Raw genomic sequence first — 55,988 nt, forward strand, 5'->3', positions numbered from 1 at the left:
TCCAGCGACATCTCTCGGCCCTCCCGCCCACGACCACAACAACCATGGGGGACCAACGACCCAGCCCTGCTCGAATCACGTATTCCTCAGCAGAGTCCTGAAGGCCGGGGCATCCTCCGGGAATCCCGGTGCATTCTCCTCGGAGTGGTGAGGGATCGGACGCGCCTGTCCGGCGAATCGGGAAATCCGCCTTCGGCGTTCGCCGTTCGCCGTTCACCATGGTGCGTCTCAATCGCGGTCACTCGTCACGGTGTCAGGCCGGAAGAAGGGGGCCATGCGCCTCCGTCCGCAATCGCTTGACGTGAGTCCACAGCGCCGGTCCGCCGGCGCGGCCCCGGCCGCGCCGGCGGACACCTCGCGGACAGGCGGATCAGTCCGTGGCGGGCCTGGTACCGATGACGACGGTCGCGCTCAGCTCCTCGCACCCGGCGACCCGCGCGTTCAGCCCGTGCCGGGCGAAGGTCTCGGCGGTGTGCGGTGCCTGACGCTCGCTGGTCTCGACCAGCAGATGGCCGCCGGGCGCCAGCCACTGGGCCGCCCCGGCGAGCACCCGCCGCTGGACGTCGAGCCCGTCCGCGCCGCCGTCCAGCGCGACGCGCGGCTCGTGGTCGCGGGCCTCCGGGGGCAGCAGGCGGATGGCGTCGGTGGGTACGTAGGGGGCGTTGGCGACCAGGACGTCGACGCGGCCGCGCAGCGCGGCGGGCAGCGGCTCGTAGAGGTCACCCTCGTACACCCGGCCCGCCCCGGCGGGGATGTTGCGCCGCGCGCACCGCACCGCGGCGGGCTCGATGTCGACCGCGTACAGCTCGATCGGGGCCAGGGCCGCGCCCAGCGCGGCGCCCACCGCGCCCGAGCCGCAGCACAGGTCGACGACGACGGACCCGGGCCGGGCCAGGCCGACGGCCTGGTCGACGAGGAACTCGGTGCGCCGGCGGGGTACGAAGACGCCGGGGTCCACGGCTATCCGCAGACCGTGGAACTCCGCCCAGCCGAGGACGTGTTCCAGCGGCAGCCCCGCCACGCGCCGGTCGACCATGGCGGCGAGTTCATCGGGGGTGCGGGCCGTGGTGGCGAGCAGTCGCGCCTCGTCCTCGGCGAAGACACAGCCGACGGCCCGGAGCCTGGTGACGATGGCGGAGAGGGGGAGAAGTGACGGTGAGACCGACATGGGAGCCTTTCGGAACGCCTCTGGGCGCTCCCGCGGTCACCTATCCCTGAGGGACCGCACGGCCGTGAGATGAGAGCACCCGACCTGACACAGCGGTAATGGGTCTCACCTCCTCGGTCGTTCACTACTGAAGCCGCGATCACTTTACCCGAGGCGGCCGGTGGCGCAAGCGTGTGCGAGGGCCGCCCCGAGCAGCGCACCCTGTCCCGTGGCAAATGCCTTGACGGGCAGAATGTTAGCGGTAACACTCCCGTCGTGGACAAGCCTCCGAGCACGCCCCCGCTCCCCCGACCCGACGACCGGACCCCGCTGTTCAGCCGCGCCGCCGTGGTCGCGTCCTGCGTGGGCTTCATCCTGATCGGCGCGCTGCAGGCCCTCTACGGACCGTCGATCCCCGCCTTCCGCGACGAGTACGGTCTGACGCCCTCCACCGCGGGTCTCGGCCTGAGCGCCCACTTCGTGGGGGGCGTCGCGGGCGTCCTCGTCTTCGACCGGCTCTTCGGCCGCGCCGATGCCGCCGCCCGGATCGGCAACCGCAAGCTGCTGGGCGGCTCGTACCTGCTGATGGCCGTCGGCGCGGCCGGTTTCGCCCTCGCCCCCGCATGGCCCGCCGCGCTCGCCATGGCGCTGGTGGCGGGCCTCGGCTTCGGCGGCATCGACTACGGGCTGAACCAGCTGTTCGCCGTCGGGTTCGGGCGCCGCAGCACCGCCATGCTCAACGTCCTCAACGCCCACTTCGGCATCGGCGCGATCCTCGGCCCGGCGCTGATCGGCCTGGTCGGGGCGGAGCACTACACCGCCGTCTTCCTCGGCTTCGCCGTGCTGACCCTGCCGCTGTTGCTGTGCCTGGCCGGGGTGCGGGACGAGGCTCCCCCGCACGCGGCGGACGGCGAGGGCGACCACGACGAGGCCACGGGAGTGGACGACGCACACGCGCTGCGGGCGCGGGCGCGGTCCCGCAGCCTGGCCACCGTGCTGGGCGCCTTCGTCCTCCTCTACGTCCTGCACGTCGGCATCGAGGCGGGCGTCGGCGGCTGGGAGCCCACCCACCTGGAGACCGTCGGCTACGGCGCGACCGCCGCCGCCTCCGCGACCTCCGTCTACTGGCTGATGATGACCGTCGGCCGCTTCCTGGTCGCGCCCCTCGCGCTGCGCTGGCCAGCCCGGTCGATCATCGTGGTCAGCTGTGCGGGCATGACCGCCTGTCTGCTGCTCGCCACGGTGCCCGCACTGGCCCCGTACGCGTACGCGGGCGTCGGCCTGTTCATCGCGCCGATCTTCCCGACCGGCCTGCCCTGGCTGAACGACGCGGCCCCGCGCGCCCGCCGGGCCGGGGCGCTGGTCATCGCGGCGTCCATGGTCGGCGGCGTGGCCGCGGGCCCGGCGCTCGGCAAGGCCATCGAACTGTCCGGCATCCGGGCCGTGCCGCTCATCCTGGCCGCGGTCTCGGCGATCTGCCTGGCCACGACGGTCTGGCTGATCCGTGCCACCGCCACGCGCCCGGCAGCCGCCGACGCGCGTTCCATCGCTGCCGACGCGGGCGCGGCCACCACCGCCGGACCGTCCCCCGAGCCGGTCCGCCCGGCACCCGGCGACCGGGTACGCGAGAAGTCGTAGCGCGGCCGGGCCGGTGAACCCGGCGGGCAGGCCTGCCCGCCCGCCGGGAACGCCATGTCACCCAGACCCCGCGGTCTCGCACACTCGCGGTTTCTCGGTCGGCGGCCGGGGCGTCGTCAACGGCCCAGCCATCCCCCGTCGACCGGCAGCACCACGCCCGACACATAGTCCGACGCGGCACTGGCGAGGAACACCGTGGCCCCGGCGATGTCCTCGGGCCGTCCCCACCGGCCGGCGGGGATGCGCTCCACGATCGCGCGGTGCCGTTCGGGGTCCTCGCGGAGCGCCTGGGTGTTGTCGGTGGCGATGTAACCCGGGGCGATGGCGTTGACGCCGATCCCGTGCGCCGCCCATTCGTTGGCCAGCGCCTTGGTGAGCCCGGCGATGCCGGACTTCGCCGCCGCGTAGCCGGGCACGGTGATACCACCCTGGAAGCTCAGCAGCGACGCGGTGAAGATGACCTTTCCCTTGCGACCCCCGGCGATCATGGCCTTGGCCACCTCGCGGGTGAGCACGAACGGGGCGTTGAGATCGACCTCGACCACGCGGTCCCACAGCTCGTCCGGGTGCTCGGCGGCCGGGGCCCGCTCGATCGTCCCGGCGTTGTTCACCAGGATGTCCACGGGCCGTTCGAGGGCGGCGAGCTCGGCTCCGAGCGCGCGGACCGCCGCCCGGTCGGCGAAGTCGACCCGGCGGGCGGTGAACGTCCGCCCATGGGCCTCGACGGCCGCCGCCACCGCGCTGCCCTGGGATTCGAGGGTGGCGCTCACCCCCAGGATGTCCGCTCCGGCCGCGGCGAGGGCCTCGGCCATCGCCTTGCCGATGCCACGCCTGGCGCCGGTGACGACCGCGAGCTTGCCGGTCAGATCGAAGGGGTTCGCCATCGTCGTCCCCGTCATCGCCCCACCGCCTGGCAGTCGACCAGGACCTTCATGTCCTTGCCCGCGGACAGCCGGTCGAACGCGTCCGCCACCTGCGTCAGGGGCACGGTGCCGGTGATCAGCCGATCGGCCGGGACGACGCCGTCGGCCAGCATGGTCACGGCCGTCTCGAAGTCCTGCCGCTGGTAGACCCGGGCACCGAGGATGGTCAGCTCACGCCAGAAGACCCGCTGCAGATCCACCGGGCGGGGCTGGGGGTGGATGGCCACGATGACCAGCCGCCCCCGGACCCGGGCCAGTGAGGTGGCGCCGAGCACTGCCGCCGCGGAGCCGGAGACCTCGAACACCACGTCCGCCCCAGCACCCGCCGTCCACTCCTCGACCAGGGCGTCCTGGTCGCCGGCGCCCGGGTCGAGGACCTCGAATCCGAGGTCGGCCACCATCGCCCGGCGCTCCTGGTCCACCTCCGCGACGAGGACCTGGGCCCCGGCGTGCCGGGCCGCCACCGCGATGAGAACGCCGATCGGGCCGCCCCCGACGACCACCGCCTTCTCCCTGGGCCTGACGTCCGCGCGCCGCACGTCGTGGACCGCCACGGCCACCGGCTCGACGAGCGCCGCGTGGTCGAGGGGGAGCGTGTCGGGCAGGCGGACCAGCACCTCCTGGGGGACGTTCCACCGGGTCTGCAGCGATCCGGGCGAGTCGATCCCGATGAAGTCGAGGTGGTGGCAGATGTGCTGGTGCCCCGCGGCGCAGGCGGGGCACGCGCCGCACCAGGCGAGCGGCATCACGCTGACCGGGTCACCGGCCGCCCAGCCCTCGACCCCCTGCCCGACGGCGGCGATCCGGCCGGACATCTCGTGCCCGATCACGGCCGGGAGCGTGACCCGCGCGTCCATGTGGCCGTGCAGGATGTGCAGATCCGTGCCGCAGATCCCGGTGAAGGCCACCTCCACTTGGACGTGGCCCGCCGGCGGCGGGTCCACCGTGGCCGGTCCGACGCTGATGGTGTTGTTGCCGACATACCGTGCTGCGTGCATCCGTGGGAGCCCTTCGGTGTTCTCTGCGTGGCTGGTGAGCTGGACTGGTGGGCCGGGTCCTCAGCGGACCGCCTGTGCCGCGGCCGCCTCCGCGGCGCGTCCCGCCCAGTACGCGCCGTCGGGAAACGCGTACTCGGCGAGCGAGGCGTCGTACATCCGGGCGCTGTAGCCGGGCTGCCGGGGCAGCGCATACGCGCCGTCGCGGACGACGCAGGGGTCCACGAAGTGCTCGTGCAGATGGTCGACGAACTCCGTGACGCGCCCTTCGAGGCTTCCCGAGACGGCCACGAAGTCGAACACCGACAGGTGCTGGACAAGTTCGCACAGTCCCACCCCACCGGCGTGCGGGCACACCGGCACCCCGAACTTGGCCGCCATGAACAGGACGGCCAGCACCTCGTTGACGCTGGCCAGGCGGCAGGCGTCCAGCTGGCAGTAGTCGATGGCCTCGGCCTGGAAGAGCTGCTTGAACAGCACTCGGTTCATTCCGTGTTCCCCGGTGGCCACTCCGATGGGCGCCACCGCCTTGCGCACCCGGGCGTGCCCGAGGATGTCGTCGGGGCTGGTGGGCTCCTCGATCCACAGCGGCTCGAACTCGGCGAGAGCGCGGACCCATTCGATGGCCTCGGGGACGTCCCAGACCTGGTTGGCGTCGATCATCAGCTGCGCGTCCGCGCCGATGACCTCCCGGGCGATCGCGCACCGCCGGACGTCGTCGGACAGCTTCCCGCCGACCTTCAGCTTGACGTGGCGGTAGCCCGCGTCGACGGCCTCCTGGCACAAGGCCCTCAGCTTGTCGTCGGAGTAGCCGAGCCATCCGGCGGAGGTGGTGTAGCAGGGGTAGCCCGTCTTCTCGAGCTGCTCGACGCGCTCCTCGCGGGTGTCCGCCAGCCGCGTCAGGAGTGCGATCGCCTCGTCACGGGTGATGGCATCCGTCAGGTAGCGCAGGTCGGCGGCGTCGACCAGTTCCTCCGGGGTCATCCGTGCCAGCAGCTGCCACAGGGGAAGTCCGGCCCGGCGGGCGGCGAGGTCCCAGACCGCGTTCATGACCGCCGCGAGAGCCAGGTGGACCACTCCCTTCTCGGGGCCGAGCCACCGCAGCTGCGAGTCGGACTGCAACTCGCGGTAGATGGCGCCGAGATCGGAGGTGAGCTCTTCGACGCCGCGCCCCACCAGCGGGCGGGCCCGCTGCTCGGCCGCGGCGACACACAGGTCGTTCCCCCGCCCGATGGTGAAGGTGAACCCGTAACCGGAGAGCTCCGGGTCATCGGTGCGCAGCACGACGTACGTCGCCGAGTAGTCACCGTCCTTGTTCATCGCGTCGGAGCCGTCGGCCGTCAGCGAGGTGGGGAAGCGGACGTCGAGGACGTCCACGGCGGTGATCGTGGTCATGGTGCTCCCTGGATGGATGGGTGGGGGTGTGGGTTGCGGTCGGGTGCGGAACTGAGGTTGTCCGTACGGTCAGCGGGGCTTGACCTCCAAGGGCCGGACCCGGCCCAGCAGGAGGAGGTAGTTGAGCGCCCCCAGCAGCGCCAGGCAGCCGATCACCACCAGCGGCGCGACGAAGGAACCCGTCCGGTCGACCATCACCCCGACGAGGATGGGCGTGAGGATCCCGGCGAAGTTGGAGGCGAAATTCTGGATCCCGCCGATCATCCCGACGTGGCGGGAGCTGGGCGCGACATCGGCCGGGAGCGACCAGATGCCGGTGCCCGCGACCGTCAGGCTGGAGTAGGCGACGGACAGCAGTGCCAGCGCCATCCACGCCTGGGGGACGAGGGCGGCGACCATGATGACCGATCCGCCGGTGAGTCCTCCGACGATGGTGACCTTGCGCACCCGGTTGACGCTGTGCCCGCGGCGGACGGCGCGGTCCGCGGCGAGGCCGCCGAGCCATCCGGAGACGACGGCGCAGATGCCCGGGATGGCTCCGTAGAAGCCGAGTTGCAGCAGGTCGAAGCCGCGCTCGCTGACCAGGTAGCTGGGGAAGAAGGTGATGAAGAAGTAGATGACGCTGTTCAGGCAGAAGAAGCCGAGCATCATGCTGAGCACGGTGCGGTACCGGAAGAGGGAGCGCCAGCTGAGGGCGACGGCCTCCTCGTCGTCGTTCGCCTCCCCGCGGGCACCGCCGGACTCGATGTACTCGACCTCCGCCTCGCTGCAGCCGGGGTGTTCCCGCGGGCTGCGGTAGACCCGCCACCACACCAGCGCCCAGAGAAGCCCGACGCAGCCGATCACGAGGAACACGGTGTGCCATGAGGTGAGCGCCACGATGAGGGTCACGATCGGAAGGGCGATCACAGCCCCGACGCGCGAGCCGGAGTCCCAGACGCTGGTGGCGAACGCCCTCTCCCGTACCGGGAACCAGGTGGCCACCACCTTCGCGGAGGTGCTCGGCGCCGGGCTCTCCCCGACGCCGAGAAGGAACCGGACCGTGATCAGACTCCAGAAGCCCCGGGCCAGTGCGGTGGCCATGGTGAAGACCGACCAGCAGATGGCCGCGATGGTGAAGGACCGGCGGGGGCCGACCTTGTCGACGTACCAGCCGGCCACCAGCTGGAAGAAGTCGTAGGCCCAGAAGAAGGCGGCGAAGACCAGACCCTGCTGAGTGCCGGAAAGATGGAAGTCCTCGCCCATGAAAGGCAGGGCGACGCTGAGGCTGGAGCGGTCGAGGTAGTTGATGGCCAACCCGGCGAACGCCAGCCAGATGATGAGCCACCTCGTCCGGGTGGCGGCCCGCGGCGGGCGCACCGCGGGTTGAACACGTGCAGAAGTCACAGGACCGTCCTTCGGACATCGACGCTGATGTATAGGGTCCGACTGGCCTCTATAGACTTAAGTCAGATTCTATATGGGCGTCAATGCCTTCAGCCGGTCCGATCTCTCCATGGGCCCGGGGGACGGACGGTTACGATCGCGACCCAGACGTTCCGAAGCCCCGACCGACGAGGTGTGCGTGCCACCCAAGACAACGGCCAAGCCCGCTGCGACCGAGGTCTACTCCAAACTGCGCGCCTCGATCATGGAGGGCGAGATCCCGCCCGACACGCGGATCAACACCGTCGCCCTCGCCCGGGATCTCGGCGTCTCGCAGACACCGGTACGGGAGGCCCTGCAGCGGCTCGAGGGCGACAACCTGATCACCTATCAGCCGGGCCGGGGCTACAGCACCACACCGCTGCTCGACCTCACCGGCCTGCGCGCGCTGTTCGAGTTCCGCCTGCTGGTCGAGCCGTGGGCGGCGCGGGCGGCGGCGGTCGACCGGCTGAGCAACCCCGGCACCGCCCTGGACCGCGAGCTGGCCGCCTTCGAGCGTGTCCTGGAACAGCGCCGGGACGGCGACCGGGCCGCCGGCCTCAAGGACGTCCGTCAGCATCTGGTGGCCCACGACGCCGCGTTCCACGCGGCGATCCTCCGCGCGTCCGACAACGTGGTGGTGGAGCAGGCGTACCAGCAGACGCACTGCCATCTGCACACCTTCCGCCTGTACCCGGAGGACATCGACACCGCCAACACGGTCGTCGAACACCGGCGGATCAGCGAGGCGATCAGCGGGTGCGAGCCGGACCTGGCGGAGGAGGCCATGGCCCACCACATCCGGACCGCGTACGAGAGGTTCGCGAAGGCGTTCGCCGACGAGCGGACGGTGGGCCCGCCGTCCCCCCTCGATGTACCGTCGAGGCGCCTCCTGCCCTGACAGGCCGCCGCCGCCCGCCCCGCCCCGCCCTGGCCGCCGTCCGGCGGCCGCCACAGGAGCCCGGGGCCTAGGCTGTAGAGGCAAACGCAGCAGGCAGGAAGGAAGGCCCGGTATGGCGGAGCCCGCCCGGACCAGGCGCCGCCGAAGCACGGCCGGTTCCCGGGTTCTGATGGCGGACGTCGCCCGGCTCGCGGGGGTGTCCGGCCAGACCGTCTCGCGGGTGCTCAACGATCACCCGAAGGTCCGGGAGGAGACCCGCGAGCGGGTGCGGGCCGCCATGCGGGAGCTGGGCTACCGCCCGACCGCCAGCGCCCGGACGCTGGCCAGCGGCCGCAGCCGGATGCTCGGCGTGATCTCCTTCGACGCGACCCGCTTCGGCCCGGCCGCCACCTTGGCGGGCATCAACGAGGCGGCTCAGTCGGCCGGTTACCTGGTCAGTACGATCGCGCTGACCGCCACCGACCAGGCGTCCGTGGCGGGCGCGCTGGACCGGCTGCTCGGCGAGGGCGCGGACGGCGTGATCGCCATCGCGCCGCAGCGCTCGGTGAGCCAGGCCCTGGTCGAGTCGGGCCACGACATTCCGCTGGTCACCCTCGACAAGAGCTTCGGGGAGCGGGTCCCGGTCGTCGCCGGGGACTCGGCGTCCGGCGCCCGCCAGGCCACCGAGCATCTGCTGCGTCTGGGCCACCGCACCGTCTGGCATATCGCGGGCCCCGTCGGCTGGATCGCGGCGGAGGCGCGCGTCGACGGCTGGCGGGCGGCCCTGAAGGACGCCGGGGCCGTCGCGCCCGAGCCGCTGACCGGCGACTGGAGCGCGGACTGTGGCTATGAGCTGGGCCGCCGGATGGCCGAGCGCCCGGAGGTCACCGCGGTCTTCGTGTCCAACGACCAGATGGCGGTGGGCGTGCTGCGCGCGCTGCACGAGGCCGGGCGCCGGGTGCCCGAGGACGTGAGCGTGGTCGGCTACGACGACATCCCCGAGGCCGCGCATCTGCTGCCGCCGCTGACCACCGTCCGTACGGACTTCGCCGAGGTCGGCCGCCGCTGCCTGGCCCTGATGCTGGACCAGCTCCACCGGGCACCCGAGCCCGGGGTCCGCGTGGACATCCCCACCGAGCTGGTCGTCCGCCGCAGCACCGGCCCGGCCCCCGCTGGAGCCGGGGAGCGTCGTGCCAGGGTGTGACACGGCCCTCGTCCGGGCCCGCGGGCTGTGGACGGGAGCGCACCCGGAACGGGTGCCGAAGGACATGATCACCCGTGTCGACGATCCCCTCGATCGAAACACCGGCGCTGACGCCGTGCGGACCCCCGGGCCCCGTATGCTCCTGGGCATGATCACGGTCAGGTTGGAGCGGCTCCGGGCGGACCACGCGTCGGCGCTGTTGGCTTTCGAGCGAGAGAACCGGGAGTACTTCGCGCGGTCCATCCCGGACCGGGGCGACACGTATTTCACGGAGTTCCCCTCCCTTCACCGCCTCCGGCTCGACGAGCAGGAGGCCGGTGTGTGCCACTTCCATGTGGTCCTGGACGAGGCGGGAGAGCTGGTCGGCCGGGTGAATCTCGTGGATGTCCAGGACGGCTCCGCCGACCTCGGCTACCGCGTCGGCGAGCGGGCAGCGGGCCGGGGTGTCGCGACGGCCGCGGTGGCGGAGGTGTGCCGGCTGGCCGCGGGGTCGTACGGGCTCTCGGCCCTCACGGCGGCCGCCACGCTCGACAACCCTGCCTCCACGGCCGTGCTCCGACGCAGCGGGTTCACGGCCGTGGAGGACATCGAGCTCAGCGGGCGCCCCGCGGTCCGTTACCGGCTCCGGCTCACCGCCCCTCGCTGACCACGCCGCACACCTCGCACACCGCGCGCGTCACGCCCCCACGTACTCCCGCAGATGGCGGGCGGTCAGCGTGTCCGCGCTGGCCACGAGGGCGGCGGGGGTGCCGGTGAACACCACCTGCCCGCCGTCGTGGCCGCCGCCGGGGCCGAGGTCGACGAGCCAGTCGGCGTGGGCCATCACGGCTTGGTGGTGTTCGATGACGATGACCGTGTTGCCGTCGTCGACCAGGCGGTCCAGGAGGGCCAGCAGCTTGTCGACGTCGGCCATGTGCAGTCCGGTGGTCGGCTCGTCCAGGATGTACGTCGAGGACTTCTCGGCCATGTGGATGGCCAGCTTGAGGCGCTGGCGCTCGCCGCCGGAGAGGGTGTTCAGCGGCTGGCCGAGCCGCAGATAGCTCAGCCCGACGTCCACCAGCCGCCCCAGGAGGACGTGCGCCTGCCCCGAGGGGAAGAACGCGTGCGCCTCCGCCACCGACATGCCCAGCACCTCGCTGATGTTCCTGCCGCGCAGCGTGTACGTGAGCACCTCGGGCGTGAACCGCTTGCCCTCGCACTTCTCACACACCGAGGCCACCCCGGCCATCATCGCCAGGTCGGTGTAGATGAGCCCGATGCCGTTGCAGTTGGGGCAGGCGCCCTCCGAATTGGCACTGAACAGCGCCGCCTTGACGCCGTTGGCCTTGGCGAAGGCGGTGCGGATCGGGCCCAGCAGCCCGGTGTACGTGGCCGGGTTGGAGCGGCGCGAGCCGCGGATGGGCGACTGGTCGGCCACCACCACCCCGTCCCGCCCGGCCAGATAGCCGTGGATCAGCGAGCTCTTGCCCGAGCCGGCCACGCCGGTGACCACGGTCAGCACCCCGGTCGGGATGTCCACGTCGACGCTCTTCAGGTTGTGCAGGTCCGCGCCCTTGATGGTCAGCTGCCCGCGCGGGGTGCGCACCGCCTCGCGCAGCCGCGTCCGGTGTTCCAGGTGGCGCCCGGTGAGGGTGGCGGAGGCGCGCAGCCCGGCGACGTCCCCGCTGAAGCAGATCTCGCCGCCGCCCGTGCCCGCCCCGGGGCCGAGGTCCACGACATGGTCGGCGATCGCGATCACCTCGGGCTTGTGCTCGACGACCAGCACCGTGTTGCCCTTGTCGCGCAGCCGCAGCAGCAGGTCGTTCATCCGCTGGATGTCATGGGGGTGCAGCCCGACGGTCGGCTCGTCGAAGACGTAGGTCACATCGGTCAGGCTGGAGCCGAGGTGGCGCACCATCTTGACCCGCTGCGCCTCGCCGCCGGAGAGGGTGGCGGAGGGGCGGTCGAGGCTCAGATAGCCGAGCCCGATCTCGACGAGCGACTCCAGCAGCTGCCGCAGATTGCCCAGCAGCGGGGCCACCGACGCGTCGTCGATGCCGCGTATGAACTCGGCGAGGTCGCTGATCTGCATGGCGGAGCACTGGGCGATGTTGACCTCACCGATCGTGGAGGACAGCGCGGCGGCGCTCAGCCGGGTGCCGCCGCAGTCCGGGCAGTCGGCGAAGACGACGGCCCGGTCCACGAAGGCGCGGATGTGGGCCTGCATGGATTCGCGGTCCTTGGAGAGGTAGAGCCGCTGGATCTTGGTGACGAGCCCTTCGTAGGTGAGGTTGTTGGACCCGATCTTGATCTTGGTGGACTCCTTGTGGAGGAAGTCCGCCCACTCCTGCTCGGTGAAGTCCTTGAGCTTCTTGTCCGGGTCGTAGAGTCCGGAGTGGGCCATCACCTGCCAGTACCAGGTGTCCACGCCGAAGTTCGGGACGGTGATCGCCCCTTCGTTCAGCGAGAGTTCGCGGTCCACCAGCTGGTCGACGTCGATCTTCGAGACCTGGCCGAGCCCCTCGCAGGCCGGACACATGCCCTCGGGGCTGTTGAAGCTGAAGGCGGACGAGGTTCCGATGTGCGGGGTGCCGAGCCGGCTGAAGACGATCCGCAGCATGGTGTACGCGTCGGTGGCGGTGCCCACGGTGGAGCGCGAGTTGGCGCCGATCCGCTCCTGGTCGACGACGATCGCGGCGCTCAGGTTGTGCAGCCCGTCCACGTCGGGGCGGCTCAGGCTCGGCATGAAAGACTGGATGAAGGCCGTGTACGTCTCGTTGATCAGGCGCTGCGACTCGGCGGCGATGGTGCCGAAGACCAGCGAGGACTTCCCCGATCCGGACACTCCGGTGAAGACCGTGAGCCTACGCTTGGGGATGTCCAGGGAGACGTCCTTGAGGTTGTTCGCCCGGGCTCCGCGGACCTGGATCACATGATGGCTGTCGGCCGGGCGGGGTTCGGACGTGGCGTTCACGGCTACTCCTCCTGGAACACTGCATGGCCTGCATATCGCTGTACGATGTACTCTATACGATGTACGGAGTAGACGTACGGAGCAGATCGGGTCCGCGGAGGAGCGCGGCAGGGCAAGGAACGGTGAACAGGGCACATGGCCAAGGAACGCAGCGGCGCCGGCGACCCGGCCCGCACCCTGGAACTGCTGTGGCGCGAGCCCGCCCCCGCGGACGCGCCACCCCGCCGCGGCCCCAAACAGGGCCTCAGCGTCGACGCCGTCGTCCAGGCCGCCATCGCGCTCGCCGACTCCGGCGGCCTGGAGGCGCTGACCATGCGCGGCGTGGCCCAGCGGCTCGGCGTCACGCCGATGACCCTCTACACGTACGTCCCCGGCAAGGCCGAACTGCTGGACCTCATGCTGGACACCGCCTATCTGGAGATGGAGCACACCGCCTGTTCGGGTCGACCGGCCGCCGCCCCCTGGCGCGCCAGGGTCGAGGCCATCGCCCGCGAGAACCTGGAGCTGTGCCGCCGCCACCCCTGGGTGGCGACCCTGCCCGCCACCCGCCCGCCGCTCGGCCCCGGGATCATCGCCAAGTACGAGCACGAGCTGGCCGCCTTCGAGGGCCTGGGCCTGGACGACATCGAGATCGACGCCGCGCTCACCTTCCTGCTCGACTTCGTCCGCTCGGTGGCCCGCGCCGAGCTGGACGCACAGGCGGCCGGCCGGGAAAGCGCGATGTCCGACGCACAGTGGTGGGAGGCCCACGCGCCCCTGCTGGCCAAGGTCTTCGACGCCGAGCGGTATCCCCTCGCGGCCCGGGTGGGCAGCGCCGCGGGCGAGGCCCACCAGAGCGCGTACAACCCCGAATACGCCTTCCGCTTCGGCCTGGCGCGGGCCCTGGACGGCCTCGCCGCGCTCATCGAGTCACGAGCGGCCTCTTAACCACGCAGCAGCAGTTGGAGGCCGCCCAGCAGGGTGGCCGCGAGCACCAGCTGTTCAAAGAGCCGCTGGTTGATCCGGTCCAGGACCGCCTTGCCGAGGAACGCCCCGGGTACGACGAACAGGGCCAGGCCCGCGTCCAGCAGCAGCGAGTGTCCGTCGATCAGGCCGAGGCCGACGCTGAAGGGCACCTTGGCGACGTTGACGATCAGGAAGAACCACGCCGAGGTGCCCAGGAAACCGAGCTTCCGGAAGCCCGCGGAGAGCAGATACAGCGACATGACGGGGCCGCCCGCGTTGGCCACCATGGTGGTGAAGCCGCCGAGCACCCCGTACGACCCGGCCTTGAGCCGCGCGCCGCCCTGCCGCTCCCCCGCCTCTTTCCCCACGTCCCCCGCTTTTCGCGCTTCCCCAGCTTTTCCCGCTTCCCCAGCTTCCCCTGCTTTCTGTGCTTTCTGTGCTTTCTGTGCTTTCGCGGCCGCGCGCCGACGCCACACCGTGACCCCGGCCATCAGCAGCAGAATCGCCCCGATCGAGGTGCGCACCGCGGCGTCGTCGGCCCACAGCATGAACACCGTGCCCGCCACCACCCCGGCGGCCACCGCGGGGAACAGCCGCACCAGCGTGGTCCAGTCGGCGTGGCGGCGATAGGTGTAAACGGCGAACACGTCGCCGACGATGAGCAGCGGGAGCAGTACCCCGGTCGACTCGCGGGCCGGCAGTACGGCAGCGAAGACCGCGAGGCTGACGGTGTTGGCGCCGCTGACGGCGGTTTTCGAGAAGCCGACCAGCGTCGCTGCCCCGGCGAGCGCGACGAATTCCCAGAGAGTGATGGTGTCCATGCCAGGAGCTCATGCTAAGCCCCCGCCGTTCGGGGCCACCAGGCGGCTGTCTCCCACCCGGCGAATCGGCGGCCGAAAATGGCGTGTGAGGGTGCCGCCTCCCGGGGTACGGTGCTGCACATGGGTTCTCTGTGACAGTCCCCGCGCGACCGCGTTGAGCTTGGCTCCGCCGTCGCGCGTTCTGATCGGCATGGCCGAGAGCAATCACCGAGAACAGGGGACTCTTCCATGGTTGCCGCACAACTATCACTTCAGAACATCACCCGCCGCTACGACGACCACGTGGTGCTGGACGACGTGTCCTTCACCGTCAAGCCGGGCGAGAAGGCCGGAATCATCGGCGACAACGGGGCCGGGAAATCCACCCTGCTGAGGCTCCTCGCCGGGCAGGACCTGCCCGACAACGGCGAGCTGACCGTGGTCGCGCCGGGCGGCGTCGGCCATCTCGCCCAGTCTCTGGAGCTGCCGCCCGAGGCCAGTGTCCAAGACGCCGTCGACGTGGCCCTCGCCGATCTGCGCGATCTCGAATCGCGGCTGCGCCATGCCGAGGCCGGGCTGCGGGGCCTCGCGGGCGCGGAGCTCACGGCCGGGCTGGACACCTATGCCGGGCTGGTCGCCCGGTACGAGGCGCGCGGCGGATACGAGGCGGATACCCGGGTGGACATCGCCCTGCACGGGCTCGGCCTGCCGGGTCTGGACCGCGGCAGGACGCTCGGCACGCTGTCCGGTGGCGAGCGGTCGCGGCTGGCGCTGGCCGCCACCTTGGCGTCGCGGCCGGAGCTGCTGTTGCTGGACGAGCCGACCAACGATCTGGACGACTCGGCCGTGGCCTGGCTGGAGGCGCACCTGCGGGCGCATCCCGGCACCGTGCTCGCGGTCACCCATGACCGGGTGTTCCTGGAGCGGGTCACCACCACGATCCTGGAAGTCGGCGAGGGCAAGGTGTCGCGCTACGGCGACGGTTACGACGGCTATCTCGCCGCGAAGGCCGCCGAGCGCCGACGCCGACTGCGGGAATACGAGGACTGGTGTGCCGAGCTGGCCCGCAACGAGAAGCTGGCCGCCTCGAATGTGGCCCGCCTTGACGCGATCCCCCGCAAAGTGCCGCTCGCCGTGTTCGGCCATGGCGGCTTCCGTACCCGTGGCCGGGGCCACGGTGCGATGGTCCGCATCCGCAACGCCAAGGAACGCGTCGAGCGCCTCACCGGCAATCCCGTCGCCCCGCCGCCCGACCCGCTGGTGTTCGCCGCCCGCATCACCACCTCCGACGACCGGACGCCGCAGGTGGCGGCCGAACTCACCGGCGTCCGCGTCGGGGACCGGCTGTGTGTGCCGTCGCTGCGGCTCGGAGGCGCGGAGCGGCTGCTGATCACCGGGCCCAACGGAGCGGGCAAGACGACGCTCATGCGGGTTCTGTCCGGCGAACTGCACCCGGAAGCCGGAACGGTGCACACCCACGGTCGCATCGCCCACCTGCGGCAGGAGGCCGCCCCGTGGCCACCCGACCTGACCGTGCCGCAGGCCTTCGCCCACGGCCGGGCGGGCGACCTGGACGACCACACCGACACCCTCCTCTCGCTCGGCCTCTTCAGCCCGGCCGACCTGCGGCTGAAGGTGGGCGAGCTGTCCTACGGGCAACGGCGCCGCATCGAGCTGGCCCGCCTGGTGACCGACCCCGCCGACCTGCTGTTGCTCGACGAGCCCACCAACCACCTCTCCCCCGCCCTGGTCGAAGAGCTGGAAGGAGCCCTGACGAGCTACTCGGGCGCGGTCGTCATCGTCACCCACGACCGCCGCATCCGAACCCGCTTCACCGGTACCCACCTGGAGCTGCGCACCGGCCGCATCACGCGGCTCCAGGAGGTCGCGCCCGCGGCGGACCCGCGCTCACCGTCGGCGGCGCCGAGCGGCAAGTGATCACGATACGGATCAGCCGCCCAGCACGCTGACGTCGATCCGCGCGAGGCGCTCGGGGTCGGTGAGGATGTCGAGGGCCGTGATCCGGCCGCCGCGGATCGTGAACGCCATGACCGACATCACGCGGCCCTCCGCGAACGCGACCACCCCGGGCGAGCCGTTGACCAGCGCCGCGTGCCCGGCCTCCGCGAACCGCGCGAAGGTGATCGCCTGCGAGGCCACATCCGCCGCGCCACGCCGCAGCAGGCTCGGCCGCAGCGTGCCGCCGTCGGAGCGCGCCACGACGTCGGGGTCGAGGACGGCGAGGAGCGCGTCGAAGTCGCCGCCGCGCGAGGCGGCGAGGAAGGCGTCCACGACCTCGCGCCTGCGCGCGAGGTCGGTGTCCGCCGCGGGCGCGGCCCCCTCCACCCGGCGGCGGGCGCGGCTGGCGAGCTGCCGGGTGGACGCGGAGGTGCGGCCCAGGACGGGGGCGATCTCGTCGAAGGGCACGGCGAACAGGTCGTGCAGGACGAACGCGAGCCGCTCGGCGGGTGAAAGGGTCTGCAGCACGATCATGAGGGCGATGCCCACCGAGTCGGCGACCAACATCTCCTGCTCGGGATCCACCCCGCCCGGACCGCTGACCACCGGATCGGGCAGCCGGATCTGACCGTCCTCCTGGTCCTGCAGCGGCTCCTCACGCCGCGCACCGCGGGAGCGCAGCATGTCCAGACACACCCGGCCCGCCACGGTGGTCAGCCAACCACCCAGGTTCCGCACCTCGGAGACATCGGAGCGGCTCAGCTTCAGCCAGGTCTCCTGAACGGCGTCGTCCGCCTCGTTGAGCGAACCCAGCATGCGGTAGGCCACCGCGCGCAGATGGGAGCGGTGCTCCTCGAACCGCCCGGCCAGAAGTTCTGTCTCGCTCACCCGTCACATCCTCGCGGTTCGGGTCCGTCAGTGCCTGTGCCGGACCCTATCCGTCCGGCAGGGCCCGGCCGACGCCCCGGTCACTCTCCCGAGGCTTCCAGCCGCCGTCTGACATCGACCGTCAGCTTGTCCAGCAGACCGATCAGCAGCCCCCGCTCCTCCCCCGAGAAGCCCGCCACCAGCCGGGCCTCGCGCCCCAGCACCTCGTCGACGGAGCGCTCGATGAGCGCGTGGCCCTGGTCGGTCAGGGACACCAGCACACTGCGCCGCCCCGTTCCGCCCGGGGCGCGCCGTACCAGCCCCTCGCGTTCGGCTCGCGCCACGCGCTGGGAGATGGCACCCGCGGTGACCAGTGTCCGGCGGCTGATCTCCCGGGTGGTGAGCGCGTACGGGGGTCCGGAGCGGCGGATCACCGAGAGGAGGTCGAGGGTGGCGGCATCGATGCCCGCCGCGCGCAGGGCCCTGGCGCGGTCGTCGTCGAAGAGTTTCGCCAGCCGCCAGATGGGGGTGACGATCTCGATCGACTCGGTCGGGGCGCCGGGGCGTTCGCGCCGCCAGGCGGCGGCGATCTCCGCCACCGGGTAGGGCTCCGGCGGCTGTTCCGGGGACGCGGTGTCGTCGTCGGCCATTTGCGGACTCCCCTTCGATCCCCCTACGTTTAGATCTAAACGTAGCAGCTGGAAGGAGCCACCCATGCCCCGCACCGTGCTCATCACCGGAGGAACCAGCGGCATCGGCCTGGCCGCCGCCGCCCGGTTCGCCGCCGACGGCGCGGACGTCACCGTCACCGGGCGCCGCCAGGAGACCGTCGAACGAGCGGCCAAGGAGCTCGGCGTCCACGGCGTCGTCTGCGACGCGACCGAACCCCGCCAGATCGAGGCGCTGACCGCCCGCCTCGGTGACACCCGCGGCACTCTCGACGTTCTCGTCAACGCGGCGGGCGGCCTGCCCCGCGCGGCCACCGATGACGGTTCGCCACTCGACGAGGTCAGGGCCCAATGGGAAGCCAACTGGGCGCAGAACCTGATGACGGCCGTTCTGACCACCACCGCCGTCCGGGAAAGGATGGCGCCCGGCGGAACAGTCACCAGCATCGGCTCCATCGGCGCCGAACGGGGCGGCGGTGGCTACGGCGCGGCCAAGGCCGCGCTCGCCGCCTGGAACGCCTTCCTGTCCGCCGAACTCGGCCCACATGGCGTCACGGCCAACGTGATCTCGGCCGGGTACGTGGAGAACACCAACTTCTTCGGCGACCGACTGACCCGCGAGCGCCACGACGCCCTCGTCGCCGAGACTCACAACAAGCGCCCCGGCACCCCGCAGGACATCGCCGAGACCGTCTTCTTCCTCGCCTCCCCGGGCGCCCGGCACATCACCGGCCAGACGATCCACGTCAACGGGGGCGCCTACACGACCCGCTAGCCACCGGCCGACCCATTCCTATGACCCCAGAACATCCAGGTAATGCTGGTTGTACATCACTCCGAGGGTGTTCCCGAAGGGGTCGACCACGGACGCGGTGACGAACCCGGGCCCGCGCTCGACCGGCTTCTCGTGCACCGTGGCCCCCAGGGACAGCAGCCGCTCGAAGGCGGCCTGCACATCGTCCACGTGCCAGTAGACCACCGCGCCCCCGGCCTCGCCCTCGCCCGACCGGCCGGGCAAGGCGAACCGTCGGTCGACAATGCCGAGTTCGTGCTGGTAGTCACCGATGCGGAACTCGACGTACGCGGGCACGCCCTCGATCGGGCGCACGAAGTACGGCTCGAAGCCGAGCAGCTCGGTGTACCAGCTCTGGGCAGCAGCGACATCGTCGGCGAAAAAGGTGACGGTGGTGAGTCCGCGCAGCATGGGGGTTCTTCTCCTTCAATCGGTGATGTGACCATCCTCCGACTTGAAGTGCTCACCAATTGAGCACTTTATGATCGAGGCTGAAGACATGCGCGCCGACCGCCTCATCGCCACCCTTCTGTTCCTGCAGGCCCGCGGCCGGGTGACCGCCGCCGAGCTCGCCGACGAGCTGGAGGTGTCCGTGGCCACCGCCCGCCGCGACCTGGAGGCACTGTCCGCGGCGGGCGTTCCCGTATACCCCCAGCCCGGACGCGGCGGCGGCTGGTCGCTCGTCGGAGGCGCCCGCACCGACCTCAGCGGACTGTCGGCCACCGAGGCGCAGGCGTTGTTCCTGCTCGTCGGCCCGGCCGCGGCGGTCTCGGCCAAGGCCAAGGCGGCGCTGCGCAAGCTCGTACGGGCGCTGCCGCAGACCTTCCGCGCCGACGCCGCGGCCGCCGCCGACGCCACCATGACCGACCCCGCCCGCTGGGGCGAGCGGGAACGCCGGCGGCCCGAGCTGGTCGAGCGGCTGCAGGCCGCCGTGGTCAGCCGCCGGAAGGTCCGGCTGACCTACGACAACCACGCCCGGAAGCGGACCAGCAGGCTGGTCGATCCGTGGGGCCTGGTCGACAAGGACGACACCTGGTACCTGATCGCCGGAACCGAACGAGGGCAGCGAACCTTCCGGGTCGACCGGATCGTCGCGGCCGAGCCCACCGACCAGCCCGCCGAGCGCCCCGACGACTTCACGCTCGCCACCGCGTGGCAACGGGTCGTCGGCGAGGTGGAGCAGCGGCGTTCACACACCTGGGCCACCGTGCTCATCGAGGCCCGGCACGTGTCGGTACTGCGCAACCACTTCGGGCGACACTGTCACCTCGACGCCGAACTCGACGACGGACGCGCTCGGGTCCGCATCGCCGCACCGACCCCGCTGGACATCGCCAGGCACCTCGCCGGCTGGGGCGCGCTGATCGACGTACTCGAACCACCCGCCGTCCAGGCCGAACTGGCACGGATCGGCGCCGAACTCGCCGAGCGCTACGCGGTCGGCCGTGGGTCAGGGCAGCGTCCAGATCTGGGTCGTCACGACGTAGAAGACAACGCCCCAGAAGGCGGTCACCGCGGCGACGATGCCGAGGCCGACGAGGTTGGTCTTCGCCGCCGATTCGTCCGGTGACGGCCTCAGCCACCGCTTGAGCAGCCGGTTCACGTAGTAGGGCATCGTCAGGAAGCTCATGATGAAGCTGGACAGCAGGTTGCCCACCAGCAGCCCGAGCCAGAGCCGCATCTTCAGCGGCGACAGGGCGAGCGTCAGCAGCACAACGGTCGGGTACAGGCCGACCCACACCGCGATGGCGGTTTTGGTTTCCGAGGGCGGCGGGGCGTCGTTGCCGTTCCCTTCGAAGGCGAACCAGCTGCCGAACGAGTTGTCGATCGTGCGCAGTTTGAAGTCGTTGAACTTCTGGCCTTCAGCGAGAAGTTTCTGCCGTCTGGGTGACGTCAGCCAGGTGTCGAGGTGCTCGGCGTTGTCGAATCGGTACAGCGTGGTCCATTCGTCCTGAAGTCCCTCGATGGGGCGGAAGAGCTCGGTTCCGCGAAAGCCTTCGAATGCGCTCTCCTCCTGGTTCATGTGGCGCTGCCAGTCGAGGAATTCGTCGACCTGGTTCGGGTGGACGCGATGGGTGACCACGACGGTCACCAGAGGGTCTCTTGGCTGCGTGCAGCCGCTGACCACCTGCTGGGTTGCGGGGCCGTCAAAGTATTTGCTGCCGATATCGAGATGACTCTGTCTGGTCGCCCCGTTCATCCACGCTTGCAGATGGGCTATCGAGTCGAATCGGTATACGACAACCCATTCGGGTTGCAGGGGTGTGGGCCGGGAGATCTCGTCACCGAGGTACCCGGGGTATTCGGCGGCAGCCGCGTTGACGCCCTTCTGCCATGCCTCGTACTCCCGCTCAAGGCCGGGCAGAACCTTCAGGCCGATGATGACCGTCGCCGCGGCGTCTTCGAGCTTTTCGGTGTTCATTCGCTCGGTCCCTCGGCGCCGGCCTGGTCTTCGTTGAGCCGGCTGTAAATCCGTTCGGGCGTGAGCGGCAGCGCGCGGTAGCGGACGCCCGTGGCGTCGTGGAGGGCGTTCGCCAGCGCGGGGGCCACCGGGTTGATACAGCATTCCGCGATCCCTTTCGACCGCAGGGGACCGACGGAGTCCGCCGAGTCCGCCAGGAGCACGTCGGTGCGGGGGATGTCAGCGTAGGCGGGGATGCGGTAGTTGCGCAGGTTCGGGTTGGCCATGGCACCGTCCGCGTCGACGTGGTGGTTCTCGGTCAGTGTGAAGCCGATGCCCTGGGCGACACCGCCTTCCACCTGTCCCCGTACCTGCGCGGGGTTGATGACCACGGCGGCGTCGGTCGCCTGGACGCTGTGAAGGATACGGATCTCTCCCGTCACCTGGTGGACGGCGATGCGGAAGCCCTGCGTATTGGAGGTGACGCTCCGGGGTGAGCCGTAGGCCTTGCGGGCGGCGGTGAATCGAACTCCGCGCGCTCGGGCCAATGCGACGAGCTCGGCCAACGACACGCGCTGGTCGCCGCAGACGACACCCTCCTCGTCCAGCGAGCACCTCGCGGGATGGACACCCAGGTGCGCGGCGGCCAAGTCCAGTATGCGGTCGCGCACGGCGTTGGCCGCTCGGAGTACCGCGTTGCCCGCCACGAAAAGGCCCGCACTCGCAAAGGCGCCGGTGTCGAATCCCGTGCGGTCGGTGTCGGCTTGCACCAGGCGAATCCGCGACGGCGTCGTGCCCAGCTGGTTGGCCGCGATCTGGACATGCGCGGTCGACGTGCCCTCGCCGAATTCGACGGTGCCGACGGCCAACTCGTACATGAGGTCGTTGCCCAGCGTGACCCAGGCCTCGGAGATGTGTTCGGTCGGTGGCGCGGTCTCGTGCACGGAACTCGCGACGCCGATCCCGACGAGCCAGCCGGACCCGGGGGGCGGCTCATCGGCCGTACGGGCCATGGCGTCGTCCACGAGATCGATGCACTTCGCGAGTCCGTCCTCGGCGAATACCACGTCGTCGGGGCCTTCGTGCATGGCGACGAGCGGATCACCCGGTCGCACGATATTGCACCGTCGCAGTTCGAGCGGATCGATGCGCAGTGTGCGTGCCAGTTCGTCCATCGCCGATTCCACGGCGAACGCCGGTTGGGTCATCCCGTAACCGCGCAGTGCCCCGCTGGGAATGGTGTTGGTGTAGACGGAGAACGCGTCGTACTTTTTGTTGGGGCAGCGGTAGATCATGACGGCAGCGCCGCCCGCATACAGCGTTTCGCCGCCGTGGTTGCCGTAGGCGCCCGTGTTCGACACATTGCGGACCTGGAACGCCGTGAGTGTTCCGTCCTCCTTCGCGCCGAGCTTGACCGTCAACGTCATCGGATGCCGTGGCGAAGCGGTGGTGAACTCCTCCTCGCGGGTGTACTCGAAGCAGACGGGCCGCCCGGTGTCCAGGGTGGCGAGCGCGACCAGATCCTCCGAGATGACTTCCTGTTTGCCGCCGAAGCCTCCGCCGACGCGTTTGCAGAACACCCGGAGCTGGTCCGGGCGCAGCGCGAAGAGATAGGCGAGTTTTCCTTTTGCGACCGACGGCGACTGCGAACTGGTGCGGACGTTCAGACGGCCGTCGTCCATCCAGGCAATGGAGCCGTGGGTCTCGAGATGCGCGTGTTGCACTCGCGGTGAGGAGTACGTGCCTTCGTGGATCACATCGGCTTCGGCGAACCCCGCGTCGATATCGCCGATATGCGAATGGATCTCGAACAAGATGTTGTGGACGGGATCGCGGACGAATGGATCGTGCGTGCCATGCAGCTGTGGCGCCCCGTCGGCCATCGCCTCTTCGGGGTCGAATACCGCCGGCATCACCTCGTATTCCACGTCGACCCTTCGGCAGCCCTCTTCCGCCGCCCGCACCGTGTCGGCCAAAACCGCAACGACGCGTTGGCCGACGAAGCGGACCGTGTTGTCGAGGATGAAGGTGTCGTCCGGATCGACGAGATGGTCGGTGTGGATCGCCGTGGTGAAACGCTTGCGGGGCACATCTTCCCAGGTGTAGACCCGGTGCACACCGGGAACCGCGAGCGCGGCGGTCTTGTCGATCGAGACGATCCGGGCATGCGCGTGCGGTGAGTGCACCACCTTGAGGTGCAGCATGCCTTCGATATGGGTGTCCATGGTGAACTCGGCACGACCGGTTACCACGTCGTCGGCTGCCGGGGCACTGACGCTCGTCCCGACGGCCTTTCCCGGCGCGGCTGTCTCCACGCCGGCGACGCCCTTCACGGCATCCTCGATCCCTCGATAGCCGGTGCAGCGGCAGAGGTTGCCTTTCAATGCCTGCGGCAAGTCCTCCTTCTGGGCCTCGGTGAACGCTGCCGACGTCATGATCATCCCGGCGGTGCAGAAACCGCATTGGAACCCCGGGGCATCACGGAACTGTCGCTGCATGGGATGCAGATCGCCGGGTGAGCCGATGCCCTCGATCGTCGTCACCTCACGACCCTCCGCGCGATAGGCAGGGGTGATGCAGCTGTGTACCGGATCGCCGTCCAACCACACCGTGCATGCGCCGCAATCGCCTGCGTCGCAACCCTTTTTGACGCCATGGTGGCCGAGTGCGCGGAGGAAAGTGCGCAGGCACTGTCCGGGGGCTGGTTCTTCGTCGAAGCTCTTGCCGTTCACGATATATGTCATGCCGGGCCCCCGGCCATGAGTTCGCGACGAATCTCCTCGGCGAAGTGCTTGGTCAGGTGGCGACGGTGGTCGGGGGTCCCGTTGGGGTCGGCGAACCAGACGTCTTCGGGGATGACGTCGATGCTCTGCTGTAGCGTTCGGGCATCGGGCATGGTGTCGAAAGCGATGCGCACAGGCCGTGTCGTGCCGGCTGTGACGGTGAGCACCAGGTCACTCGTTCCCGGAGTTTGAGTGCCGATGAGGAATACCGTCGAACGACCCAGGCGGGTCAGCGTGAACCGGCGGTGCGCGGCGCGTTTTCTCAGGGCGCGCGCCGGAATGTCGATGCGCCGCAAGACTTCCCCGGGGGTGAGAATGTTCCGGTTGTCGCCAGTCACGAAGTCGAGGGCGTCGACGGTGCGCGCTGACCCGTCAGGAGCCCACAACTCGTACGTCGCCTCGAGTGCGACCGTCAGCGTGATCATCGGGCCGGCGGGCAACGACATGCAGATGTTGCCGCCGACGGTCGCCGCGTTCCAGACCTTGAACGAGGACAGGAACGCCTCGCAGCTTTTCGTGAAAAGGGTGCCCGCGATCCCATCACCCGACAGAGCAAAGGCGTACAGGTCGCGGATGGTGCACGTTGCGCCGATTTCGAGGCCCGCGTCGCTCGGGACGAGAGGATCCCAGCGCAACGCCGTCAGGTCGATCAGGCGGCGCAGGCCCGGCTGCTCCGCGGAAAACAGCCACGTTCCGCCCGCGAGCCAAGTGTCGCTTTCGCGCCAGTCCGCGCCTGGCCTGCCGGAGGGCCGCCGGACGACTTCGGTGATGGTGTTGAGGTCCATCGGAACTGACCTCCCTCACGGCGATATTCGTGCGACGACCGCCTACCGAACTCGCTGGGAAATATCAATTATATCGCTGAACGTGCCGGCCTACCTCGCCAGGTCCGCGCCCAGCCGCTCGGGGAACGTGACGCCGGTCAGCTCCTCCGACACGGTCCACAGGCGGCGCGCCGTTTCCGGGTCGCCGGCCGCCGGGGACCGGCCGACCAGCGTCGGGGCGCCGCGCAACTCGGCGAGGCCGTCCGGTCCGACGTAGGCGGCGCCGGGCAGATCCTGGACCGTGGCATACAGCGTCGGCAGCGCGCCCGCCTTGCTGTCCTGCGCGAAGAACCGGTTGCCCACCCGCATGGCCGTGCGGCGCAGGAAGCTGGCGTCACCGCCCTGCAGGTTGGTGGCGGCCCAGCCGGGGTGCGCGGCCAGGGCGCGCACGCGGGAGCCGGCCGCGGTCAGGCGGCGCTGGAGTTCCAGGGTGAACAGGAGGTTGGCCAGCTTGGACTGGCTGTAGGCGCGCATCGGGGAGTACTCGCCCGTCAGGTTCAGGTTCTCGAAACGGATGTGATTGCCGCTCGGCATCCGGTGGGCGCCGGAGGAGACCGTCACCACGCGGTCGGTGATATGCGGCAGCAGCAGGTTGGTCAGCGCGAAGTGGCCGAGGTGGTTGGTGCCGAACTGCAGCTCGAAGCCGTCCTTGGTGGTGGCCTCCGCGACGTTCATGACACCGGCATTGTTGATCAACAGATCGAGGTCGCCCTGCCAGCCGGCGGCGAACCTGCGGACCGAGGCGAGGTCGGCCAGGTCGAGAGGGCGTATCTCCAGGGTGCCGGGCGTGCCGGTGACGGTCGCGGCGGCGGCCTCGCCGCGGCGGGTGTCCCGTACGGCGAGCACGACGTGGGCACCGGCCCGCGCGAGGGCGTCGACCGTGGCGATGCCCAGGCCGCTGTTGGCTCCGGTGACCACGGCGGTCCGGCCGGTCAGGTCAGGGAGGCGGGTTTCGTTCCAGGGGGGTGTGTTCAGGGTCTTCGACATGCGACCAATGTAGTCATCGCAAACAATGATGTCAACGACAACAATGTAGGCGCTGGTCACACCGCGGATAGACTGATGGGCATGAAGACCCGCCCGTACCACCACGGAGACCTCCGCGCCGCACTGCTGACGCGCGCCGAGCAGACACTGCGCGACAAGGGCCCGGGGGCGCTGTCGCTGCGGGAGCTGGCCCGCGACACAGGGGTCAGCCACGCCGCGCCCAGCCGCCACTTCAAGGACAAGCAGGCGCTGCTGGACGCGCTGGCCCTGGAGGGATTCGACCGCTTGCTGGGGGCGCTGACCACGGCGCGGGACGAGTCGGGCGGGGCCTTCGCCGACCGGCTGGACGCGATCGCGCGCGCCTATGTGGACTTCGCCACCGGCAACGCGGTCCTGCTGGAGCTCATGTACTCGGTCAAACACGAACCGGATGCGTCCAAGGAGCTGATCGCGTGCTCGCAGCGGCTGGCGGCGCTCGCCACGGAGCTGATCGAGGACGGGCAGCGCCGGGGCGAGGTGCGCGCGGGGCCGGTGGGGAGCATCACCCTGCCGACCATGGCCGCGCTACACGGCTTCGCCACCCTGGCGGCGAACGGCACGCTCCCCGCCGAAGATGTCGAGCAGGGCCTGGACGACACCATCGCGTTCGTCCTGCGGGGCTGCGTGACGTAGAGACAGCCCGGCGCTCGACAACACCGCGCCTCTTGGCAGTCCCCTGAACACCGGCCGACAATCTCTCCTGACGTATCGACAACTCACGGGGGGATTCATGACGGAGCCATCACGCCCGGACGGCCAGTGGCCACCGGATGACCAGCCGTCCCAGGGCGGCCCGTACGGCCCACCACAGAACCCTCCATACGGGCCGCCGCCGGGTTCCCCGTACGGCCCGCCGCAGAACTCCCCCTACGGGCCGCCGCCGGGTTCCCCATACGGGCCGCCGCCGGCCTCCCCGTACGGGCCCCCACCGCAGAACTTCTCGTACGGGCCACCGCCCGGCTCCCCATACGGGCCGCCGCCACCGCTGCCGCCGCATCCGCCGGCCCCGAGGTCTCGCCGGTGGCGACTGCTGCCGTCGGGCCGACGCGGGCGCTTCCTCCTTTTCGGCGGGGTCGGTGCACTGGTCCTGGCTCTGGTGGCCGGGCTGCTGGTCTGGGACAACACGGACTCCGGAGCGCAAAAGCCGGAGGCCAAGTGGAATCTGAAGCCGTTCCGGCAGGCCCTGGCCGAGCTGGCCCTGGCCCCCGGCCTGCGGTACCAGGACTCCTCGACCGCCGGTGCCACGAAGCGGGACGTCACCGTCACAGCCTCCGGCAGCCGCTTCGGCACCACGGGCTCTGGCACCAAGACGCTCGACCGTGACGTCCTCCAGGTGGGTGGCAAGACCTTCACCCGCTGGAAGGTGGACCCCGCCCCCGGCCAGGACGCCAAGCCCGGCACGGAGACGCCCGGCAAGTGGTCCGCCGGGTACGAGGGCTCGTCCGGCTCGGCGAAGGAGGTGGTCGAGCAGCGTCCGACCCCACCCGAGCTGGCGACTCAGCTGTCCAAGGCGCTGGACGCGCTGGAGAGCACACCGGCTCCGCGCGAGTCGTCGCAGCGGCAGCCCCGCACCGTGAAGGGGGCACCCGCCCTGGGAGTGGACACCTCGGCGGGCCGTCTGCTCATCACGCGGAAGAAGCCGTACCGGGTGCTGCGCCTGGAGCCCTACCGCCCGTCGCGGTCGGGGGCGCCCTCCCCGGGCGCCGGCACCGTGAGACAGGCCGCGGCCCAGGATTCCCCCGACGACGATCCGGCCGAAGCCCCCGAGGTCACGGACGGACCCCTCGAGGGCAGTGACTCCCAGGGCATGGATCTGGCCCCGGTCACCGGGGACGCCGTCGACCCGATGTACGACACCCTGGAGAAGCAGACCAAGGAGCTCGGCAAGGCCACCGACAGCGGCATCTCCCTCACGCTCAGCGGCTCGGGGTCGGTGAAGTGCGGCTCCGGAGGCTGCACCACCAGCCACAGCTTCTCCGGCCAGATCACCACCAGCGCGAAGAGCCGCCTGGTGGACGGCAAGGTCACCGCCGTCATGAGCGCCACCTTCACCATCGACGGAAAGTCCGCCGGCGGCTGCACGAGCAACCAGGGCACCTTCGCCGTCACCGGCACCAGCGTCTCAGGCAGCCTGTCCTGCTCCAACCCCGGCGCCGGCCCGACCTTCGCCTCGATCGAGGCGCAGAAGAAGGCGGAGGCCCGGGCCCGCTCCCGGGCCAACGGCGGCCGGCCCGTCCAGTACCGGATCCCGTACACCTCCAACGCCCTGATCACCGCCCGCGCGCTGGCGACGGTCGAGGTGAAGAAGCTCGTCGAGCGGGTGAAGCAGGAACGGAACAACAAGGACTGCGGCCGGTCCCACAGCTTCCCGTCCGGTACCAAGGTCCTCCTTGCCGACGGAACCCACCGGGCCATCGAGGACATCCGCCTCGGGGACCGGGTGGCGGCCGGCGCCCCCGGGCTCCGGCGCACCGAGGCGCGGCCGGTGACCCAGGTCTTCGCCACCGAGGGCGACAAGGACTTCACCCGGATCACCGTCAGCACCGATCGTGGGCCCGCCACCCTCATGGCGACCGACAACCACCCGTTCTGGCTGGCGGACGCCAAGCGGTGGAAGAACGCGGGCGACCTCCGGCCCGGCGACAGGCTCCGCAGCGCCGCGGGCTCGCCGCTCCCGGTGACCGCGGTCCTGGACCAGCAGGTCAGTCAGCCCACGCACGACCTCTCGGTCGCCGGTCCCCGCACGTACTATGTGCTGGCGGGCGAGACGCCGGTCCTCGTCCACAACAACGGCGGCATACCGCAGGTCGACAACGCGCGACTGCAGAACATCGTCGATGCGCTGTATCACGGCCTCGGCAGTCCGAACCCGATCGGTGACGGTTCCGCGATGGCCGCGGCCAACGAAGAGGCCCAAGGCGGCGCCAAGGTCGAGGGGAAGGATCACCTGAAGAGCACGACCCAGCTGCGGGCGTCGCTCAACAACTTCCTCACCAAGGACGAGTACAAGCCGAAGGGCGGGAAGAAGGAGACCGTGGTCAGGTCGGCGCGGGACATCCGGGTGGCGAAAAGCCTGATCCAGGCCATCGACGACGCGCACAAGGGCAAGTACAAGGGTGCCGCCGGTTACGAAGGGCTTCAGGGCTGCTGATGGACAGCGGTGAGCAGTTGGTACTCGATCTCGTGGGCCACGTCCCGGAGCTCGAGGACCTTTACGAATCACACGTGTTCAACGAGAACGGTGAAGTCCTGCCGCACGTGTTCTTCTGGGACGTCACGCAAGAGGTGATGGACTCATTTCTCGCCCCACAGGGCGGGACGTTGGACTGGCGGAAGGTCCTTGACTTCCTGGAGGACAGGATGAAAAGGGGAGTTCCCGAAGTCGACGAGATCATCGTGACCTCGTTCCTGAACTACCTTCCGTACCCGGGCAGCCCGGGGCATGAGATCACGAAGTCTCTCGGCCCGGTCATGTCGCAGCGCTTCACCAGGATCCGCCCGGCGGGATAGCCGGTCTCCGGTGTGCCCGCCGGCCTCCCCGCGAGCGGGCACACCGGATCCCTGGGTCAGGTCCTACGTGTGGTCCGGCAGCCGGCCGGTGTAGTAGCGGATGTCGTCGCGATCGCCGCCAAGGCCGACCGCCCACTCGGCCAGCGTCTCGGGCGAGGAGGCGTCGGCCAGCACGGCGGCGGCCAGGGCGGGCGGCGGCCCGGCACGCTCGATGAGGTCCCGCCACTGCTCCGGGCGCATCGCCAGGTACCGCAGGCCCGGTATCAGGGCGGCCACCTCGAGGTCCCGCACAGCCGCCCGGGACAGGTCCAACCCGTACAGCCGGGGGCAGTCCCGCAGCGGGGCCAGCGACACGGGCTCGGCCGACCGCACCGTCACGGCTGCCAGCGTGGGGTCTCCTGCCAGCGGCGACAGCTCCGCGTCGCAGGTCACGTCCGCGTGGTGCACGGGGGGCTCCGCCGCCGCGCCCGAGCCTTCCGTTCCGCCGTCCGCGTCTTCAGCGGTGTCGCCGGGCAGCTCCCGCAGCCCGGCGTCGATCCACAGCTGCTCGGACGCGGCGTCGCACCTGTAGTCGCCGCGTTCCAGTGCCGCCAGCTCCAGCCGCAGCAGCTCGGTCACCGAATCGGCGACGTACACGGGGCCGTCGTCGTGGTGCAGACCCACCCGGATCACCTGGCCCGGGCGGCCGCCTTCGGCCGGATCCATGTCCACGGCCAGGAAGTCACCGCCGGTGCTGTCCGCGAAAACGATCCAGCCGGGGCGGTCGGCCGAGGACCGCACCGTGGCGCGCGGCAGACCATCGGAGCGCACCGAACCGAGCCTGTGGTACTGCCAGGTGTCGCCCGCCGCCCACCAGTGGTCCGCGTGGCGGAAGGAGACCAGTTGGTCGAGGTCGAGCCAGATATGACGGTCGAAGAGCCGGGAGCCGTCGTCCCCGCCGTCGCCGTCGGCCACGGCGTACAGCGCGCGCAGGTCGTCCGGGAGCGGCACGCCCAGCTTCCGCTCGTAGTCTTCGATCTCCTCAGCGTTCCAGGGGCCGGGCAGCACGTCCTCGAAGCGTTCGAGGCGGCCCGGCTCCCAGCCGAAGATCTCCGTCCGCTTGCGCAGATACGCCCACAGCAGCCGCACCGCCTCCTGCGGATCTCCGGCCTGTGTCGGGTCCACGGGCCCGGACTGCAGATCGCCGGGGTCGGGTGGCCGGACATCGGGCCGCAGGACGTAGACATGGCCCGGCCCTTGGGGCTGCAGAGCGATCGCCCGGCTGGTCAGCGCTTCGAACCGGCCGTCGGCAAACACCATCAGCTCGATGGCCAGTGCGTCGGCTCCGGTGTCGTCCAGTTCGAAAACCCGCTTCAGCTGCTTGGGTGTCCGCATGGATCCGGGGCGTGTTCTGCCGTTCGCGAGAACATTGACCACTCCGTGGCAGCCGATGGCGTGCCGGTCGGCACGAGCGCTGATCGATGCCCGCTGCCACCCTGGGGGCGCCCCTTTGGCCATGCTGTGCGCCACTTGCTGCAGCAGCGCGGTGATCTGCGGGTTTTGTGGGTTCTGCGGACTGGTCATGGGTCCCATTCCAGCAGCAGTGACCGACAACTGAGCCCCGCTCAGCCGGGATAGGCTCGGTGGCCGGCCTCGGAAAGGAGACACTGACACATGGTGGCCGGCTTCCACAGCTTCCACTGGGAAGGCTGCGAACTGCCCAGCGCCGAGCTGGAACAGGCGCATGACGAGCTGATGGCTCCGACCGAGGCGCAGGCGTACCTCCGCGCCTTCCGCACCCTGCTCCACAGCGGACACACCGTCGCCGCGGGCATCGCGCTCGACCACTTCCAGTACTCCGGGGCGCTGACCCGGTTCGGTGGCGAAAGCGCGGTCGAGCAGTTCGGGCCCGACGTACTCGCCGTGGCCCGCGAACTGCTCCGCCGGCCGCCGACCCCAGGGGACGAGGACACCCTCGCGGGCGCCAACCACGCGAGCGCGCTGAACGCGATGATGAACCTCGCCGAACCCGCCGACATCGACCTCATCGCCGACGCCCTGGCCCTCGCCACCAACGAGGATGTGCGCTCCGCCGCCTGTTCGGCCGCCGCCACCGCGCTGGCCGAGGCCGAGACGCCGAGCCCGCGGCTGGTCGCCGCGCTCGGCGCCGTGGCGTTCGACGAAAGCCCCGATATCGACATGAGGGAGCGCACACAGGCCCTGCACGCGCTGTTCGAGGCGGACGACCCCGAGGCGACGGCCCTCCTGATCCGCGCCACCGAGTCGAGCGAGCTCCAGTTGCAGGTCCAGGGCGCCCTCGGCCTCACCACAAACGGCCGGTTCCATGACCACCGGGAACGTGTCGAGCGGCTGGCAGCCACCTGGCCGCAGGACGCGCAGTACCCGGCGAGCCTGGTACGGGAGGCGCTGACCGGGTTTCACAGCACCTACTGGCTCGGGGCCCGGCTGGACGGCGATCCGGAGCTCGAACGCGCCCACGCGGAGCTGATGTTCCCCACCGGCAGCGTGGACGCCTACCACCGCGCCTTCCGCACCCTGCTCCACAGCGAAAACCCGGTGGCCGTGGGCATCGCGCTCGACTACTTCGAGAGCTGGCAGGGGCTGGGCCACCTCCTCCACGAGGACGAGATCGAGGCGTACGCGCCCGAGGTGGTCGCGCGGGCCTGGGAGGTGTTGGGCGATCCGCCGTCGCCGCCCGAGCTGAGTCCGCGCACCGGCGAGGCCGCCAACCACATCAGCGCGTTGAACGCGATCGGTCCCCGCTGGGCGGAGGCATCAGACGCGACGCGGATCGCCGAGGTGCTGGAGCGGACCGCCAACGACGAGGTACGCCACAAGGCGCTCTGGGTCGCGTACGGAGTGCTGGACACGGACGAGGAGCAGGACGGTACGGCCGAGACGCCCGACCGTACGCCCGACCGTACGGCCGAAGCGCCCGATCGGGAACGACTTGTCGGCCTCGTCAGCCGCTTCGTGTTCGACCCGTCCCTGTCCGGCCACCACAAGACCGCACTCCGCGTGCTGGGCGAGGCGCTGGGACCGGAGTCCAACCCGCTGCTGGTGCGCGCCCTGTCCAGCGGCGACTGGGACATCCACGTCCAGGCGGCCTGGCGGCTGTCCCGCCCGGAGCGCATCGACGAGCATCGTGAACTGCTCGAAGCGGCGGTGGAGGGCTGGCCGGTTGAGGTCATGTCATCGGCGCACGACGCCGACCTGGTCCGCCGCGCGGTGTTCGGAGGCATGCACAGCGTCCATTGGGAAGCCCACCGGCTCGCAGACCCCGACCTCTACCGCGCACACCGCGAACTGCGGGCGCCCAGCGGCGAGGAGACGTACCACCGCGCGCTCCGCACCCTGCTCGACAGCGGTCACGAGGTGGCCGTGGGCATCGCGCTGGACCACTGGTACGACGAGAAGGGCCTCGAGCGCCACTTCGGCGAACAGGCACGCGCCATCGACACCCCCCAGGTGCTGGCCCGCGCCCGCGAGGCGCTGCGCCGGCCCCCGTCACCGGCCGGTGCCAGCCACCTGAGCGCGTTGCACGCGCTGCGCGAGGCGCGCTCGTGGGAGCCCGAGGACGCGGCGCTGCTCGCCGGCGTGCTGCGGCGGGCCGCCGACCGCGAGGTGCGCGGCTGCGCCCTGTACACGGTCAGTGAGTTCCTTTACGCGACGGAGTCGGCGGACCCGGAGTTGATCAGCACCCTCGGAGCCCTCGCCCGCGACGACAGCCTTCCCGTGCTGAACCGCACCGGCGCGCTGGGAGCGCTGAGCGATGCCAGGGGCGACGCGGCGACCGAGGAACTGGTACGCGCCACCGGATGCGACGTGTTGGAGGTGCAGGCCGAGGCCGCCTTGGCCCTCACGGATGAGTCCCGGCTGGAGGACCACCGGGCCCTGCTCACGGAGCTCGCCGCGTCGTGGCCGACGGAGGGAACGCCCTGGGCCGTCGATCGCGTACGCGACAGCCTGGAGAGGCGGGACTGAACCGCGGCTCGGCCGAACCAGGGCCCGGGCCCGGCCGATGAAGACCGGGCCCGGTTACGGGTGTTGCTACGCACCCGGCCGGCCCCTAAATTGGGAGCGCTCCCACAGCCGATTGCGCGCCTTCTCAGGGAGGTCCCCCACATGCGCTTCCAGCGATTACGGCCACGGGTGTGGGCACCCGCGGTCCTCATGGCCATCGCGAGCCTGACGGTCACCACCCTCACCACCCAGGCAGGCGCCGTCGGCGCTCCCGGGGCGCCCGCGCGCCTCGCCGCCGGCGTCGAAGACGACGGTGCCGACTGCGCCGTGCAACTCCCGGGCTCCTTGACCGCCAACTCCAAGCTCCCCGACCCCTTCACCAAGCTGAACGGGACGCGCATCTCCACCAAGTCCGACTGGCGGTGCAGACGAGCGGAGATCAAGAAGCTGGCGGAGAAATACGTCTACGGCGAGAAACACACCAAGCCCGCCAGTGTCACGGGGACCGTCTCGAACACCAACATCACGGTGAACGTGACGGACCAGGGCAAAAGCTCCAGCTTCTCGGCGAAGGTCGAACTGCCCAGTGGCTCCGGCCCCTTCCCGGCCGTCGTGGTCGTGGGGGGATTCGGAGCGGACACCGCCACCATCAAAGCCTCCGGCGCCGCCGTCATCAGCTACGACCCCCTCGCGGTCGGCAGAGAGGGCACACCACGGAACAACAAACAAGGCGCGTACTACAGCGTCTACGGCTCATCGAGCAGCACCGGGGTCCTCATGGCCTGGGCCTGGGGTGTGAGCCGGATCATCGACGTCATCGAGCAGTCGGGCGGCAACATCCTCAAGGCTGACGCGATGGGCGTCACGGGATGCTCGCGGTACGGAAAGGGCGCCTTCGCCATCGGCGCCTTCGACCAGCGGATCGCCCTGACCATGCCGATCGAGTCGGGCACCGCCGGCGCTCCCATCTTCCGCGGGATTCCCGGAGAAAGCGGCTCGCAGCCTCTGAGCAGCGCCTACTCGGAGCAGCCGTGGCTGGGCGACGCGTTCGGCTCCTTCACGGGCAACCCGGCCACGCTGCCGCTGGACACGCACGAAATCGTGTCCATGGTGGCGCCGCGCGGCCTCTTCATCATGGAGAATCCGCATATCGACTGGCTCGGCGCCAAATCGGGGAGCGTGGCGGCCCTGGGCGGAGCGGAGGTCTACAAGGCGCTCGGCGCGGGGACCAACATCACCTACTGGTCCGACATCCAGGACGGCAACCACTGCGCCGTCAGGTCCGAGTGGAAGGCTCCTCTGCAGCAGAACATCCAGAAGTTCCTGCTGAAGACGGGCAACGCTCCCGGCCTGATCAGGATCTCGGGCAAGAAGCCGGGCAACCTGTCCGAATGGCGCACTTGGACGACTCCAACCCTCACTGATTAGCCCAGAGGCGCCGGAGCGCCCCGGCTCCGTCGGGGCGCTCCCGCCGCAACGCTACTCGGCTGTGCACGAGAAGCCGTAGTACAGCCCGTGACCTGGGACGGGCAGCCCCACGGGCAGGCGGGGGCCGGTCAGCTCTGGCACGGCAACGACGTCCCACGGCACGGTCGCGTCGACGAGGTGCCGACCGAGGTCGATCGAGCTCACCTCGGCGCCATCCACGTACGTGGTGAGAGTGGGGGCGCTGCTGAGCCCGCTCTCCAGCGCGAGCCACTCATCGCATGCCCAGCGGATCTCGTCGGCGTCGGACGCGACGATGGTCGCGCCGTAGCGCACGCTTCCACTCCATGACTCGTCCTCCACCACATAAAAGCTGTACGTGGCCTCCGCGGCCGGTTTGCCGCTCACACCGAGCAGTACAGCCAACTCGTCCAGTCCGGCCTCGACGTGGCCGAGGGGACTGGCCGCGCGGATCCGGGCGTAAAGCTCCTCCGCCTCGCTCTGCCGCCGTCTGACGGTGTCCTCGCCCTCCCCGTACTCCTCCATGACATCGGGGTTCATGTCCAAGACGGCCTCCCAGTAGGCGATCTGCTGGGCCAGACGCCCGGTCAGCAGCGTCAGGGCCTCGATGTCATCGGGCCGTGCCTCCACCGCGGCGCGCAGCCAGCGCTCCTCGGGCCAGGTCTGGTCACCGTCGCCGGAGGCACCCGGTTCCGACGCCGTCAGGCACAACAGCCGCCCCAACTCCAGCGCGGCGTGGGCATCGCCCGCCATCGCGGTGGTCCGCAGCCGTGTGAGCGTTTCCGCAGTGATCGCCATGGGCCGACGCTACAGGGCCGTACGGACGCCGGCCGCGGCGTCAACGGACGGCGGGGCCGCTGTCGAGCACGTCGGCCCGGGAGTTGCCGCCCGGCTCCCGCCCGGCGGCGGTGGGCGTCAGATGGCGTGGGGCACGACGTCGCAGCAGGTGTCGTGCGAGGGCGAGCGCGGCCGTGGTCGCGACCAGGGCGGACACCCCGCTCCAGCCGAAGTGATCATAAGTCCGCACACCGAGCCAGGACCCGATGCTGCCGCCGAGGAAAGCGCACGTCATGTAAGCGGTGTTCAGGCGGCTGCGGGCCTCGGGGCGCAAGGCGAAGATCCGTGCCTGGTTGGCCACCTGCCCCGACTGCATCGCGACATCGAGCAGCAGCATGCCCACCAGCAGCGCGGTCAGCCCTACCGCGCCGCCGAGCGCGCCGGGTGCGATGACCGCCGCCGCCGCGACGGCACCGATCATGCACACGAGGTTCACCGGGTCGGGGCCTCTGCGGTCGACCGCGCGGCCCGCCACCGGGGTGGCGAACATACTGCCCGCGCCGACCAGGGCGATCAGACCGATCGTCTGGGCGCCCAGGTGGTATGCCTGGCCGGTGACGAGCAGGGCGATGCTGGTCCAGGCGGCGCTGAAGCCGGCGAAGACCGCCGCCTGGTAGAAGCAGGAGCGCCGCAGTTCGGGTTCGGCACACAAAAGGCGCACCGGCTCGGCGATCAGCGAGCCGTAGCGCTGCCGCGACGACGGTGTCGTCGTCGGCACCACGCGGCCCAGGACCATCGCCAGTACCAGCACCAGTGCGGCAGCCACCAGGTAGGGAGCGCGCCAGCCGAGCCATTGGCCGAGGGCACCGCTGAAGGTACGGGCCAGCAGGATGCCGCCGATCAGTCCGCTCAAGAGCGTGCCCGTCACGGCCCCGCGCCGCTCGGCGGGCACCAGCCCCGCGGCCATCGGGATGATGATCTGCGGCACCACCGTCGTGGCCCCCGTCGCCACGCTGGCGGCGATGAGCACGGGCAGCCCGGAGGCAGTCGCCGCGGTGAGCAGGCCCAGGCCGGTGAGGCCGAGCAGGGTGAGGAGCAGGCGGCGGTGCGGCAGTCGGTCGCCGAGAGGGACCAACAGAAAGATCCCGACTGCGTAACCGAGTTGGGCGGCCGTCACCACCAAGGCGGCCGAGTCACCCGACACATGCAGGTCGGAGGCGATCAGCGGACTGATCGCCTGCGGGAAGTAGACGTTGGCCACGCCAACGCCGCAGGCGAGAGCCAGGCCGAGGGTCACCCAGCAGTTGAGACCTGCGGGGGGCGGCACTGTCTGATCGCTGGACAGGGGCATGAAGGGACACCTCACCACGGGAACCGGTTTAACTGGTTCAGCGAAGGTACCAGTTAAACCGGTTCCGAGATAGGCTGATCACATGGCCTCATCCATCGAACCGGCCCGCTTCCGACAGGGGGCCGGCCGACCGTGCCTCGACTTCATCCGCACACTGCGCCATCGAGGGACGCCCCAGGCCGCGGAGGAGCTCGCGTCGCCGGTCGACCTGGCCGCATGGATACGGCAGTGCGGCCCCGGCGAGATCACCTCCGCCACCAGGCAACCCGATGCCCCACAGCTTCAGCAGGCACGCGCACTGCGCGAGGCGATCCATGAACTGATCCAGACGGCACGCGCCCGAGGCGGCACGACGGCATCGCGCCCCGCCGTCCGGAACCACGTCAACGATGCCGCCGCGCACCCCGTTCCGGCCCCCAGCCTCCAAGCATCGGGCGGCATCGAATGGCACGCGGACGACCCCGTCACGGCGACCCTCGCGCTCATCGCCCGTGACGCACTCGACCTCGTCACCTCCCCGGCCATCGCCCGCGTCCGCGACTGCGCCGGCCCGCGGTGCGGCGCCCTCTTCCTCGACACCTCCCGCCCGGGCACCCGACGTTGGTGCTCCATGGCCACCTGCGGAAACCGGGCGAAGAAAGACGCACTCCGCACCAGGGGAACCGCTTCCGAGGCAGGATGAAGGCCATGGCGAAATCTCAACCGATCAACTACATACGGGTTGCTGAAGTCCTCACCGAGCTCGGCATGATCACTCAGGAGACAGCTCAAAGCGTCATAGCCGACTTCGGTGACCTCGCGCACAGCGAAATGAAACCAGGCCATGAGATAGCCAGCTCGCTCGAAGACTTCGGCGTGGCCGTATCCATCCACGCCGATGACGTCGACTTCGCCGACCAGCACTACGAATGGCTCCTCGGAGAAGCGGCAGCCCTCACCGGAGGAAAGGTCACCGTCGACAACTACCGCTTCCACAAAGAAGACCCGGACGACGAGGACGCCGGCCGCGGGACGCTGTACTTCGAGTGCAACGGCAAGGAGCTCTCCTTCCTCATCGAGCAGGAGTCGAACGACTACCTCGACATGACCGCGGCCCAGGCCGCCATCGAAGCGCTCAGCCCCGACGACGACCCCCGCTCCTTCCGCTGCGCCGACTGCGGCCCCGACACCCTCGGGCACGACGACGTCATGGTCTGGGCCACAGCCGAGCAGCGCGAAGGGCTCTTCCAGCACCTCGGCATCACGTTCAAGGAACCGTGGTGAGACAACGGTTCAACGGAACCAGGGAGCCGGGCGGTCGCGGTGCAGCGGGCACTCGCAGGGCGGGTACTGGCTGGACTGGAGGGGCGCGAGCTTGTCCTTGATCATGACGATCACCTTGCCCAACTCCTCCGTGACCGCACCGGTCTCCGAGGACACGCGGTACACGCGCATGGTCATCCGAGGGCCGTCGGGCTCGGCCTGCGTACGGCGGGAAATCCCCTTGCCCCTGGCGGTGACGCGCTCGATAGGTTGATCCATGTCGACCTGCTTCCATCTTCAGGTTGGCCCGCCCCGGGACCGCGCGCACGGTCGCCGGGGCTTACTTCCTCCAGGGCCAATTACGGACTGTGCGCCCATCGTTGCGCTCCGGTGCGTATGCTCGAAAGGCGCCAGTGGTCCCGGTGAGATCAACGGGACATGGAGGGATAACCGATGCCTTTTCAGCCACGCGAACTCTTCCCCGACCGCTCCGCCCGCGACCTGTTCGGCGCGGAGATCCGCCGCCACCGCGAGAAGGCGGACATGTCCCTGCGGCGGCTGGCGGAGGTGCTGAACTACAGCAAGTCGCACCTCGCGCGGATCGAGGCGGCGGAGTGCCTTCCGTACGACGACCTTCCGGCGAAGCTGGACGCGTGCTTCGGCACGGACGGGATGTTCGCGAGGCTGCACGCGCTCGCGAAGAACGAGCCCTTCCCGGGCAAGTACCGCTGGATGATGGACATCGAGAGGCGCGCGGCGGTCATCGAGGAGTACTCGTGCGCCACCATCCCCGGCCTGCTCCAGACCGCTGAGCTGGCGAGGGAGTCGCTACGCATCGGCAACCGCCACGCTCCGGACGCGGAAATCGAGGCCATGGTGAAGGCCCGCCTCGACCGGCAAGCACGGCTGGACCACCCTCAACCGCGGGAACGCTGGTTCATCGTGGACGAAGCGGCGTTGCGCCGCCCGGCGGGTGGGCCCGAGGTGATGTGCCGCCAGATGGCGTCCCTGGTAGAGCGCGGGACACATCCCTACGTAACCATTCAGGTCCTGCCGTTCAGTGCAGGCCAGCATGCCGAGGCGGGCAACTCCCTGATGCTCTTCACGCTGCCGGATGAGCCAATGTTCGCCTACAAAGAGGACAGCCGCTTCGGAACGATCATCGAGGACCAGGGCGTAGTTGCGAAGCTCCGGAAGAACTACGATCTGTTGCGGGCCATGGCCCTCTCGCCCCGTGACTCCGAGGCGATGATCCGAGCCGTGATGAAGGAGTGGACCTCATGCGGATCACCCCGGACCTGAGCGCTGCCTCCTGGCGCAAGAGCAGCTACAGCAACAACGACGGAGGGGCATGCGTCGAGGTCGCCGGCAACCTCCCCGACCTCGTCCCCGTCCGCGACTCCAAGAACCCCGACGGCCCCGCCCTCGTATTCCCCTCCCGTTCCTGGGTCGCGTTCATAGCCACCCTCAAGGCGCCGACTGCTCAGTACTCCGGCTGTAGACCGTGATCTTGCTGGTCGGGGTCGGTCCGGGAACGCATCGAACGGTCAAGACCTTGGCATTCGTCACCCCCCAGGACCGCCGCCCGGCAATGCAACCGACAGGCGGTCTTGAGACCTGACAACCCGCTCGCAGACTTCCACGAACGCCTTTATTGGACAGAGTAGTTGCAGACGGCAAGCCAGCCTGAGGCGGACTTGAAACCCTCCCAACAGGGGAAGGATCTTCCGAACGAACAGTCGGAAGCAAGGGAGTCGAACGATGGAAACGCGAGACCCCGGCGCACCCTGGGGCACCACCCGCATGGCGCCGTATGCCGAGACCGGCACCGTTCCCCTGCGCACCCCGGTGATCGACCCCGAAACCCAGATCGCCGTCGTCATCGACGAACACGGCCGCACGGTCGAACTCCACAATCACCAAACCAGCAGCAGCACCTCGAACTCCACGAGTACCAGCAGCGCCGACAGCTACGACTCCGACAGCTCCTCGGACTCCGACACCGACCACTGATGGCGACAGGCCGGAGCGGGTCGGTGCTGGTACTGACCAACCCTCACGACGTGACGACCGACGTGGTACTGCGAATCCTTGCGGAACGCCAGGTCCCGGTGGTCCGTCTCGACCCCGGCACAGACTTGCATACAGGTGCCGCGCTCACCGCCACGTACCGCACGGGCGATCAGCGCGGCACCTTGCGCACGCCGAGCCGCGAGCTCGACCTCACCGAAGTGCGCTCCGTCTGGACGCGTCGCCCCTCACCCTTCGATGGGCCGCCCGAACTGGACGGACAGGAACGCCGGTTCGCGGCCTCGCAATCCCTGTGGGGCGTCGGCGGCATCCTGGCGTCGCTCTCCGGAGCCCATTACGTCAACCACCCGTGGAACAACCGGGCGGCGGAGTACAAACCGGCCCAGCTCGCCACCGCACAGCGTAGCGGCCTCTCGGTCCCCAGCACGCTGATCACCAACGATCCCGATGAGGCACGGGAGTTCGCTACTCATCAGACCGGCGGAGTGGTCTACAAGCCGTTGTGGAACACCCCCTACACGGTTGACGGCCAAGCACAACAGGTGTGGGTGCGGGAGGTACGCCCGCACGAGATCACCGCCGCCGTGGCCAGCTGCCCGCACCTGTTCCAAGCCAAGGTGGAGAAGGCGTTCGACGTACGTCTCACGGCTGTTGGCAACCGGCTGTTCGCGGTCCGGATCGACAGTCCCGATCTCGACTGGCGGCAGCGGCAATCCTTGATGGAGTGCACGCCGATCGCCGTCCCCGACCGAGTCGCGCGCTCGGTGTCCGCCTACCTCACCACCTCCCGACTCGCCTTCGGCGCGTTCGACTTCGCCGTCACGCCTGCCGGCGACTGGTACTTCCTCGAGTGCAACCCCAACGGACAGTGGGCATGGCAACCCGACTCGATCACCGACTCGATCGCCCATGCCATCGCTGACCAACTCCAGAACGGCCCCGAAGCGGTGGATGGGGATCCCGGCAGGCTCGGACCTGATTACAGGAAGAGGGAGTTGTAGCCGCAGGTGAGGTGACGGCCGTACCCGAACTGTTCCTCAAGGTCGTCATCCGGGTCGATATCGCCATCGACCGCGAGGGCCTCTCCCCATGCCCTTTCGTTTCCCTCGACCTGCCGGACAAAGACGACTTTCTCGTCAGGAAGTAGCGGCTGGCTCAGCTCGGGGAGCGCAAGGCGTGCCCAGTCGATCGTCACCTCGATCTCGTCAGCCTCCTCCTCAGCGACCGACTGGAAGACGTTCGTGAGAAAAAACTCAATCCACTCGTCGGCCTCGTAATCGCTTCTTTCCTCCTCGTACTCGCTTCCGGGCTCGGGCTCTCCTCCCTGAGGCTTCCCGTCATTCCGGAAGCTGATCGTGGTGAGTCCGGGGACCTTGACCTGGAGGAATGGGTAGAGATCCTTCTCCACCGCCAACTGCCCGGCCTGGTAAGCCCTGACGAGAAAGTCGTCGGTCGCCCCGGCCCAGTTGCCGAGCCGAATGTAGTCCACCGCAGCCTCCTGGATCGCGGGAAGGCTGTGACTGACCTCAATGTCCTCCCATCCGCCGCCGCCCTGGTGAAATGAGCCTTCGAACACATAGAAGCTGTACACGCCGTCTCCGTATCGTTGTAGACAGGGCATCAACAGCGGTGGGCCACTCGATCATGGGGATGATCGGACGGGCACAATTCACAGCCACCGCTGAGCCGCCTCGACGCTGTCCCCGCCACTGGTATTGAACGCGATGGCGGCCTGGGGCGCATGGCGGCGGATCAGGTTCACGACCTGCTCGAAGAGCGGAAGCAACGGCTCGGCCTTGCGGATCCCGCCACCGACGACCACGACATCCCACGGCTGCCTGGTCAGCGACTCGACGAGGGTGGACTCGGCCGATTCGTCGAACACGACCAGCGTCATGGCCGCGTCGATGCCGTGCTCGCCGAACCGGGCCAGCTCCGCATCAAGAGCCGCGCGAAGAGCTTCCCCGTCCACGCCAGGTATTGCTTGCGGGTCGTAACCGACAACAAGTGCAGAGGACATGCAGGCAAACCTACCGGCCCTGCCCGAGTCCTCGCCGACAAGATCGCCACCCTCCGGTCCTCCAGACACGGTGGGCCGGAATGCGGAGACAGGAGGTGTGCCGACGTCACACCGCCATCGATCGGGGTGCCGGGTTGCCTCGGTCGTGGCCGTTGCCGTTGCCGTACGCCTGCCAGGCCGTCGCCAGCCGACGTACTGCCTCGGTCAGGGTGTCGGGGGCGGCGAGGAAGTGGATGCGGACGAACTCGCTGCTGCCCCCGGAGGCATCCAGTCCGCTGCCCGGCAGCACGGCGACGCCGTGGCGGAGGGCCGTCTGTGCGAAGGAGTCGCCGTCGCCGTGAGGGAGGCGTACCCACAGCGTCTGGCCACCGGTGACCGGCGGGGCCTGCCACTGCGGCAGCTGTTGGGCCAGTTCCGCGCGCAGGTGGTCATGGCGGGCCTGGCGGTCTGCCGCCAGGTCCTGGCACAGGGTTTCCAGGCGGGGCAGCAGTTCTGCCGCGGCAAGTTGTGCGGGGAGGTTCCCGCCGAGGTCATGAACCGCCCTCAGCCGGGCGAGGCGGTCGATGACGGGCCTGGTGGCTCGTATCCAGCCGATGCGCAGCCCGCCCCAGACGCTCTTGCTGAGGGAGCCCACCGTGATGACCGTGTCGCTGTACGCGGCGAGCGGAGGGGGTGTCCGCTGCCCGGGGAAGGCCAGGTGGGCGAGGACTTCGTCGTCGATGAGCGGCACACCGGCGGCGGCCGCCGCTACCGCGAGCCTCCGGCGCGCCAGCGGTGGCAGTACGGATCCGGTGGGGTTGTGGTGGGTGGACACGAGGTAGGCGAGCTCCGGGCGGCGGGAGGGTGTACGGACGGCCGCTTCGAAGCCGGCGAGGCCGGTGGGGAGCGTCCGCAGTGCCACGGCCTGTTCGTAGAACGCCTCCAGCGCGCCGGGGTAGGTGGGCGCCTCGACGAGCACCCTGCCGCCCGGCTCGACGAAGGCGCGGGCGAGCAGAGAGAGGGCCTGCTGGCCGCCGTTGGTGACCAGGACCTGCTCGGGGTCGGTCGGTACCCCGCGGCGGGTGTAGTGGTCGGCGACGGCACGACGCAGGTGCCGGTGGCCCGACGGGTGGTACCCGATGTCGCCCGTGACCGCGGCCAGCTGGGACAGGGCCCGCTCGTAGGCCGTCAGCAGGATCGGCGGAGGCTCGGCGGGTGCGGCGCACGCCAGCAGGATCACGTCGTCGGCCTGGGGCTCCAGCAGGTGGAGGAAGACCGGCGCCCCGGTGGTCTCCCGAGGTCCGGGGCGCGAGGGTCCGGCCACGCGGGTGCCGCTCCCTCGGCGCCGGACGATCCGGCCCTCCGTGCGCAGCTGTTCGTACGCGGCGACCACGGTCCCGCGCCCTACCGCGAGCGCGGAGGCGAGGGCCCGGTCGGGTGGCAGCACGGTGCCGGGGCGCAGTTCGCCCTCGTCGACAAGGCGCCTCAGCCGCGCGGCGAGCAGGAGGTACAGCGGTCCGCGGCCGGCCGACCACCGGCCCAGGCGGTCGGCCAGGTCGGCCGGGTTCATGGGCATGGGCGCGTTCTTTCGCTTCAGGAGCGACCGAGGACATTGGCCCTCCGGACGGACCAATTGTGGCGCATTGGCTCTGTGAGCCGGGCATGACGGCGGCGAGGATCGTGGCATGACCACACGACGTGAGAACCTGCGTGATCTTGCCGCGGTATCGGTGCCCGAGGCCATCGCCACGCTCCCTGGGCCCTTCCAGCAGCGCAATCTGGCCATGGTGAACGACACCACCGTCGTCCGCCTGGCTCGGCTGGAAGGCGAGTTCCCCTGGCACCACCACGACGAGGACGAGTTGTTCCTGTGCTGGGACGGCAGTGTGCAGATTCAGCTGGAGGGGCGGGAGCCGGTGGTGTTGCAGGCCGGCGAGCTGTTCGTCGTGCCCAGGGGCGTGCGGCACCGCCCCGTCGCCGAGGAGACCGCCCATATCCTGCTCATCGAGCACCCGGACACCAAGCAGTACGGCAGTTGAAGAAAACACGACAGACTCTTCAGAGCAGCGTTCGGAGCGGCCTCTTGGGTAGAGTCACGGTTCCCCATTGACCAAGAATCCGTGGCGAACACCGCGACGGGTCGTTCATGTGAGGGTTCATGACGAACACGTACTCGCCGATCCCCGAACTGAACCTGCTCGCGGAATTCGAAGGCGGCGTCGACGACTTGTACGCCGCCGGGTTCTCGCTGGACGACACGTTCGGACGTGACAACACGTTCCTGAAGGACCCGGAACTCGAAGACCGCTTGATCCTCTTCGCCGAGGCCAATGCCAGCGGCTCGCTGTACGTCCTGTGGCGCGTCGACGACCGGGCCGACCTGGCCACCCTCCCCGTCGCCCTGCTCGGCGACGAAGGCGGAATCCACCTCGTCGCCCGCAATGTGCGGGAATTCCTCCGATTCCTCGCATCGCTGGAAGAGGAGCCCTGCTGCGACTGGGAGGGTGGTGTCGGCTTCCGCCGCAGCGAGCCGACCCCTTGCCGGGCCGAGTACATCGCCTGGCTGGACCGGCACTTCGGCCTGGCCCCGCTGGACGACGCGTACGACAGCGTCGAGGCGGCCCTCACAGAGCTGGGAAAGGCATTTACGACCTGGATATATCCCCTGATCCCGGAGGCCGTGTACTCACCCTGCCATGAGCTGAATCTCCTGTGGGATTTCGAGGAGAACCTCGACGACGACTACGCGGCCGGCTTCGGGCTGGCGGTGGAATACGGGGAGTACGGGTACGGCGAGGCCCCGGAGAACCCGGAGCTCGCCGACCGTTTGGTTCCCTTCGCGCTGGCGAACAGCAGCGGCTCGCTGTACGCCCTGTGGCGCGTCGACGACCGGACCGACCTGGCCACTCTCCCCGTCGTCGTGCTCGGCGGCGAGGACGGGATCCACCTCATCGCCCGCGATCTGTGCGAATTCCTGCAATTCCTCGCTTCCCTTGAAGGCGAACCGTGGAACGACGGCGGCCGTATCGCCTTCCGCGACGGCGAGGCGAGCCCGGGGCGCGAGGAGTACGTCGCCTGGCTGGACCGGCACTTCGGGCTGGCCCCGGTGGACGACCCGGGCGCCGTCGTCGAAGCGGCCGAGGCGGAGTTGGGGAAACGGTTCGCGACCTGGCTCACTCCGCGAATCGGCCACGCCTAACCTGGGCGTTGCGCCATCAAGGGTGGCGTCAGTGCAGCCTTGAGGAGTACCAGTGAGCCGCCGCCTCGTTTCCCTCGTCACTCCTGTGCACGGCCCCGCCGTGTCCCTTTTGCCGGAAGCATACGCATCGCTCGCTCAGCAAGAGCTTCCCGAGAGTTGGGAGTGGGAGTGGTTGGTACAGGAAGACGGCGAAGGTGTCGACGCCGCCGCACACCTTCCTGGCGACGACCCCAGAATATCCATCGATTTTTCGCGTCGCGGTGGCCCTCAGGTCGCACGCACGATGGCGCTCGCCCGCAGCTGCGTGTCCGGGGAAAGCGAGTTCATCAAGGTTTTCGATGCGGATGACCGCCTTGCGCCAGGCGCGCTCGCCCGGGATATCGACGTCCTGACCCGTTATCCGAGGGTGGGATGGACGACGTCGCGCGCGCTGGACCTCCTCCCGGACGGGTCGACCGTGGGTTTTGTGGGAGATCCTGAGAAGGGCATTCTCCCGGCTGGAAGTGTTTGGCAGTACTGGCAGGTCAACAAGCGGGCCCAGGTCCACCCCGCGACGCTCTGCGTCCGCCGTGATCTCCTACTGGCCCTCGGCGGGTGGATGGCGTTGCCGGCGTCGGGCGACACCGGCCTGCTCCTCGGGCTCGACACCTTGGCCGACGGATGGTTCCACGACGAGGTCGGCCTTCTCTACCGCAAGCACCCCGATCAGATCACGCAACATCCGTTCCACGCTCAAGGATCGGAGTGGGAGGCCCGCATGCGCATCATCGAACAGCACACCCTCGCACTCCGTGCCATGCTGCGCCCGTGGCGAGAGGGCTGAGCGAAGGACTCAGCCCAGGTAGTGGAAGCCGGGCCGCGGGTGCATCAGGAAGTCGTGGTGCGAGATGTTCCACGCGTACGCGCCGGCCATCGCGAACGCCACCCGGTCCGCCACCCTCAGCTCCGTGACCGGCGCCCGCCGCGCCAGGACGTCCTTCGGCGTGCACAGCTGGCCGACCAGGGTCACCGGCTCGTCCCGTACGCCGGGGCGCGGCCACGGGCGGGTCCAAATGTCGGTGGGGAGCACGGTGAAGGGCTGGTCGTGGCCCTTGGCGGCGGGGGTGCGCAGGTGGTGGGTGCCGCCGCGCAGGACGGCGAAGGGTTCGCCGCCGCTGTGCTTGAGGTCCAGGACCTCGGTGACGTACCAGCCGCAGTAGACGGTCAGCGCCCGGCCCGGCTCGATCCGCAGGGTGAGTTCCGGGTTCCGCTCGGCGATGTCGGCCAGCCCCTCGCCGTACGCGGCCCAGTCGAAGCGGTTGTCGGGGCGGGCGTAGTCGACGCCCATGCCACCGCCGACGTTCACCTCGGTGAGCCGCAGGCCGTGGCGGGCGGAGAGGGCGCGGGTCCAGTCGGTGACGCGAGTGGCGACCGCGAGGAGGGCGGGGGCGTCGAGGCCACTGGCGAGGTGGGCGTGGATGCCGCGCAGCCGGAGGGGGCCGCCCGGGGTCAGCAGGGGGAGGCAGCGCTCCGCGACGTGGCCGGGGTCGAGGCCGAAGGGGCTGGGGCGGCCTCCCATGGCGAGGGCGGCGGCGCCCAGGGCGTCGTCGGTGAGGGGGAGGTTGACGCGGAGCAGGATGTCGGCCGTGCGGCCCTCTTCGTGGGCGAGGGCGGCCAGTTGACGCAGCTCGTGCTCGCTCTCGACGTGGAAGCGCTCCACGCCCAGCCGCAGCGCGCGGCGCAGCTCGGCCTCGGTCTTGCCCGGCCCTCCGAAGGCCAGCGGGTGTCCGGGGACGGCCTCGCGGACGTGGGCCGACTCGCCGCCGGAGGAGACCTCGTAGCCGGTGATGTGAGGGGCGAGGGTGCGCAGGATCTCGGGGGCCGGGTTCGCCTTCGCCGCGTAGTACAGCTCGACGGCGGGCGGCAGGGCGGCCCGTACGGCCTGTGCGTGGTCGGCGAGGGCGGTGAGGTCGTAGAGGTACGCGGGGAGGCCGTCGGCGGGCAGGGTGTCGGCGAGGGTGGCCACGCGGGGGGTGAGGGGTGTGGTGGTGGTGTTGGTGGTGGTCATCGGGGGCTCCCCGGGGCTACGACGCAGGCCGCCTCGGACAGCAGGTCCGAGGCGAGCGGGCTGGCGATGCGGACATAACCCGCGTGGCGGTCGGCCTTGCGGGCCCAGCGGGTGAGGAGGTTGGCCTTGGCGGGCAGCGGGACGCCCGCGATCAGGGCGCGGAGGGCGGGCGGGGCGTCGTGTGCCGCGCCGCGCTCGTCCAGGACGCGGCGGACCGCCGACCAGAGTTCGGGCTCCAGGTGGGGGTGGCGGTCGGCGAGGGCGGCCAGCATCTCGGCGAGGTGGTTGACCAGCAGGCAGTACACGACGCGCTCCCAGCCGCGCTCGCGGTCGTACGTCATGGGGCCGGCCAGGGCGGGGGGCAGCGCGGCGAGTGCCGCCGCGTGGTGTTCGGGCAGCAGCTTGGTGCCTTCGAGGTCGCGGAAGAGGACCTGGCGCGGCAGGCCGGAGGGGTCCACGCCGACGACGACGTTCTGCAGATGGGGTTCGAGGACGACGCCGTGGTCGAAGTAGGCGGCCAGGACGGGCGGCACGAGCAGCGCCAGATACGCCTCCCACCAGGCGAGCGCGTGTCCGGGCCCGGTGTCGCCGAGGAGCTGGGCGACCCGCGCCCCGCCGGGGGCCGGGTACTCGTCGGCGACGGCGGCCGCGAGCAGCCCGGTGAGCCCGGGGCGCAGCCGGGCGGCGAGCCCTTCGCGCACGATCACCCCGAAGCCCTCGATCAGCTCCCGCTCGCCACCGAGGTCCAGCGTGCGGTACGCGGGCTCGCGCAGCAGCGCCGCGCCCGGGAAGCGGGCGGTCAGGTCGGCGGCGACCGGCTCCAGCAGCCGGGTCAGGGCGACCGCCCCGGACAGTTCGTACTCGGCGTTCTTGCGCAGGCAGTTGGTGATCCGGACGTTGAGGCTGAATTTCAGGAAGTCCCGTCCGTCGTAGAGCGTGCGGACGGACGCGGTGGGCGCGAAGTCCTGCCCGCCGGGGCCGAGGTCCAGTACGTCGCCGCGCGCGATCGCCGCCCGCAGCGCGGGGTGGTCGCGCAGCATGGCGTACTGCCAGGGGTGCACGGGCAGCAGGCGGTAGCCGTCGGGCACGGGGCGCTGCCGGTCGAGGGGCGCGAGGGCTCCGGCCGACGCCGACTCCTCGCGTACGTGCGCTCGCCGTACGGCGAGGTGGTGGAGGGGGAAGCGGGCGCCGGTCTCGGGGGCGAAGCGGGCCCAGGAGTCGGCGCTGCCGGAGCGCGCCTTGGGGGTGGGGTGGAAGCGGTGGCCGAAGAACAGCGACTGTTCGGAGGCGAGGTAGGTCAGATGCGGGTCGCCGGCGGTGGGGTGCGAGGCCGCCGTACGCCCGCGGCTCTCCAGGCTCTCCAGGGCCACCGTGACGCCCCCGTGGCTGGAGGCCACCTGCTCCAGGAACTCGTCGTTGCGCACACCGGTGCGCAGCCGCAGCTCCCGGTGGATGTACTCGGCGAGCGTGTGCCAGGACATCTCGGCCCACGCGCCGTCCCGCTCCTCGGTGACCGGGCCGGTGAACCGGTGTGCGCCGATGAGGGAGGTGCGGCGCAGCGCGACGCGCAGCAGCACGCCGCAGAGGGGCAGCCGCAGCCGCAGGTGGCCGTCGGCCACGACGGTCTGGTGTTCCGGTCCGGACACCTCGCGGAGCAGGCAGTTGAGGAGGGTGTGGGCGACGACGTCGTCGGCACGGACGGCGGCGACAGTGTCGGATGGGGAGACGGAGGTGGTCATGAAGCGACTCCGGCGGGGGTGGAGGAGGGTGCGGCGCTCATCGGCCGTGGGCCGGGAGGAGGTAGTTGGGCCCGGTGACGTAGTGCTTGTTGATGTCGGCGGCGCCGGAGCGCTGCTTGGTGAACAGACTGCCCGCGGTGACCATGGCCTTGACCGGCAGCCGGTCCGCGTCCAGGACGAGGGCGCGCAGCACGGCGCCGGGCGCGCCGGGCCGGTGGTCCCCGAGCCGGTCGATGGCCTCGGCGAGCCGGTCGCGGATCAGCCGCAGCAGCGTGTCCAGCGGGGCCCGGCCGAGCCGGGCGAGCTCGAAGGCGAGGGCGCCGGCGCACAGGTGCACGGTAATGGTGGCGAAGACATCGGCGACCGGGCCGTCGCCGTCGGTCGTGATCCTGCGGTCGTCGAATCCGCCCAGGAGGCGGGCGGCCTCGTCCCCGCCGACGGCGCCGGCCAGCCGGGCGGGGTGGACGCGCGGGCCGTCGTGGTCCTTGAGCAGCAGCCGCAGCCGGGGGCGGCCGTGCTCGGTGTCGAGGACGAGGGAGGTGTTCTGCTGATGGGTCTCCAGCGCGACGCCGTACGCGAAGAGCGTGGTGTGCACGTCGAACAGCAGGGTGAGGTAGGCGTCGAGGAGGGCGAACAGGTCACCGCCGTAGTAGCGGGCGGCGAGGGCGTCGGCGACAAGGGTGCGCGGGTCGCCGGGCGCGGGGCTCAGGAGCGCCGCCAGGGGCACGACCTGGCAGCCGTCGAGGCCGGGCGGGTAGCGCCGTACGAGCGTGGCCAGGAACTCGTGCCCGGCGTGCAGATACGTGCCCTCGTCGGCGAGCAGCACGCCCTCGTCCGGCCGCGGTTCGCGCGCGAGCACCGCCTCCGTGAGCCGCTGCCCCGCGTCGCCGTCGGCGAGCGTTCCGGGCTTGATGGTGCGGCGGTTGCGCGCGCCCAGGGTGGCGGTGGCGAGCGGCAGTTTGAGGTGGGTGAGCGGGTCGTCGGTGACGGCGACGGTCCGCATGGAGAGCGTGGGCCGTACGTCGAGCCACAGGGCGTCGGCGAGGTGGGCCCGGTCCGTGAGCCGGGTGGCGCGCAGGGCCACGGCCAGCGCGCGCGGCGCGCTCAGGGGATGGACCGGGAAGGCCAGGTGGCTGTCGTCCAGGCCGTGGCCGTACGGCAGGCCGAGCGCCCCGGGCGTGGGCCACCAGGCGGGCAGCCGCGCCGGGTCCCCGGCGACCACCTCGCGCGGGAGGGCGACCCAGCGCAGGCGGAAGGAGGGGTGGAACTCGGGTGCGTGAGCGCGCTGTTCGGCGTCGCTCAGGGCGAGACGGGCGCGGCCGGTGGGATAGACCGGGTGGTCGCGGAAGGCGGCCAGCGTGTCGTACGCGAGCGAGCCACGCACCCCCGCCCACTGCTCGGCGGGCTCGCCGCCGTACGCGGCGATGAGCCGCTCCACGACGCGGGGGCGGATGTGGGCGTGCAGCCGCATGGCGTCCAGCGTGCGGCGGCACTCGACGACGAAGGCGTCGTAGAGGCCCCGGTCGTCGGGGTCGGCGGCGTGACGGAGGCGCGCGAGGATCGCCTCGAGGGTGGTGAGGGGGATGAGGGCTGCGCCGCCTGGTGGGGAGTACGACGCGGTCTCGGCCACTCGCGGCGGCGCGAAGGCGGGATGGGTGCCGGGCAAGGCGGCAGGCTCGGTGTCGGGCCCAGCGGCAGGTCCCGAGGCAGGCCCGGCGGCAGGCCCGGCGGCAGGCAGAGTGGCGGGCCGGGGGGCGGGCCAGGCCGGAGGCCCGGCGGCGGCGCGGGGCGCCGCGCCGCCGGGGGCGTCGGCCGACACCGGCCCGCCACCGCGGGGGGCGGGCGCGGCCCCTCCGCGCGGCTCTGCCCACAGCTGCGCCACGGCAGACCCCTCGGCGCGAGCCGTCGCGTTGCCGCCCGGTTCCCCCTCCACCAGCAACCGCGCCGGCCGCCGGACCCGGATCTCGCACTGGAAGCCGTCCGGCTCGACCGGCAGCAGCACTCCCGCGCCGTCCGTGAGGACGACCCGCAGCCACTCGCCGTCCCGGCGCCGTACGGTCCGGGCGCGGCTGCGCAGGCCGTACGCGTCCTCCCTCAGCAGCGCGTCGAGCACGCGCGCCAGCAGCTCCGCCTCGAAGGCGTCCGAGGCGTCTGGGGTGTCCGCCACTTCCTCATCCGCGCGGCTCATGGCGCGATCACCCACTCGTTGGCCGCCAGGAACCCGGCCACCGCCTGGTCGATCCGCCGCTGGTCGGTCCCCGTGGCGCGGAGCACGCCGAGGAAGTCGCGGTTGGTGCCGTAGAGCGGGTGTTCCTCGCCGATTTCGCGCAGCGGGCGGTAGTCGAGCCGTACACCGTCGCGGTCGCCGACACTCGCGGCGGGGGCGTCGGTCAGGCGGCCGGCGCGGTCGGCCATCACGTACTCCATGCGGACCCGGCCGTCGGTACGGGCGCCGAGGTCGGCGGGGAGGGGGGCGCCGAGGTGGGTGCGGAGGATGTGTTCGAAGAGGGGGATGGCGAGGAGTTCGGCGAGTACGAGGTCGCACTGGTCGCCTATGGCGCGGTAGTTGACCTCGATGATGCGGGCGCGGTCGCCCTGGACGACGTACTCGGTGTGGCAGGCGCCGAAGCCCACGCCCAGCGCCCGCAACTGGTCCAGCACCTGGCCGGTGTGCGGCTCGGGCGGGGCGGGAAGCAGCTCGAGGCGCTCCTCGACGAAGTACGGGGGCGGGGAGATGCCGGTGCGGAAGGCGGCGAGGGTGTGCAGCGCACGGCCGTCCCCGATGGTCTCCAGGGTCTGCAGCGGGCCGTCGAGGAACTCCTCGACCACCAGGTACGCCTCGGGCCGCCGGGCGCGTATCTCGCGTACGCGCTCGGCCAGTTCGCGCGCGTCGGCGACGAGCACGACGTCTTCGCTGGCCACGCCCTCGCGCGGCTTGAGGACACACGGGTAGGGCACGCCCGGGCCGGCGAGGCGGGGGTGGTCGGCGGGGTCCTGGCCGGGGGCGAGTTCGGCGCACCAGACGGTGTCGACGCCGGCGGCGGCGAGGCTGCGGCGCAGTTCGGCCTTGTTCTTGGTGCGCAGCGCGGCGCGCCAGTCCTTGCCGGGCAGGCCGAAGTAGTCGGCGGCGAGGGCGGCTTGGACCTGGAGGTGGTCGCTGTTGGTGAAGATCGCGGCGGTGCGGTCCACCCGGGCGCCGGCCTTCGCGGTGTCGGCGGAGATACGGCCGATGACCTCGCGGAAGTCCCGTACGTCGCAGTGCGCGATGTCGAGTTCTGGCAGCGCGCCGCCAGCCGAGGCGTGGCGGTCGTAGCGGTCGTAGGCGCGCCGGTGCGCGTCCGGCTGGTCGGTGAGGAGGGTGACGGCGAGGCCGAGCCGGGCCGCGGCGGGGAGGAAGCCCTCGGTGACGGAGTCGGTGGGGTTGAGGGCGAGGAGATGGAGCCGCGTGGCCGTCCCTGCGGGCAGGCTGGGCAGCCGGAATGCCTCGTCTAGATCATTCTCGTGCACGGACCGAGATTAGGTTAGGCATGCCTAAGACCGCCAATTCGTCTCACTCGTCTGCCTCTTTGAGCCCGATTCGCCGTCAACCCGGCCGTCAACCCCGGGGCGGCCCCGGTCGCCCGAGATGCCCCTGGTCGGCCCTGCTCAGCCCGGCAGCCCGATGCGCCGGTGCCGGGCCCGGCGGGCGGCCAGCCGCTCGTCCTGGTCCTGGGCGCGCAGCGCGGCGAGTTCGACGCCGAGGGTGTCGCCGAGACGGGCGAGGAAGGAGTCGTACGCGTCCCCGGCCCCCTCCTCCACGATTCGGTCGACGATGCCGTGAGCGAGCAGGTCGGCGGAGCGTACGCCCTGCCGGTCGGCTATCTCGTACGCCCGCTCGGTGGTCCGGTAGAGGATCGCGGAGGCACCCTCGGGCGGCAGCGGGGACAGCCAGGCGTGGCGCGCCGCGAGGACCCGGTCGGCGGGGAGCAGCGCGAGCGCGGCGCCGCCCGCGCCCTGGCCGAGCAGCAGGCAGAGGGTGGGGGCGGGGAGGGTCGCCATGTCGGCCAGGCAGCGGGCGATCTCCCCGGCGAGACCGCCCTCCTCGGCCTCCCGGTTCAGGGCCGCGCCCGCGGTGTCGACGACCGTGAGCAGCGGAAGCCCGAGCTCGGCGGCGATGCGCATACCGCGCCGGGCGGTGCGCAGCCCGGCGGGGCCGAGCGGCTGTCCCCCGCCGGGTCCATCGGCCGCCGCGTCCCCGTGGCGCGCGGCCCGGTCGTGCCCGAGGACGACGCACGGCGTCCCACCGACGCGCGCGAGCGCGAGCAGCAGCCCGGGGTCGTGCTCGCCCGCGCCCGTACCGCTGAGGGGGCTCACGTCCTCGGCGGCGGCGCGCAACAAATCCCGCACCCCGGGCCGCTCGGCCCGCCGCGACCGCCGAATCGACTCCTCAGCGCTGGGCCCCCCACGCCCGGGAACCGCTCCGGCGCCACCCAGGTCGACCGCCGCGCCGTCCGCCCCCGCGCCACCGTCCGCCGCCGCGCCAGCAGGCGTCGCCGCGCCGCCGTCCGCCGCCGCGGAGGGCGCCGCCGCGTTGTGCCCAGGGCCCGTCGGCGATTCGCCGCGGCCCGTTGACGCGGGGGCCGCGTCCAGGCCAGGCCCCCCGCCCCCGGCGCGCCCGCCCGCACCCGCGCCCGGAGACGAGGCGGACGGACCACCGCCCCCAGCAGCGGCCGGACCATCAGCCGCGGGCCCAACCCCCGTACGCGGCCCCTCGCCGCTCACCACAACAGCCGCGTCCGGGCCATAACCGTCCGCGGCACCGGGCGAAGTATCCGGTCTGGCCTCAGGTTCCAGCGCGCGGTCCGCCTGGTCACCCACCTCTGTGGGGCGGCCCGCCTCGGCCCCCAGCTCGCGGCCGACGGCGGGCTCCGTGGGCGACTCCTCGGGGGCGCCCACAGCCGCCCGGCCTCCGCCGGAGACCGCGCCCGGCTCCGGGGGCGTCCCGGCGGCGGGGCCGGACGGCCCTGCCGCCGGGACGGCCCCGTTCCCGTTCGCCACAGCGGCCGCGTCCCCGCACAGGACCCTCAGCACGCGCGCCGCCACCTCCGACAGCCGCTCGGGCGGCAGGACCGCGTCCACCAGGCCGTGGGCCATCAGGTTCTCCGCGACCTGGACGCCCGCCGGGAATTCCTCCCCGTACAGCGCCTCGTGCACCCGCGGCCCCAGGAAGCCGATCAGCGCGCCCGGCTCGGCGGCGGTGACGTGTCCGAGCGAGCCCCAGGAGGCGAGCACTCCGCCCGTCGTCGGGTGGCGCAGGTGGACGAGGTAGGGCAGGCCGGCCGCCTTGTGGTCGGTGATCGCCGCGGCGACCTTCACCATCTGCAGAAACGCGACCGTGCCCTCCTGCATCCGCGTGCCGCCGGACGCGGGCGCCGCGAGGAGCGGCAGCCGCTCCGCCGTCGCCCGCTCCACGGCGCGCACCAGCCGCTCCCCCGACGCGACGCCGATCGACCCGGCGAGGAAGCGGAACTCACAGGCCACGATGGCCACCCGCCGCCCCTCGATGCGGCCCTCGCCGGTGATGACGGACTCGTCGAGGCCGGTGCGCTCGCGCGCCCGCTCCAGGTCGGCCCGGTAGGCGGGGTCGTCCGTCGTGATGTCGACCGGCTCGTCCCAGCGGCGCCAGCTGCCCGGGTCGACGACGGTCTCGATCAGCTGGAGGGCTGATGTGCGGGGGTGTGTTCCGGCCATGGTCACACCCTGCCACGGGCAACAGTGCCACCGACAAGGGCTGTCTCAACCATCCTAGGCATGTGCTAACTTTTCTTGGCATGTGCAGGGTTTCGCTATGACTACCTCGGTGCCGGGCGGCGGGCCCCGCGACCTCAGCGGCGACGAGCTGGTGCGCGTACTGGCGACACTGGCCAATCCGCACCGCCTGCGGGTCGTCGCGGCGCTCGCGCGGGAGCGCATGTATGTGAGCGAGCTGGCCCGCGCGCTGGGCATCAGCCGGGCGCTGCTCCAGGTCCATCTGCGCAAGTTGGAGGCGGCCGGGCTGGTGACGGCCCGGGTCGAGGTGTCGGAGGACGGCAAGGCCATGAAGTTCTACGAGGTCGAGCGGTTCGCGATCCAGCTGACACCGGAGGCCGTCGAGGCCGCGGAGCGGACGCTGACCCCGCCGGGCGACGGCCCGCGCGAGGAGACGAAAGGATCGAAGTGATGGACATACGGGAGTGGACCGAGGTCGTGGGGGCCTTCGGCCTCTTCGCCCTGGTGACCACGGTGCTCACGACGATCATCTGGCAGTTCGCGGCGACCCGGCGCGCGAAGGTCCAGGTGGTGCGGGAGTTGGAGTACCGCAAGCTCGCCGAGAGCGCCGCCGCCGCGCAGCAGGGTACGGAGGAGCGGCTGAAGGAGATCGGCGAGCGCCTGGCGCAGATGCAGGGCCGGATGGATTCGCTGGAGCGCATCCTCCAGACCGTCGAGTAGACCGTCGAACAGGCGGTCGGGCAACAACACACAGGCCCTGGGCCGTCGAGCGGCAACTCGACGGCCCAGGTGAAGGAAGAAGCATCACCTCGCCCATGGGCGAGTTCTCACGGATACGTCCCTTCGTGGAAAGGACAGCAGCTCATGCTGCGCAAAAGCAAGTCGCGACAGACCCTGGTGGAGCGGGTCGCGGGGTGGTCCGTCCGCCATCGCGCCCTCGCGATCGCGGGCTGGTTCGCACTGGTGGTCGTGGCGGTCCTGGCGAGCGCGATCATGCCGGGCGAGACGGCGAACAGCACCGACCCCGGCGAGTCGGGCCGCGCGGGCCAGGTGCTGGACGCGCAGCGGGAGTATGCGCCGCCCCAGGAGAACGTCCTGGTCCAAGCCCGGACACCCGACCGCACACCCAGGCGCTTCACCGAGAGCCCTGAGCTGCGCCGGGCCACCCAGGACCTGGTCACGACGCTGCGCCGCACCCCGGGCGCGGTGACCGCGGTCCGCTCCCCGCTGGAGCGCGACGGAAGCCGGCTGGTGTCGAAAGACGGCCGCTCGGGTCTGGTCACCTTCACCGTGGCGGGGACCGTCGAGAGGAGGGCCGAGCACTACGACGC

At 70.7% G+C, this 55,988-nt stretch carries 51 protein-coding genes (1 of these 51 running past the window's edge); 25 read left to right on the top strand and 26 right to left on the bottom strand.

All coding sequences use genetic code 11. The features are described 5' to 3' along the window. Positions 1-370 precede the first annotated feature (370 nt). Positions 371-1,168, bottom strand: coding sequence for a putative protein N(5)-glutamine methyltransferase (locus PV419_RS39105; RefSeq protein ID WP_319697191.1), 798 nt, complete (start codon positions 1,166-1,168; stop codon positions 371-373). A gap of 255 nt (positions 1,169-1,423) precedes the next feature. Between PV419_RS39105 and PV419_RS39110 the strand changes: the two genes are divergently transcribed. Further along, positions 1,424-2,785: an MFS transporter gene (locus PV419_RS39110; protein WP_319697192.1), complete on the top strand. Its 1,362-nt coding sequence runs from the start codon at positions 1,424-1,426 to the stop codon at positions 2,783-2,785. Positions 2,786-2,901: 116 nt separating this feature from the next. On the opposite strand, the gene PV419_RS39115 is transcribed toward PV419_RS39110, so the two are convergent. The 4 genes from PV419_RS39115 to PV419_RS39130 form a co-directional block, all read right to left on the bottom strand. Then, positions 2,902-3,684, bottom strand: a complete 783-nt coding sequence (locus tag PV419_RS39115) for an SDR family oxidoreductase (RefSeq protein ID WP_319697193.1) — start codon at positions 3,682-3,684, stop codon at positions 2,902-2,904. After that, positions 3,681-4,706 (bottom strand): zinc-dependent alcohol dehydrogenase, encoded by a 1,026-nt coding sequence (locus tag PV419_RS39120; protein WP_319697195.1) that lies wholly within the window; start codon positions 4,704-4,706, stop codon positions 3,681-3,683. Before PV419_RS39120 ends, PV419_RS39115 begins: the two co-directional genes overlap by 4 nt. Positions 4,707-4,766: 60 nt before the next feature. Next, the gene (locus PV419_RS39125) at positions 4,767-6,098 is read right to left on the bottom strand and encodes an L-fuconate dehydratase (RefSeq protein WP_319697197.1); all 1,332 of its coding nucleotides are present in this window, start codon (positions 6,096-6,098) and stop codon (positions 4,767-4,769) included. 69 nt (positions 6,099-6,167) lie between these two features. Next, positions 6,168-7,484 carry an MFS transporter gene (locus PV419_RS39130; protein WP_319697199.1) on the bottom strand — a complete coding sequence of 439 codons (1,317 nt, stop codon included), beginning with the start codon at positions 7,482-7,484 and terminating at the stop codon, positions 6,168-6,170. Between the two features lie 178 nt (positions 7,485-7,662). Between PV419_RS39130 and PV419_RS39135 the strand changes: the two genes are divergently transcribed. From PV419_RS39135 to PV419_RS39145, 3 genes are all read left to right on the top strand, one after another. Continuing rightward, a complete protein-coding gene (locus tag PV419_RS39135; RefSeq protein WP_319697200.1) occupies positions 7,663-8,403 on the top strand; it encodes a GntR family transcriptional regulator in 741 nt (246 codons plus the stop codon). A gap of 112 nt (positions 8,404-8,515) precedes the next feature. Beyond that, positions 8,516-9,586: a LacI family DNA-binding transcriptional regulator gene (locus PV419_RS39140; protein WP_319697201.1), complete on the top strand. Its 1,071-nt coding sequence runs from the start codon at positions 8,516-8,518 to the stop codon at positions 9,584-9,586. 148 nt (positions 9,587-9,734) lie between these two features. Beyond that, on the top strand, positions 9,735-10,232 hold the full coding sequence (locus PV419_RS39145; protein WP_319697202.1) for a GNAT family N-acetyltransferase: 498 nt from the start codon (positions 9,735-9,737) through the stop codon (positions 10,230-10,232). A 30-nt stretch (positions 10,233-10,262) separates the two neighbouring features. Here the strand turns inward: PV419_RS39145 and PV419_RS39150 are convergent, their stop codons facing one another. Beyond that, positions 10,263-12,497 carry an excinuclease ABC subunit UvrA gene (locus PV419_RS39150; RefSeq protein WP_319697356.1) on the bottom strand — a complete coding sequence of 745 codons (2,235 nt, stop codon included), beginning with the start codon at positions 12,495-12,497 and terminating at the stop codon, positions 10,263-10,265. 177 nt (positions 12,498-12,674) lie between these two features. On the opposite strand from PV419_RS39150, the gene PV419_RS39155 reads away from it, so the two are divergent. Continuing rightward, positions 12,675-13,466 carry a TetR/AcrR family transcriptional regulator gene (locus PV419_RS39155; protein WP_319697204.1) on the top strand — a complete coding sequence of 264 codons (792 nt, stop codon included), beginning with the start codon at positions 12,675-12,677 and terminating at the stop codon, positions 13,464-13,466. On the opposite strand, the gene PV419_RS39160 is transcribed toward PV419_RS39155, so the two are convergent. Beyond that, complete coding sequence (locus tag PV419_RS39160; protein WP_319697205.1) at positions 13,463-14,305, bottom strand: sulfite exporter TauE/SafE family protein; 843 nt, start codon at positions 14,303-14,305, stop codon at positions 13,463-13,465. The two genes, PV419_RS39155 and PV419_RS39160, sit on opposite strands and share 4 nt — an antisense overlap. A 228-nt stretch (positions 14,306-14,533) precedes the next feature. On the opposite strand from PV419_RS39160, the gene PV419_RS39165 reads away from it, so the two are divergent. Then, a complete protein-coding gene (locus tag PV419_RS39165; RefSeq protein ID WP_319697206.1) occupies positions 14,534-16,222 on the top strand; it encodes a TlrC/CarA/OleB/SrmB family ABC-F type ribosomal protection protein in 1,689 nt (562 codons plus the stop codon). A 12-nt stretch (positions 16,223-16,234) separates the two neighbouring features. Here PV419_RS39165 and PV419_RS39170 read toward each other — a convergent pair whose 3' ends face one another. Next, positions 16,235-17,131, bottom strand: a complete 897-nt coding sequence (locus PV419_RS39170; RefSeq protein ID WP_319697207.1) for a sigma-70 family RNA polymerase sigma factor — start codon at positions 17,129-17,131, stop codon at positions 16,235-16,237. Positions 17,132-17,211: 80 nt separating this feature from the next. Beyond that, the gene (locus PV419_RS39175) at positions 17,212-17,760 is read right to left on the bottom strand and encodes a MarR family winged helix-turn-helix transcriptional regulator (RefSeq protein ID WP_319697209.1); all 549 of its coding nucleotides are present in this window, start codon (positions 17,758-17,760) and stop codon (positions 17,212-17,214) included. A gap of 64 nt (positions 17,761-17,824) precedes the next feature. Between PV419_RS39175 and PV419_RS39180 the strand changes: the two genes are divergently transcribed. Further along, positions 17,825-18,553, top strand: coding sequence for an SDR family oxidoreductase (locus tag PV419_RS39180; protein ID WP_319697211.1), 729 nt, complete (start codon positions 17,825-17,827; stop codon positions 18,551-18,553). A gap of 18 nt (positions 18,554-18,571) precedes the next feature. Here PV419_RS39180 and PV419_RS39185 read toward each other — a convergent pair whose 3' ends face one another. Further along, the gene (locus PV419_RS39185) at positions 18,572-18,982 is read right to left on the bottom strand and encodes a VOC family protein (RefSeq protein ID WP_319697212.1); all 411 of its coding nucleotides are present in this window, start codon (positions 18,980-18,982) and stop codon (positions 18,572-18,574) included. A gap of 70 nt (positions 18,983-19,052) precedes the next feature. Between PV419_RS39185 and PV419_RS39190 the strand changes: the two genes are divergently transcribed. Next, complete coding sequence (locus tag PV419_RS39190) at positions 19,053-20,141, top strand: helix-turn-helix transcriptional regulator (RefSeq protein ID WP_319697213.1); 1,089 nt, start codon at positions 19,053-19,055, stop codon at positions 20,139-20,141. Here the strand turns inward: PV419_RS39190 and PV419_RS39195 are convergent. From PV419_RS39195 to PV419_RS39210, 4 genes are all read right to left on the bottom strand, one after another. Continuing rightward, positions 20,022-20,993: an antibiotic biosynthesis monooxygenase gene (locus PV419_RS39195; protein WP_319697214.1), complete on the bottom strand. Its 972-nt coding sequence runs from the start codon at positions 20,991-20,993 to the stop codon at positions 20,022-20,024. The genes PV419_RS39190 and PV419_RS39195 overlap by 120 nt on opposite strands. Further along, positions 20,990-23,716: a molybdopterin-dependent oxidoreductase gene (locus tag PV419_RS39200; RefSeq protein WP_319697215.1), complete on the bottom strand. Its 2,727-nt coding sequence runs from the start codon at positions 23,714-23,716 to the stop codon at positions 20,990-20,992. The genes PV419_RS39195 and PV419_RS39200 overlap by 4 nt, the downstream gene beginning before the upstream one ends. Then, positions 23,713-24,540 (bottom strand): FAD binding domain-containing protein, encoded by an 828-nt coding sequence (locus PV419_RS39205; RefSeq protein WP_319697216.1) that lies wholly within the window; start codon positions 24,538-24,540, stop codon positions 23,713-23,715. The genes PV419_RS39200 and PV419_RS39205 overlap by 4 nt, the downstream gene beginning before the upstream one ends. A 90-nt stretch (positions 24,541-24,630) precedes the next feature. Next, positions 24,631-25,566, bottom strand: coding sequence for an oxidoreductase (locus PV419_RS39210; protein WP_319697218.1), 936 nt, complete (start codon positions 25,564-25,566; stop codon positions 24,631-24,633). 81 nt (positions 25,567-25,647) lie between these two features. Here PV419_RS39210 and PV419_RS39215 point away from each other — a divergent pair, with 81 nt between their 5' ends. The 3 genes from PV419_RS39215 to PV419_RS39225 all read left to right on the top strand — a co-directional run bounded on the left by PV419_RS39215 (position 25,648) and on the right by PV419_RS39225 (position 29,115). Then, positions 25,648-26,238 (top strand): TetR/AcrR family transcriptional regulator, encoded by a 591-nt coding sequence (locus PV419_RS39215; RefSeq protein WP_319697219.1) that lies wholly within the window; start codon positions 25,648-25,650, stop codon positions 26,236-26,238. Between the two features lie 97 nt (positions 26,239-26,335). Further along, on the top strand, positions 26,336-28,756 hold the full coding sequence (locus PV419_RS39220) for a Hint domain-containing protein (RefSeq protein ID WP_319697220.1): 2,421 nt from the start codon (positions 26,336-26,338) through the stop codon (positions 28,754-28,756). Continuing rightward, the gene (locus PV419_RS39225; protein ID WP_319697221.1) at positions 28,756-29,115 is read left to right on the top strand and encodes a hypothetical protein; all 360 of its coding nucleotides are present in this window, start codon (positions 28,756-28,758) and stop codon (positions 29,113-29,115) included. Before PV419_RS39220 ends, PV419_RS39225 begins: the two co-directional genes overlap by 1 nt. A 63-nt stretch (positions 29,116-29,178) precedes the next feature. On the opposite strand, the gene PV419_RS39230 is transcribed toward PV419_RS39225, so the two are convergent. Next, the gene (locus PV419_RS39230; RefSeq protein WP_319697222.1) at positions 29,179-30,678 is read right to left on the bottom strand and encodes an SMI1/KNR4 family protein; all 1,500 of its coding nucleotides are present in this window, start codon (positions 30,676-30,678) and stop codon (positions 29,179-29,181) included. 90 nt (positions 30,679-30,768) lie between these two features. On the opposite strand from PV419_RS39230, the gene PV419_RS39235 reads away from it, so the two are divergent. Together PV419_RS39235 and PV419_RS39240 are read left to right on the top strand one after the other, a co-directional pair. Further along, complete coding sequence (locus tag PV419_RS39235; protein ID WP_319697225.1) at positions 30,769-33,099, top strand: hypothetical protein; 2,331 nt, start codon at positions 30,769-30,771, stop codon at positions 33,097-33,099. A gap of 189 nt (positions 33,100-33,288) precedes the next feature. Then, positions 33,289-34,506: a cellulose-binding protein gene (locus tag PV419_RS39240; protein WP_319697226.1), complete on the top strand. Its 1,218-nt coding sequence runs from the start codon at positions 33,289-33,291 to the stop codon at positions 34,504-34,506. A 51-nt stretch (positions 34,507-34,557) separates the two neighbouring features. Here PV419_RS39240 and PV419_RS39245 read toward each other — a convergent pair whose 3' ends face one another. Continuing rightward, a complete protein-coding gene (locus tag PV419_RS39245) occupies positions 34,558-35,322 on the bottom strand; it encodes a hypothetical protein (RefSeq protein WP_319697227.1) in 765 nt (254 codons plus the stop codon). 40 nt (positions 35,323-35,362) lie between these two features. Further along, a complete protein-coding gene (locus tag PV419_RS39250; protein WP_319697228.1) occupies positions 35,363-36,652 on the bottom strand; it encodes an MFS transporter in 1,290 nt (429 codons plus the stop codon). An 82-nt stretch (positions 36,653-36,734) separates the two neighbouring features. Here PV419_RS39250 and PV419_RS39255 point away from each other — a divergent pair, with 82 nt between their 5' ends. Both PV419_RS39255 and PV419_RS39260 read left to right on the top strand, forming a co-directional pair. Continuing rightward, positions 36,735-37,334 carry a CGNR zinc finger domain-containing protein gene (locus PV419_RS39255; RefSeq protein ID WP_319697229.1) on the top strand — a complete coding sequence of 200 codons (600 nt, stop codon included), beginning with the start codon at positions 36,735-36,737 and terminating at the stop codon, positions 37,332-37,334. Positions 37,335-37,339: 5 nt separating this feature from the next. Further along, positions 37,340-37,915, top strand: a complete 576-nt coding sequence (locus PV419_RS39260) for a hypothetical protein (RefSeq protein WP_319697230.1) — start codon at positions 37,340-37,342, stop codon at positions 37,913-37,915. 9 nt (positions 37,916-37,924) lie between these two features. Here the strand turns inward: PV419_RS39260 and PV419_RS39265 are convergent, their stop codons facing one another. Next, positions 37,925-38,173 carry a hypothetical protein gene (locus PV419_RS39265; protein WP_319697231.1) on the bottom strand — a complete coding sequence of 83 codons (249 nt, stop codon included), beginning with the start codon at positions 38,171-38,173 and terminating at the stop codon, positions 37,925-37,927. Positions 38,174-38,347: 174 nt separating this feature from the next. On the opposite strand from PV419_RS39265, the gene PV419_RS39270 reads away from it, so the two are divergent. The 4 genes from PV419_RS39270 (at position 38,348) to tgmB (ending at position 40,926) form a co-directional block, all read left to right on the top strand. Then, positions 38,348-39,196: a helix-turn-helix transcriptional regulator gene (locus PV419_RS39270; RefSeq protein ID WP_319697233.1), complete on the top strand. Its 849-nt coding sequence runs from the start codon at positions 38,348-38,350 to the stop codon at positions 39,194-39,196. Beyond that, a complete protein-coding gene (locus PV419_RS39275) occupies positions 39,175-39,402 on the top strand; it encodes a DUF397 domain-containing protein (RefSeq protein WP_319697235.1) in 228 nt (75 codons plus the stop codon). The genes PV419_RS39270 and PV419_RS39275 overlap by 22 nt, the downstream gene beginning before the upstream one ends. 253 nt (positions 39,403-39,655) lie before the next feature. Next, positions 39,656-39,907 carry a putative ATP-grasp-modified RiPP gene (tgmA, locus tag PV419_RS39280; RefSeq protein ID WP_319697236.1) on the top strand — a complete coding sequence of 84 codons (252 nt, stop codon included), beginning with the start codon at positions 39,656-39,658 and terminating at the stop codon, positions 39,905-39,907. Then, positions 39,907-40,926 (top strand): ATP-grasp ribosomal peptide maturase, encoded by a 1,020-nt coding sequence (tgmB, locus tag PV419_RS39285; RefSeq protein WP_319697238.1) that lies wholly within the window; start codon positions 39,907-39,909, stop codon positions 40,924-40,926. The genes tgmA and tgmB overlap by 1 nt, the downstream gene beginning before the upstream one ends. Here tgmB and PV419_RS39290 read toward each other — a convergent pair. From PV419_RS39290 to PV419_RS39300, 3 genes are all read right to left on the bottom strand, one after another. Next, positions 40,905-41,516, bottom strand: a complete 612-nt coding sequence (locus PV419_RS39290) for a hypothetical protein (protein WP_319697239.1) — start codon at positions 41,514-41,516, stop codon at positions 40,905-40,907. The genes tgmB and PV419_RS39290 overlap by 22 nt on opposite strands. 78 nt (positions 41,517-41,594) lie before the next feature. Next, on the bottom strand, positions 41,595-41,945 hold the full coding sequence (locus tag PV419_RS39295) for a hypothetical protein (RefSeq protein ID WP_319697241.1): 351 nt from the start codon (positions 41,943-41,945) through the stop codon (positions 41,595-41,597). 106 nt (positions 41,946-42,051) lie between these two features. Beyond that, positions 42,052-43,500, bottom strand: a complete 1,449-nt coding sequence (locus tag PV419_RS39300) for a PLP-dependent aminotransferase family protein (RefSeq protein ID WP_319697242.1) — start codon at positions 43,498-43,500, stop codon at positions 42,052-42,054. A gap of 109 nt (positions 43,501-43,609) precedes the next feature. On the opposite strand from PV419_RS39300, the gene PV419_RS39305 reads away from it, so the two are divergent. The 3 genes from PV419_RS39305 (at position 43,610) to PV419_RS39315 (ending at position 45,946) form a co-directional block, all read left to right on the top strand. After that, complete coding sequence (locus tag PV419_RS39305) at positions 43,610-43,963, top strand: cupin domain-containing protein (RefSeq protein ID WP_319697244.1); 354 nt, start codon at positions 43,610-43,612, stop codon at positions 43,961-43,963. A 119-nt stretch (positions 43,964-44,082) separates the two neighbouring features. Further along, positions 44,083-45,123 (top strand): hypothetical protein, encoded by a 1,041-nt coding sequence (locus PV419_RS39310; protein ID WP_319697246.1) that lies wholly within the window; start codon positions 44,083-44,085, stop codon positions 45,121-45,123. A gap of 52 nt (positions 45,124-45,175) precedes the next feature. Continuing rightward, a complete protein-coding gene (locus PV419_RS39315) occupies positions 45,176-45,946 on the top strand; it encodes a glycosyltransferase family 2 protein (protein WP_319697248.1) in 771 nt (256 codons plus the stop codon). A gap of 9 nt (positions 45,947-45,955) precedes the next feature. On the opposite strand, the gene PV419_RS39320 is transcribed toward PV419_RS39315, so the two are convergent. The 5 genes from PV419_RS39320 to PV419_RS39340 all read right to left on the bottom strand — a co-directional run bounded on the left by PV419_RS39320 (position 45,956) and on the right by PV419_RS39340 (position 54,639). After that, complete coding sequence (locus tag PV419_RS39320) at positions 45,956-47,170, bottom strand: type III PLP-dependent enzyme (RefSeq protein ID WP_319697249.1); 1,215 nt, start codon at positions 47,168-47,170, stop codon at positions 45,956-45,958. After that, positions 47,167-48,909, bottom strand: a complete 1,743-nt coding sequence (locus PV419_RS39325) for an IucA/IucC family protein (protein WP_319697251.1) — start codon at positions 48,907-48,909, stop codon at positions 47,167-47,169. Before PV419_RS39325 ends, PV419_RS39320 begins: the two co-directional genes overlap by 4 nt. Before the next feature lie 37 nt (positions 48,910-48,946). Further along, positions 48,947-51,097, bottom strand: coding sequence for an IucA/IucC family protein (locus PV419_RS39330; RefSeq protein ID WP_319697253.1), 2,151 nt, complete (start codon positions 51,095-51,097; stop codon positions 48,947-48,949). Next, on the bottom strand, positions 51,094-52,374 hold the full coding sequence (locus tag PV419_RS39335; RefSeq protein WP_319697358.1) for an ATP-grasp domain-containing protein: 1,281 nt from the start codon (positions 52,372-52,374) through the stop codon (positions 51,094-51,096). The genes PV419_RS39330 and PV419_RS39335 overlap by 4 nt, the downstream gene beginning before the upstream one ends. Before the next feature lie 180 nt (positions 52,375-52,554). Then, on the bottom strand, positions 52,555-54,639 hold the full coding sequence (locus PV419_RS39340) for a carboxyl transferase domain-containing protein (protein ID WP_319697254.1): 2,085 nt from the start codon (positions 54,637-54,639) through the stop codon (positions 52,555-52,557). Between the two features lie 97 nt (positions 54,640-54,736). Here PV419_RS39340 and PV419_RS39345 point away from each other — a divergent pair, with 97 nt between their 5' ends. The 3 genes from PV419_RS39345 to PV419_RS39355 form a co-directional block, all read left to right on the top strand. Then, on the top strand, positions 54,737-55,108 hold the full coding sequence (locus tag PV419_RS39345; RefSeq protein ID WP_319697256.1) for a metalloregulator ArsR/SmtB family transcription factor: 372 nt from the start codon (positions 54,737-54,739) through the stop codon (positions 55,106-55,108). Next, entirely contained in the window at positions 55,108-55,377 is a 270-nt protein-coding gene (locus PV419_RS39350) for a hypothetical protein (RefSeq protein ID WP_319697258.1), read from the top strand. Before PV419_RS39345 ends, PV419_RS39350 begins: the two co-directional genes overlap by 1 nt. A 144-nt stretch (positions 55,378-55,521) precedes the next feature. After that, a protein-coding gene (locus PV419_RS39355; protein ID WP_319697260.1) for an MMPL family transporter crosses the window boundary here: on the top strand, positions 55,522-55,988 show its beginning. The gene runs 1,801 nt beyond the window's last position; only the first 467 of its 2,268 coding nucleotides appear in the window; its start codon is at positions 55,522-55,524; the stop codon falls past the right edge of the window.

Source organism: Streptomyces sp. ME19-01-6, assembly GCF_033793745.1.
Classification (GTDB): domain Bacteria; phylum Actinomycetota; class Actinomycetes; order Streptomycetales; family Streptomycetaceae; genus Streptomyces.

Bases quoted from the DNA above. Each gene is read 5' to 3' on its own strand.
- PV419_RS39105 (WP_319697191.1), bottom strand. From the start codon at position 1,168: ATGTCGGTCTCACCGTCACTTCTCCCCCTCTCCGCCATCGTCACCAGG.
- PV419_RS39115 (WP_319697193.1), bottom strand. From the start codon at position 3,684: ATGACGGGGACGACGATGGCGAACCCCTTCGATCTGACCGGCAAGCTC.
- PV419_RS39120 (WP_319697195.1), bottom strand. From the start codon at position 4,706: ATGCACGCAGCACGGTATGTCGGCAACAACACCATCAGCGTCGGACCG.
- PV419_RS39125 (WP_319697197.1), bottom strand. From the start codon at position 6,098: ATGACCACGATCACCGCCGTGGACGTCCTCGACGTCCGCTTCCCCACC.
- PV419_RS39140 (WP_319697201.1), top strand. From the start codon at position 8,516: ATGGCGGAGCCCGCCCGGACCAGGCGCCGCCGAAGCACGGCCGGTTCC.
- PV419_RS39145 (WP_319697202.1), top strand. From the start codon at position 9,735: ATGATCACGGTCAGGTTGGAGCGGCTCCGGGCGGACCACGCGTCGGCG.
- PV419_RS39155 (WP_319697204.1), top strand. From the start codon at position 12,675: ATGGCCAAGGAACGCAGCGGCGCCGGCGACCCGGCCCGCACCCTGGAA.
- PV419_RS39160 (WP_319697205.1), bottom strand. From the start codon at position 14,305: ATGGACACCATCACTCTCTGGGAATTCGTCGCGCTCGCCGGGGCAGCG.
- PV419_RS39165 (WP_319697206.1), top strand. From the start codon at position 14,534: ATGGTTGCCGCACAACTATCACTTCAGAACATCACCCGCCGCTACGAC.
- PV419_RS39175 (WP_319697209.1), bottom strand. From the start codon at position 17,760: ATGGCCGACGACGACACCGCGTCCCCGGAACAGCCGCCGGAGCCCTAC.
- PV419_RS39180 (WP_319697211.1), top strand. From the start codon at position 17,825: ATGCCCCGCACCGTGCTCATCACCGGAGGAACCAGCGGCATCGGCCTG.
- PV419_RS39185 (WP_319697212.1), bottom strand. From the start codon at position 18,982: ATGCTGCGCGGACTCACCACCGTCACCTTTTTCGCCGACGATGTCGCT.
- PV419_RS39190 (WP_319697213.1), top strand. From the start codon at position 19,053: ATGATCGAGGCTGAAGACATGCGCGCCGACCGCCTCATCGCCACCCTT.
- PV419_RS39195 (WP_319697214.1), bottom strand. From the start codon at position 20,993: ATGAACACCGAAAAGCTCGAAGACGCCGCGGCGACGGTCATCATCGGC.
- PV419_RS39200 (WP_319697215.1), bottom strand. From the start codon at position 23,716: ATGACATATATCGTGAACGGCAAGAGCTTCGACGAAGAACCAGCCCCC.
- PV419_RS39205 (WP_319697216.1), bottom strand. From the start codon at position 24,540: ATGGACCTCAACACCATCACCGAAGTCGTCCGGCGGCCCTCCGGCAGG.
- PV419_RS39210 (WP_319697218.1), bottom strand. From the start codon at position 25,566: ATGTCGAAGACCCTGAACACACCCCCCTGGAACGAAACCCGCCTCCCT.
- PV419_RS39215 (WP_319697219.1), top strand. From the start codon at position 25,648: ATGAAGACCCGCCCGTACCACCACGGAGACCTCCGCGCCGCACTGCTG.
- PV419_RS39220 (WP_319697220.1), top strand. From the start codon at position 26,336: ATGACGGAGCCATCACGCCCGGACGGCCAGTGGCCACCGGATGACCAG.
- PV419_RS39225 (WP_319697221.1), top strand. From the start codon at position 28,756: ATGGACAGCGGTGAGCAGTTGGTACTCGATCTCGTGGGCCACGTCCCG.
- PV419_RS39230 (WP_319697222.1), bottom strand. From the start codon at position 30,678: ATGACCAGTCCGCAGAACCCACAAAACCCGCAGATCACCGCGCTGCTG.
- PV419_RS39235 (WP_319697225.1), top strand. From the start codon at position 30,769: ATGGTGGCCGGCTTCCACAGCTTCCACTGGGAAGGCTGCGAACTGCCC.
- PV419_RS39240 (WP_319697226.1), top strand. From the start codon at position 33,289: ATGGCCATCGCGAGCCTGACGGTCACCACCCTCACCACCCAGGCAGGC.
- PV419_RS39245 (WP_319697227.1), bottom strand. From the start codon at position 35,322: ATGGCGATCACTGCGGAAACGCTCACACGGCTGCGGACCACCGCGATG.
- PV419_RS39250 (WP_319697228.1), bottom strand. From the start codon at position 36,652: ATGCCCCTGTCCAGCGATCAGACAGTGCCGCCCCCCGCAGGTCTCAAC.
- PV419_RS39255 (WP_319697229.1), top strand. From the start codon at position 36,735: ATGGCCTCATCCATCGAACCGGCCCGCTTCCGACAGGGGGCCGGCCGA.
- PV419_RS39260 (WP_319697230.1), top strand. From the start codon at position 37,340: ATGGCGAAATCTCAACCGATCAACTACATACGGGTTGCTGAAGTCCTC.
- PV419_RS39265 (WP_319697231.1), bottom strand. From the start codon at position 38,173: ATGGATCAACCTATCGAGCGCGTCACCGCCAGGGGCAAGGGGATTTCC.
- PV419_RS39270 (WP_319697233.1), top strand. From the start codon at position 38,348: ATGCCTTTTCAGCCACGCGAACTCTTCCCCGACCGCTCCGCCCGCGAC.
- PV419_RS39275 (WP_319697235.1), top strand. From the start codon at position 39,175: ATGCGGATCACCCCGGACCTGAGCGCTGCCTCCTGGCGCAAGAGCAGC.
- tgmA (WP_319697236.1), top strand. From the start codon at position 39,656: ATGGAAACGCGAGACCCCGGCGCACCCTGGGGCACCACCCGCATGGCG.
- tgmB (WP_319697238.1), top strand. From the start codon at position 39,907: ATGGCGACAGGCCGGAGCGGGTCGGTGCTGGTACTGACCAACCCTCAC.
- PV419_RS39295 (WP_319697241.1), bottom strand. From the start codon at position 41,945: ATGTCCTCTGCACTTGTTGTCGGTTACGACCCGCAAGCAATACCTGGC.
- PV419_RS39300 (WP_319697242.1), bottom strand. From the start codon at position 43,500: ATGCCCATGAACCCGGCCGACCTGGCCGACCGCCTGGGCCGGTGGTCG.
- PV419_RS39305 (WP_319697244.1), top strand. From the start codon at position 43,610: ATGACCACACGACGTGAGAACCTGCGTGATCTTGCCGCGGTATCGGTG.
- PV419_RS39310 (WP_319697246.1), top strand. From the start codon at position 44,083: ATGACGAACACGTACTCGCCGATCCCCGAACTGAACCTGCTCGCGGAA.
- PV419_RS39320 (WP_319697249.1), bottom strand. From the start codon at position 47,170: ATGACCACCACCAACACCACCACCACACCCCTCACCCCCCGCGTGGCC.
- PV419_RS39325 (WP_319697251.1), bottom strand. From the start codon at position 48,909: ATGACCACCTCCGTCTCCCCATCCGACACTGTCGCCGCCGTCCGTGCC.
- PV419_RS39330 (WP_319697253.1), bottom strand. From the start codon at position 51,097: ATGAGCCGCGCGGATGAGGAAGTGGCGGACACCCCAGACGCCTCGGAC.
- PV419_RS39340 (WP_319697254.1), bottom strand. From the start codon at position 54,639: ATGGCCGGAACACACCCCCGCACATCAGCCCTCCAGCTGATCGAGACC.
- PV419_RS39345 (WP_319697256.1), top strand. From the start codon at position 54,737: ATGACTACCTCGGTGCCGGGCGGCGGGCCCCGCGACCTCAGCGGCGAC.
- PV419_RS39350 (WP_319697258.1), top strand. From the start codon at position 55,108: ATGGACATACGGGAGTGGACCGAGGTCGTGGGGGCCTTCGGCCTCTTC.